This window comes from [Flexibacter] sp. ATCC 35103, from assembly GCF_001975985.1.
Classification (GTDB): domain Bacteria; phylum Bacteroidota; class Bacteroidia; order Flavobacteriales; family Flavobacteriaceae; genus Flavobacterium.
Window position 1 is genome coordinate 456943 of record NZ_MTQF01000001.1, and the last position, 57671, is coordinate 514613.

46 protein-coding genes (1 of these 46 running past the window's edge) are annotated in these 57671 nt (G+C 33.3%); 12 read left to right on the forward strand and 34 right to left on the reverse strand.

Annotation, left to right across the window (positions count from 1 at the left end):
• Positions 1 to 57 precede the first annotated feature (57 nt).
• Entirely contained in the window at positions 58 to 699 is a 642-nt protein-coding gene (locus tag BXU01_RS01895; protein WP_041518722.1) for a protein-L-isoaspartate(D-aspartate) O-methyltransferase, read from the reverse strand.
• 143 nt (positions 700 to 842) lie between these two features.
• Here BXU01_RS01895 and BXU01_RS01900 point away from each other — a divergent pair, with 143 nt between their 5' ends.
• The 7 genes from BXU01_RS01900 (at position 843) to BXU01_RS01930 (ending at position 7687) form a co-directional block, all read left to right on the forward strand.
• Positions 843 to 1808: a Gfo/Idh/MocA family protein gene (locus BXU01_RS01900; protein ID WP_083691450.1), complete on the forward strand. Its 966-nt coding sequence runs from the start codon at positions 843 to 845 to the stop codon at positions 1806 to 1808.
• An 89-nt stretch (positions 1809 to 1897) separates the two neighbouring features.
• A complete protein-coding gene (locus tag BXU01_RS01905) occupies positions 1898 to 2791 on the forward strand; it encodes a 3-hydroxyacyl-CoA dehydrogenase family protein (RefSeq protein ID WP_083691451.1) in 894 nt (297 codons plus the stop codon).
• A gap of 12 nt (positions 2792 to 2803) precedes the next feature.
• Positions 2804 to 3475 (forward strand): YggS family pyridoxal phosphate-dependent enzyme, encoded by a 672-nt coding sequence (locus tag BXU01_RS01910; RefSeq protein ID WP_083691452.1) that lies wholly within the window; start codon positions 2804 to 2806, stop codon positions 3473 to 3475.
• Positions 3476 to 3558: 83 nt separating this feature from the next.
• Entirely contained in the window at positions 3559 to 4920 is a 1362-nt protein-coding gene (locus tag BXU01_RS01915; RefSeq protein WP_083691453.1) for an exonuclease domain-containing protein, read from the forward strand.
• 30 nt (positions 4921 to 4950) lie between these two features.
• Positions 4951 to 5790, forward strand: coding sequence for an ion transporter (locus tag BXU01_RS01920; protein WP_083691454.1), 840 nt, complete (start codon positions 4951 to 4953; stop codon positions 5788 to 5790).
• Positions 5791 to 5942: 152 nt separating this feature from the next.
• Positions 5943 to 6863: a tRNA (adenosine(37)-N6)-dimethylallyltransferase MiaA gene (miaA, locus tag BXU01_RS01925; RefSeq protein WP_083691455.1), complete on the forward strand. Its 921-nt coding sequence runs from the start codon at positions 5943 to 5945 to the stop codon at positions 6861 to 6863.
• A gap of 83 nt (positions 6864 to 6946) precedes the next feature.
• The gene (locus BXU01_RS01930; RefSeq protein ID WP_083691456.1) at positions 6947 to 7687 is read left to right on the forward strand and encodes an acyl-[acyl-carrier-protein] thioesterase; all 741 of its coding nucleotides are present in this window, start codon (positions 6947 to 6949) and stop codon (positions 7685 to 7687) included.
• 420 nt (positions 7688 to 8107) lie between these two features.
• Here BXU01_RS01930 and BXU01_RS23970 read toward each other — a convergent pair whose 3' ends face one another.
• The 16 genes from BXU01_RS23970 to BXU01_RS02010 form a co-directional block, all read right to left on the reverse strand.
• Positions 8108 to 8377: a hypothetical protein gene (locus tag BXU01_RS23970; RefSeq protein WP_369819514.1), complete on the reverse strand. Its 270-nt coding sequence runs from the start codon at positions 8375 to 8377 to the stop codon at positions 8108 to 8110.
• Positions 8378 to 8452: 75 nt separating this feature from the next.
• Positions 8453 to 9142, reverse strand: a complete 690-nt coding sequence (prfH, locus tag BXU01_RS01940) for a peptide chain release factor H (protein WP_083691457.1) — start codon at positions 9140 to 9142, stop codon at positions 8453 to 8455.
• 12 nt (positions 9143 to 9154) lie between these two features.
• Positions 9155 to 10546 carry an RtcB family protein gene (locus tag BXU01_RS01945; RefSeq protein WP_083691458.1) on the reverse strand — a complete coding sequence of 464 codons (1392 nt, stop codon included), beginning with the start codon at positions 10544 to 10546 and terminating at the stop codon, positions 9155 to 9157.
• Between the two features lie 3 nt (positions 10547 to 10549).
• Entirely contained in the window at positions 10550 to 11296 is a 747-nt protein-coding gene (locus BXU01_RS01950; protein ID WP_083691459.1) for a hypothetical protein, read from the reverse strand.
• Between the two features lie 854 nt (positions 11297 to 12150).
• Positions 12151 to 12867 (reverse strand): response regulator transcription factor, encoded by a 717-nt coding sequence (locus tag BXU01_RS01955; protein WP_026985497.1) that lies wholly within the window; start codon positions 12865 to 12867, stop codon positions 12151 to 12153.
• A 3-nt stretch (positions 12868 to 12870) separates the two neighbouring features.
• Complete coding sequence (locus BXU01_RS01960; protein ID WP_055097938.1) at positions 12871 to 14457, reverse strand: sensor histidine kinase KdpD; 1587 nt, start codon at positions 14455 to 14457, stop codon at positions 12871 to 12873.
• 59 nt (positions 14458 to 14516) lie between these two features.
• Positions 14517 to 15113, reverse strand: coding sequence for a dephospho-CoA kinase (coaE, locus tag BXU01_RS01965; RefSeq protein WP_083691460.1), 597 nt, complete (start codon positions 15111 to 15113; stop codon positions 14517 to 14519).
• Position 15114: 1 nt separating this feature from the next.
• Positions 15115 to 16113, reverse strand: coding sequence for a glycosyltransferase family 2 protein (locus tag BXU01_RS01970; protein ID WP_083691461.1), 999 nt, complete (start codon positions 16111 to 16113; stop codon positions 15115 to 15117).
• Between the two features lie 124 nt (positions 16114 to 16237).
• A complete protein-coding gene (gene fabV / locus BXU01_RS01975; RefSeq protein WP_083691462.1) occupies positions 16238 to 17428 on the reverse strand; it encodes an enoyl-ACP reductase FabV in 1191 nt (396 codons plus the stop codon).
• Positions 17429 to 17536: 108 nt separating this feature from the next.
• Complete coding sequence (gene recN / locus BXU01_RS01980; RefSeq protein ID WP_083691463.1) at positions 17537 to 19189, reverse strand: DNA repair protein RecN; 1653 nt, start codon at positions 19187 to 19189, stop codon at positions 17537 to 17539.
• A gap of 55 nt (positions 19190 to 19244) precedes the next feature.
• Positions 19245 to 20129: a DUF4835 family protein gene (locus BXU01_RS01985; RefSeq protein WP_083691464.1), complete on the reverse strand. Its 885-nt coding sequence runs from the start codon at positions 20127 to 20129 to the stop codon at positions 19245 to 19247.
• A 69-nt stretch (positions 20130 to 20198) separates the two neighbouring features.
• On the reverse strand, positions 20199 to 21413 hold the full coding sequence (coaBC, locus tag BXU01_RS01990; protein ID WP_083691465.1) for a bifunctional phosphopantothenoylcysteine decarboxylase/phosphopantothenate--cysteine ligase CoaBC: 1215 nt from the start codon (positions 21411 to 21413) through the stop codon (positions 20199 to 20201).
• 11 nt (positions 21414 to 21424) lie between these two features.
• Positions 21425 to 21742, reverse strand: a complete 318-nt coding sequence (locus tag BXU01_RS01995; protein WP_012025451.1) for a DNA-directed RNA polymerase subunit omega — start codon at positions 21740 to 21742, stop codon at positions 21425 to 21427.
• A 9-nt stretch (positions 21743 to 21751) separates the two neighbouring features.
• Positions 21752 to 22546, reverse strand: a complete 795-nt coding sequence (locus tag BXU01_RS02000) for an outer membrane protein assembly factor BamD (RefSeq protein WP_083691466.1) — start codon at positions 22544 to 22546, stop codon at positions 21752 to 21754.
• Between the two features lie 136 nt (positions 22547 to 22682).
• Positions 22683 to 23564: a 4-hydroxy-tetrahydrodipicolinate synthase gene (gene dapA / locus BXU01_RS02005; protein WP_083691467.1), complete on the reverse strand. Its 882-nt coding sequence runs from the start codon at positions 23562 to 23564 to the stop codon at positions 22683 to 22685.
• 15 nt (positions 23565 to 23579) lie between these two features.
• A complete protein-coding gene (locus BXU01_RS02010) occupies positions 23580 to 24038 on the reverse strand; it encodes a hypothetical protein (protein WP_369819515.1) in 459 nt (152 codons plus the stop codon).
• Positions 24039 to 24139: 101 nt separating this feature from the next.
• On the opposite strand from BXU01_RS02010, the gene BXU01_RS02015 reads away from it, so the two are divergent.
• Together BXU01_RS02015 and BXU01_RS02020 are read left to right on the forward strand one after the other, a co-directional pair.
• Entirely contained in the window at positions 24140 to 24919 is a 780-nt protein-coding gene (locus BXU01_RS02015; protein WP_083691469.1) for a 5'-nucleotidase C-terminal domain-containing protein, read from the forward strand.
• Between the two features lie 51 nt (positions 24920 to 24970).
• The gene (locus BXU01_RS02020; RefSeq protein ID WP_083691470.1) at positions 24971 to 25882 is read left to right on the forward strand and encodes a bifunctional UDP-sugar hydrolase/5'-nucleotidase; all 912 of its coding nucleotides are present in this window, start codon (positions 24971 to 24973) and stop codon (positions 25880 to 25882) included.
• Here BXU01_RS02020 and BXU01_RS02025 read toward each other — a convergent pair.
• The 10 genes from BXU01_RS02025 to rpsF all read right to left on the reverse strand — a co-directional run bounded on the left by BXU01_RS02025 (position 25872) and on the right by rpsF (position 48415).
• Entirely contained in the window at positions 25872 to 26564 is a 693-nt protein-coding gene (locus BXU01_RS02025; RefSeq protein WP_083691471.1) for a lysoplasmalogenase family protein, read from the reverse strand. The two genes, BXU01_RS02020 and BXU01_RS02025, sit on opposite strands and share 11 nt — an antisense overlap.
• Positions 26551 to 28557 (reverse strand): NAD-dependent DNA ligase LigA, encoded by a 2007-nt coding sequence (gene ligA / locus BXU01_RS02030; RefSeq protein WP_083691472.1) that lies wholly within the window; start codon positions 28555 to 28557, stop codon positions 26551 to 26553. Before ligA ends, BXU01_RS02025 begins: the two co-directional genes overlap by 14 nt.
• A 245-nt stretch (positions 28558 to 28802) precedes the next feature.
• The gene (locus BXU01_RS02035) at positions 28803 to 30737 is read right to left on the reverse strand and encodes an OmpA family protein (RefSeq protein WP_083691473.1); all 1935 of its coding nucleotides are present in this window, start codon (positions 30735 to 30737) and stop codon (positions 28803 to 28805) included.
• Between the two features lie 12 nt (positions 30738 to 30749).
• Positions 30750 to 31682 (reverse strand): type IX secretion system membrane protein PorP/SprF, encoded by a 933-nt coding sequence (locus BXU01_RS02040; protein WP_056251295.1) that lies wholly within the window; start codon positions 31680 to 31682, stop codon positions 30750 to 30752.
• Positions 31683 to 31728: 46 nt separating this feature from the next.
• Positions 31729 to 42147, reverse strand: a complete 10419-nt coding sequence (locus BXU01_RS02045; RefSeq protein WP_083691474.1) for a gliding motility-associated C-terminal domain-containing protein — start codon at positions 42145 to 42147, stop codon at positions 31729 to 31731.
• Between the two features lie 1258 nt (positions 42148 to 43405).
• On the reverse strand, positions 43406 to 43879 hold the full coding sequence (locus tag BXU01_RS02050) for a DUF6495 family protein (protein ID WP_055097956.1): 474 nt from the start codon (positions 43877 to 43879) through the stop codon (positions 43406 to 43408).
• Positions 43880 to 43992: 113 nt separating this feature from the next.
• The gene (locus BXU01_RS02055; RefSeq protein WP_083691475.1) at positions 43993 to 47163 is read right to left on the reverse strand and encodes a TonB-dependent receptor; all 3171 of its coding nucleotides are present in this window, start codon (positions 47161 to 47163) and stop codon (positions 43993 to 43995) included.
• Between the two features lie 100 nt (positions 47164 to 47263).
• Positions 47264 to 47704 (reverse strand): 50S ribosomal protein L9, encoded by a 441-nt coding sequence (gene rplI / locus BXU01_RS02060; RefSeq protein ID WP_055097958.1) that lies wholly within the window; start codon positions 47702 to 47704, stop codon positions 47264 to 47266.
• A gap of 67 nt (positions 47705 to 47771) precedes the next feature.
• Positions 47772 to 48068 carry a 30S ribosomal protein S18 gene (gene rpsR, locus BXU01_RS02065; RefSeq protein ID WP_002987043.1) on the reverse strand — a complete coding sequence of 99 codons (297 nt, stop codon included), beginning with the start codon at positions 48066 to 48068 and terminating at the stop codon, positions 47772 to 47774.
• 5 nt (positions 48069 to 48073) lie between these two features.
• Positions 48074 to 48415, reverse strand: coding sequence for a 30S ribosomal protein S6 (gene rpsF / locus BXU01_RS02070; RefSeq protein ID WP_007810575.1), 342 nt, complete (start codon positions 48413 to 48415; stop codon positions 48074 to 48076).
• 177 nt (positions 48416 to 48592) lie between these two features.
• Here rpsF and BXU01_RS02075 point away from each other — a divergent pair, with 177 nt between their 5' ends.
• Positions 48593 to 49291 carry a LytTR family DNA-binding domain-containing protein gene (locus tag BXU01_RS02075; protein ID WP_055097960.1) on the forward strand — a complete coding sequence of 233 codons (699 nt, stop codon included), beginning with the start codon at positions 48593 to 48595 and terminating at the stop codon, positions 49289 to 49291.
• Here BXU01_RS02075 and priA read toward each other — a convergent pair whose 3' ends face one another.
• From priA to nadC, 7 genes are all read right to left on the reverse strand, one after another.
• Positions 49292 to 51742 carry a primosomal protein N' gene (gene priA / locus BXU01_RS02080; RefSeq protein ID WP_083691476.1) on the reverse strand — a complete coding sequence of 817 codons (2451 nt, stop codon included), beginning with the start codon at positions 51740 to 51742 and terminating at the stop codon, positions 49292 to 49294. It abuts the gene before it with no gap.
• Between the two features lie 33 nt (positions 51743 to 51775).
• Positions 51776 to 52114, reverse strand: coding sequence for a DUF86 domain-containing protein (locus tag BXU01_RS02085; protein ID WP_083691477.1), 339 nt, complete (start codon positions 52112 to 52114; stop codon positions 51776 to 51778).
• Entirely contained in the window at positions 52107 to 52406 is a 300-nt protein-coding gene (locus BXU01_RS02090; RefSeq protein ID WP_083691478.1) for a nucleotidyltransferase family protein, read from the reverse strand. Before BXU01_RS02090 ends, BXU01_RS02085 begins: the two co-directional genes overlap by 8 nt.
• A gap of 35 nt (positions 52407 to 52441) precedes the next feature.
• Positions 52442 to 53194: a subclass B1 metallo-beta-lactamase gene (gene bla-B1-FLAV, locus BXU01_RS02095; RefSeq protein WP_083691479.1), complete on the reverse strand. Its 753-nt coding sequence runs from the start codon at positions 53192 to 53194 to the stop codon at positions 52442 to 52444.
• A gap of 16 nt (positions 53195 to 53210) precedes the next feature.
• Complete coding sequence (locus BXU01_RS02100; protein WP_083691480.1) at positions 53211 to 53642, reverse strand: DUF2147 domain-containing protein; 432 nt, start codon at positions 53640 to 53642, stop codon at positions 53211 to 53213.
• A gap of 1 nt (position 53643) precedes the next feature.
• Entirely contained in the window at positions 53644 to 54567 is a 924-nt protein-coding gene (locus BXU01_RS02105) for a YihY/virulence factor BrkB family protein (protein ID WP_083691481.1), read from the reverse strand.
• A 76-nt stretch (positions 54568 to 54643) separates the two neighbouring features.
• A complete protein-coding gene (gene nadC, locus BXU01_RS02110; protein ID WP_083691482.1) occupies positions 54644 to 55501 on the reverse strand; it encodes a carboxylating nicotinate-nucleotide diphosphorylase in 858 nt (285 codons plus the stop codon).
• Between the two features lie 348 nt (positions 55502 to 55849).
• Between nadC and BXU01_RS02115 the strand changes: the two genes are divergently transcribed.
• Together BXU01_RS02115 and BXU01_RS02120 are read left to right on the forward strand one after the other, a co-directional pair.
• Complete coding sequence (locus tag BXU01_RS02115) at positions 55850 to 56950, forward strand: DNA alkylation repair protein (protein ID WP_083691483.1); 1101 nt, start codon at positions 55850 to 55852, stop codon at positions 56948 to 56950.
• 311 nt (positions 56951 to 57261) lie between these two features.
• Positions 57262 to 57671: the start of a pirin family protein gene (locus BXU01_RS02120; RefSeq protein ID WP_083691484.1), read on the forward strand. It continues 472 nt past the right edge of the window; the window shows 410 of its 882 coding nt (coding positions 1–410); it begins with the start codon at positions 57262 to 57264; its stop codon lies off the right edge, out of view.

Here is a 57671-nt window from a genome sequence, read left to right on the forward strand (position 1 = left end):
AACTTTTTTCAGGACGAGACAGCCAATAAAAAAGCCCAACTGAGTTGGGCTTTTTTATTAATTTTTATCTTCTAATAAAGGAACAAATCGAAATTCTCCAAACTCATGTTTCTCAAATTGCGTTTCGTTTTTACGAATTAATAAAGTCATAATCTGTACATCTTCTCCTAACGGAATAACAAGCCTTCCTCCTATTTTTAACTGTGCCATTAAAGGCTGAGGAATAAATGGCGCGCCTGCAGTAACAATTATACTATCAAACGGTGCGTAACTTGGTAATCCTTTATAACCATCACCAAAAGACAAATGTTTAGGGCGAATATTTAATTTAGGAAACAAATTTGAAGTTGTTTTAAATAACTCGTTTTGTCTTTCTACGCTAAAAACTTTAGCGCCAAGCATACACAAAACAGCAGTTTGGTAACCAGAACCGGTACCAATTTCTAAAATTTTGTGTTCTTTTTTTACTTCTAATAATTGCGATTGAAAAGCAACGGTATAAGGTTGTGATATCGTTTGCCCTGCTCCTATAGGAAATGCCTTATCCTGATAAGCATAATCTTCAAAACTGGAATTCAAAAAAAGGTGTCTTGGGATTTTTTTTATCGCATCCAAAACTGCTCTGTCAGTAATACCTTTTTGCTCTAAAGTGCTTACTAATTGATTACGAAGTCCTTGATGTTTGGCAGTATCTTTCAAAATGGGTAGGTTTTATTTTTGCAAAAATAAGAAAGTAAATAGTAAATCAAATATTGATTTTTAATTATTAAATCGCTAAATCTTTACTACATTCATTTTCACGTTCGACAAATAAATTATATTTTTGTTTAAAATACATTCTCATGTTAAAAGTAGGAGTTTTAGGTGCTGGTCATCTTGGTAAAATACATTTACGCTTATTACAACAATCTGACCAATACGAATTAGTTGGATTTTACGACGAAAATCAAGAAAATGCCGAAAGAATATCAAAAGAATTTGGCTATAAAAACTTCAGTACTATTGCAAAATTAATCCACGCTGTGGATGTAATCGATATTGTAACTCCTACGCTCTCGCACTATAAATGTGCTAAGGTAGCCATAAAATCAGGAAAACATATCTTTATAGAAAAACCAATTGCCAATACGGTTCAGGAAGCTGAAGAAATTATTGCTTTAGCAAAAGAATATAACGTAAAAGGTCAGGTTGGTCATGTTGAGCGCTTTAATCCGGCGTTTATTGCTACAAAAAACATGATCGAAAATCCAATGTTTATAGAAACACATCGTCTGGCTGAATTTAATCCGCGTGGGACAGATGTACCTGTAGTTTTAGATTTAATGATTCATGATATTGATGCTATTTTAAGTGTTGTACATTCAAAAGTAAAAGATATTCACGCAAGTGGTGTTTCTGTAATTAGCGACACGCCTGATATTGCCAATGCCCGAATTGAATTCGAAAACGGATGTGTAGCTAATTTAACAGCAAGCAGAATTTCGATGAAAAACATGCGAAAAACACGTTTCTTTCAAAAAGACGCCTATATTTCAGTTGACTTTCTAGAGAAAAAATGCGAAGTAGTCCGTATGAAAGATGCACCGGAAACTCCCGGAGATTTTGATATGATTTTGCAAAATGCCGAAGGCGTAAAAAAACAAATCTACTTTACAAATCCTGATGTTGAGCAAAACAATGCAATTCTGGATGAGTTAGAATCATTTGCAAATGCAATAAAAACAGATACGACTCCAGTAGTAACTCTTGAACAAGCTACAGATGCCTTAAGAGTAGCATATCAAATTATTGATTGTTTCGATAAATAAACAAAAAAATAAACTCATTATTTTTAAGGTTTAAAGCGTACTTCAAAGGTGCTTTAAACCTTAACTTTTAATTCAAATACCATAATTAAATGAAAACTATAGCTGTAATTGGTGCAGGAACAATGGGTAACGGAATTGCCCATACATTTGCACAAAGTGGTTTTACTGTAAAACTGATTGATGTTTCTGAGAAATCATTAGACAAAGGCATGGCAACTATTGCCGCAAACCTCGACCGAATGTTGTCTAAAGGAACCATTACTCAGGAAGAAGTTTCAAAAACGATCACCAATATTATTACGTATACTGATATTAAGGATGGTGTTGTTGGCGTTGATTTAGTCGTTGAAGCTGCAACAGAAAATGTTGAACTAAAACTGAATATTTTCAAACAATTAAACGAAGCCTGTTCTCACAATACAATTTTAGCAACCAATACTTCTTCTATCTCAATAACTCAAATTGGAGCTGTTGTTTCTCATCCTGAGCGTGTTATTGGCATGCACTTTATGAATCCGGTGCCAATTATGAAATTAGTAGAAATTATTCGCGGCTATAATACCAGCGATGAAGTTACTAAAATCATCATGGATTTATCTGAAAAATTAGGAAAAACTCCTGTTGAAGTAAATGATTATCCGGGCTTTGTAGCAAATAGAATTTTAATGCCTATGCTAAATGAAGCAATTGAAACGTTATATAATAAAGTAGCCGGTGTTTATGAAATTGATACCGTAATGAAATTAGGAATGGGACACCCAATGGGACCGCTTCAATTAGCTGATTTTATTGGACTTGATGTTTGCCTTGCTATTTTGAATGTTATGTACGAAGGATTTAAAAACCCTAAATATGCTCCTTGCCCATTATTAGTAAATATGGTTAGAGCCGGAAAATTAGGCGTAAAATCCGGAGAAGGTTTTTATGATTACAGTGAAAGTAAAAAAGCAGAGAAAATCTCTAAACAGTTTATTCTTTCATAAAAAAGAAATACCATGTCGATACAATCGAATTTAAATATTATCAAATCATCTTTACCAGAACATGTAACTCTGGTTGCGGTTTCTAAAACCAAACCAGTTCACGATTTGATGGAAGCCTACGAAGCCGGTCAGCGTATCTTTGGAGAAAACAAAATCCAGGAAATGACTGATAAATGGGAGGAAATGCCAAAAGACATTCAATGGCATATGATTGGTCATGTGCAAACGAATAAAGTCAAATTTATGGCCCCTTTTGTGAGCTTAATTCATGGCGTAGATAGTTTGAAATTATTGCAGGAGATTAATAAACAAGCTTTAAAAAACAATAGAATTATTGATTGTTTGCTTCAAATATACATTGCCGAAGAAGAAAGTAAGTTTGGTTTAGATCAAAATGAACTAAATGAATTATTATCTTCATCAGAATTCAAAGAAATGAAAAATATTCATATCTTAGGATTAATGGGAATGGCAACTTTTACAGAAGACCAAAACCAGATTAAAAAAGAATTTACGCATTTAAAATCTATTTTTGATTCATTAAAACATATTGACGGATACCGTAAAGACGCACTGCAGTGCGTCTCTACAATTTCAATGGGAATGTCCGGAGATTATAAACTGGCCATAGAATGCGGAAGCACAATGGTTCGCATTGGAAGCAGCATTTTTGGCGGCCGTTAATTTTTAAGCCACATATCGTAAGACGCACTGCGGTGCAGCTCTACAGAAAACTGAATACTAAAAACCGAGACTGAATACTGAATTTGTACGCAATACTAGACATAGAAACCACTGGAGGACAGTTTAATGAGGAAGGAATTACCGAAATCGCCATTTATAAATTTGATGGTCATGAAGTAGTTGACCAATTTATTAGTCTCGTTAATCCTGAAATTCCGATTCAGCCTTTTGTGGTGAAATTGACCGGGATTAATAATGCTATGCTGCGTTCAGCTCCTAAGTTTTTTGAAGTTGCAAAACGAATCATAGAAATTACTTCTGATTGTATTATTGTAGCTCATAACGCTTCATTTGATTATAGAATTTTACGTACTGAATTCAGACGTTTAGGCTATGATTTTGAAGCCAGAACACTTTGCACTGTTGAACTTGCCAAAAAATTAATCCCGGAACAGCCTTCTTATAGTTTAGGAAAACTGGTTCGCGCATTGGGAATCCCAATGGCAGACAGACATCGTGCAAGCGGTGACGCAATGGCAACTACGAAGCTCTTTAAAATGCTTTTAGAAAAAGATTTAGAGAAAACCATCGTAAAAGATTTTATAAAACTGGAAATTGAGAAAGGAATAGCACCTAAATTTTTAGACATTTTAGCACAAATGCCTACAAAAACAGGTATTTATTATATTCATAATCAAGGTGGTAATTTAATTTATATTGGTAAAAGCCAAAATATTAAAAAAAGAGTCAATCAGCATTTTACAGGAATCACAACAAAAAGCAAAAAAATTCAAGCCGAAGTTTTTACTATAACCTATGACGAAACCGGCAGCGAATTAATAGCATTACTAAAAGAAAGCGAAGAAATAAAAATAAACCGACCAAGACACAATCGCTCGCAACGAAAAACTATTTTTCAATACGCTTTATATGCCGAAAAAGATTCTAACGGATATATCAACCTAAAACTTGAAAAAGCAGATGGACGTAAAAAAGAAATTACTTCATTTGCCACTTTACAAGAAGGCAAAAATGCTTTATTTAAATTTACTTCTAAATACCATTTATGCCAGAAACTAACAGGATTATATCAAACTAAAAAAGAATGTTTTCAATATAAAATAAAAGAATGCGATGGTGCTTGCATTGGCGAAATTACTCCTGAAGTATACAACGCCAGAGTACAGCAATTTATCTCTGAAAACAGCTTCGATAATAAAAGCATGATTCTTATTGACAGAGGACGTAATATAAACGAAAGAAGTGCTGTGTTAATCGAAAACGGAATATATCAGGGATACGCTTTCTATGATTTAAATTACCAGATTAACAATATCGAAATTCTCAAGAATATTTTAATTCCAATGCAGCACAATCGTGATGTAAAAAATATTATCCAGAATTATATCCGCAAAAGCAAGTCGCTTAAAATCCTACATTTTTAACAAACAAAAACTTTCATTATCTTCGTAGATATGAAAAAAGCAAAGTCAAAATACGAAATCTTCAGAGAGAAAATCAAAATAATCCTATATGGTACAAATACCATTTTAGGCCGCATGTTCGATTTGGTTTTATTGGGATTGATTTTATTGAGTGTCATTTTGATTATGATGGAAACGGTTCAGGGAATCAACCAAAAATATCATTATCAGCTTTTTATCTGCGAATGGGTCATCACCATATTTTTTACAATTGAATATATTCTAAGGATTATTTCGATTCAGAAACCCATTAAATATGTTTTTAGCTTCTACGGAATTATTGATTTACTGGCTGTTTTACCCATGTATTTATCAATATTTTTCCCCGGAGCCAGTATTTTGTCTATTGTCAGAGCATTGCGTTTCTTTCGATTATTCAAGATTCTGCATATTCCGCAAATTTCACATCAATCCATACAACTTCGCGAAGCTATTGAAGCCAGTAAAGAAAAAATCCTTGTTTTTATTTACTTTGTCCTCATTAGTACCATAATTATCGGTTCGATTATGTATTTAGTCGAAGGCAGAACATCCGGTTTTACAAGTATCCCAATGAGTATTTACTGGACCATAGTAACCCTGACAACAGTAGGTTACGGCGATATCTCTCCTCAAACTCCTTTAGGTCAATTCATAGCCGCTTTAGTTATGATTTTAGGTTACGGGATTATAGCTGTACCTACCGGAATTGTAACTGCAGAATTTGCAAAAAGCAGCCTTAAAAATAATGCTGTAGGTACTAAAAAAACATGCAAAAAATGCAATTCACAAGTACATTTTGACAGCGCAAAATATTGTTACCAATGCGGAACTGAATTACCTGCTAATTAATTTAAGAAGCTATTTCCAGCTGTACATTACAACTCCTCCTTATCTTTGTTGTTTTTATAAGGTAAAAAAGGAGCTTCTAAAGTCGCTCTTTTATACCAAAAAAACTAACAAATATAAGTCCGGGGTTTTCATTCCCATCCGGGCTAAAAAATATGAAACACTTAATTACAATCGTCGGACCAACAGCTATAGGCAAAACTGCCTTAAGTATTGCTTTGGCACAACATTTTAAATGCGAAATAATATCTTGCGACAGCCGTCAGTTCTTTAAAGAAATGACAATTGGTACAGCAGTTCCAAATCACGAAGAATTAAAAGCCGCTACTCATCATTTTATTCAAAATAAATCTGTTTTCGAAAATTACACTGTTGGCGATTATGAAAAAGAAGCACTTATTAAATTAGAAGAATTATTTCAAAACAATGATTTCGCTATTCTTATTGGCGGTTCAGGATTATACGTTGATGCAATCTTAAAAGGTTTCGACGAATTTCCTGAAATTAATCCCGAAGTACGTGCAGAAGTAAATTCAAACTATGAAAAATTCGGAATAGAATATTTACAAGAACAATTGCAACTTTTAGATCCGGGCTATTATCAAAAAATTACTTTAGAAAATCCGCAAACACTTCAAAATCCACAACGAATGATGCGTTTTGTAGAAGTTTGTATCGGAACGCAAAAACCATATTCCTCATTTTTGAATCAAAAGAAAAACAATCGAAACTTTGTTCCTGTTTTAATTGGCTTAGATGCTGAAAGGCAAATAATTTATGACCGAATAAATCAACGTGTCGATATCATGATGAACGAAGGTTTAATAGAAGAAGCAAAAGCTTTATATCCTCATAAAGCGTTAAATGCATTACAAACTGTGGGATATAGAGAATTATTTAGTTATTTTGACGGGGATTTCTCATTGCCTTTTGCTATCGAAGAAATCAAGAAAAATACCAGACGTTTTTCTAAAAGACAACTTACCTGGTTTAAAAGAAATGAAGCCACAAAATGGTTTGATTATGCCACAGACAGAAAAGAAATTATAGATTATGTAGAAAATTCTCTAAAGTAAAAATAATCTATTCTCTATATTCTATTTTCTTTATTCCATTCTTTTTAAAAATCTAAATTCAACAACAAAATCTAAAATTAAAAATGCCTATATCACCAAATTTCACTTCAGTTTTAAGCAAGGACTGGGAAATCAATTTTACACAATGCACGCCAAATGGCTTTTTAAAATATACAGATTTATGTAATATTTTGCAATTAACCGCAGCAGCACATTCTGAGGTTGGTGGAATCAGCTTTTTTGACATGCAGGAATTTCATCAAGCTTGGGTTTTAAGCCGCATGCGTGTTGAAGTTATCGCTTTACCAAAATGGCAGGATATTGTCACCGTAAAAACATGGATTAATAGTTTAGAAAATTCACGTTCAGTGCGTGCCTTAGAAATGTATGTAAATGGTAAAAAAATAGTGGGATGCGAAACCTACTGGGCTGTTTTTAATACACAATCACGTCGTCCGGAACCTCTGGCTTTACCATATGAACATTTCGAATTGTTTCCTGAAAACAGAGCTACAAATGAGGGATTTTCAAAAATCAACATCAATCACGAAAAAGAAGCAGTCTTCGAAAAAACAGTTTATTTATCTGATTTAGACATTGTTAATCACGTAAATAATGTCAAATATTTAGAATGGTGTCTGGATCATGTTGATGAAAAAAGAATTTTGAAACAAGAAGTAAAAAGTTTTGAAATGAATTTTATGAAAGAACTGTCCTTGAAAGACCAGGTTGTAATTCATGAAAGTGAAGATAATACTACTGCAAAATTTAGTATTACAAAAGGTGAAAAAACTTGTTTCGCATTAGAATTACATTGGAAATAAAATTGCCCACAGATATAACGGATTGAGCGGATAACGCTGATTTATCTATTTTAAAATTCGTGAATTCATGGCTAATTATCATAAATATTATTCAATAAAAAAATGATGCAACTCAAAATAGAATTGCATCGTTTTTTTGTTTTAAATCAAAAATTATTTTGATTTCTTATTAGATTTTTTTTTCAGGTTCTTTTCCTTCTTATTATTTTTGATCAAATCAATTTTACCTTTTATTCTTTTTTCTACTTCTGTAATATCAGAATCAAAAGCAAACTGTAAAGTACTCAATTTTGCATTTTTTATTTCCTTTAATGCATTTTTAAATTGCCGTTGTGTTTCAAAAAGAATCGCTTTTTTTACAAAGATTTCAGATTTGTTTATTCCTTTTACAGTCAAAGCAAAATCAATTAGCCTTTGGGCTTATTCATAATCTTCATTCAAAATTAAAGTCTGAATATAATACGGATATACTTCAAGCGCATGAATATTTATAGCCAGAGCCTCCTGAAAATAAGACTTAGCTTCTTCATAATTCCATAATTGTTCTGCCTGGATTCTTCCGTACAAACACAAGACCATCGTATTTTTTGCATCATAAGAAAAGGCGTAATCCAGGGATTCTATAGTTTCTTCAAGCGAATATGGATAATTATCCAAAGCCTGAAAAAGGTATTTATCAATTGTTTTCATTTTATGTGTCGATATTTATTGTTTTTTTGGTCACATATAATTCGCATATCATCATTTTTTTTTGCGACCAACTTTTTAATTATGCTCATTTCGTAAATTGGTTTTTAATTTCTGACGAGTTCCTTTGTAAGTTTTCTCAACTTTATTCTTTTTAAAATCAGATCCAGTAAAAACCCTCACAGGATTACCACGCTGAATATTCAGCTGATTTTCCCATTGTTTTCCAACATGATCCTTGAGTTGTTGCAAAGTTTCGTCTTCTAATTTTTTTAATAATCTTTCTGTTGCCAGTTTTTTGTTTTGATGTTGTGATCGGCTATCCATCGACACGACGGCAATTCCTGTTGGAATATGAGTTGCTCGAATAGCAGAACTTACTTTGTTAACATGTTGCCCGCCGGCACCGGAACTACGCATCGCCTGATATTGAATATCATTTTCTGAAATCGATGCATTCTTTTGTCGTTCAATCTCAAAAACACCAATAAACCAGTTTTTACGTTTGTGCATTTTCCTAAACTGACTTTGACCAATCCATTGAATTGTTCCAATCCAAGAATTAGCAAATGTTGCTACATTTTGTCCATTTATAGCAATTGTAGCCGTTTCAATTGTTCCGTTTTCCTGACCTACTTCCCTTTGAAGCAAAGTAGTTTCTAAACCTTGTTGTTGTGCTTCGTCTAAAATTTTCTTAAGCACTTGGGCAACTACCCAAGTGCATTCTGCAGGTCCCCGACCCGCTGTTATCTGAATTATTTTTTCCACTTTCTAATTTCTTTATCGGTCCATTCTAACGATTTTAGGTGTGAATGTTCCCAGAACTTCAACCAAATCTGTCTGATTTCCCATTACTTTTATTATGTCTTTGTACGCCATTGGAGCTTCGTCAATATTGCCTCCTATCAAGGTTACATCATTCGCTTTTAATACTTTTTTAATTTCACTTTGAGTAAAAGTGGCTTTGCATTTGGCTCTTGAAAACAAACGTCCTGCTCCGTGAGAAGCCGAGTTTAAACTTGCTGCATTTCCTTTTCCTTTCACAATATATCCCGGCGCAGTCATTGATCCCGGGATAATCCCCAATTGACCTTTAGCTGCAGGAGTAGCCCCTTTTCTATGCACAATACATTCCTGACCATTTACCATTTCTTTCCAGGCAAAATTGTGATGATTTTCAATTGTCACCACTACTCTTTTCCCTATTGCTTTGGCAATTCTTCTATGAATATCATCGTGGCAAGCTTTAGCGTATTCTCCGGCTAAATTCATCGCGAGCCAATATTCTTGCCCATCGTGCGTATTTAAATCTAACCAGGCCAAATGCTGAACATTTTTAGGTAACGGACATTGTTTTGTCGCCAAATAAGTATAATGTTTAGCAATATTTGCCCCTAAACCTCGAGAACCACTATGCGACAAAACAGCAAAATATTCACCAACACCCAACTTACATTCATTTTCCGGATTATCAATTTTTGCGATACCAAATTCTACAAAGTGATTTCCTCCGCCAGAACTTCCTAATTGTTTGTAGGCTTTAGGTAAAAGATTTTTCAATAACGGAATATCCTGAAACTCGCTTTTGTAAAAAACTTCGTGATCTGCTTTTGTAGCATGTGTTTCATTCATTCCAAATTTGGTATTATCTTTTAAAATAGCTTCTAATTGATGTTCTTTTCCCTTGAAATATGAAGCTGGTAAATCGAAAATTGATAAACTCATTCGGCAGCCAATATCAACACCAACTCCATACGGAATAACTGCGTTATCTGTCGCTAAAACTCCGCCAATTGGCAATCCATAACCTGAATGCGCGTCTGGCATTAAAGCTCCGGCAACTGAAATAGGCAACTTCAAAGAATCATATAATTGAAATTTCGCCTGATCATCAATTTCATTTTCACCAAAAATGGTAAAAGGAACTCTAGTTGTTTTCAACTGATGCATTCTTACCTGAACAGGTTTTATCAAACCTTCGGCCACTTTTCCCCAGGTTCCGTGTCCTTCAAACTTTTCCGGATATAGTAAAACCTCTTTTGCTTCTGTTAGTATAGATTCTTTTTTCTCTCTTTTTCTATATCTGTTTATTTGCCCTAAGGCAATGTTTATTGAATTATTTTTTGGAAAGCCTAATTTAATAAGGTCTTTTCCAGATAATTTATTTCCCATGATTTATATCATTTCGTCTACATATTGTTGATACAATACATGCAAACTTTTATTTTTAATTGGGTTGATCTCACGTGAGTTTTTGTTTTGATAAGAACTCCAACGATAAGAAAAACCATCTACTAATTTGTTTATTTTATATCTTAAATTAAAATTTGTAATGTAATTGTCAAGAAGCTGAATTTCACTTTCTAAATCTGCATCAACCATTTTAGTATGTGTTATCATATACGGTTTAACACGAAATACATAACGCCAAGGCTCATTAAATACATAATGAATTTTAAAGCGTTTACAATTAGGACACCATCGTTCCCTTTTATAAAAATGCATTTTTTCTTTTTCAGTTAATGTTAGTTTTGGACTTCTCCATTCTGACTCAGAAAACTCTTTTACGGTTTGAAGCTTTTCGACATATACATGCTTTCTCTTCCTTTTTTTGTTTTTTTTTAAACTTTTTTCAGAAGAATATTGCCATGTATTTATCTTCTCCAGCAATGTTTTATAAAAAGAAGCTTCGCTTGATCTTACTATATCTTCTCTTAAAACAAAACTGCGTTCCCAACCTTTTTGATAAGGCGTTGCTAAGGGAATTAATGGCAAATTTTGTCGTTTTTTCCAAAGGTCAACTTCAAGTTTTCTTGACTGAATTAATTGTTTTTCAAAATCTTCTTTTACTAATCTTTTCTTTGTTCTTTTATTTTTAAAGCGAGAGCACAAAGCATACTCTTCTGCTGTATAATTTTCCATAAAAAATTATAGTGCATTAAATTAATAGCCAAAACAGGCTATAACATTTTATCCGTGAGGATAAATAATAAAATCAATTATTCGGGAAAATTTGAAGTGTCTAGAATAAAAAAAGCCCGAAACTAAATGTCTTCGGGCTTTTTTATATATCTAAAAATGAATTTCTAAGATTGAAATAGGCCACGAAGAAGTGCTGCACCAAACTTGTTTGATGTGAAGCTGTGAAATGATAATGTAAATACAGACATTTTTCTTCGTTATTAAAGGGTTATTACTTTTTTCGTGTGCAAATATTCAGAATACTTTTTTGATTTTCCAAATTTATTTTAAAGAAAATTCATCTAAAAAACATATAGCACATTTTTTAAATCGCAAAAAACCATATTATCTATCTGAAAACTAAAGCCCTAGCCCTGATAGAAGCGGCATCCTTTTTATCCGTTTTTCACGGATAAAAAGATATAGCGAATAACAGTAATAGCTCCAAATTACAAGAAAAGTCAAGAATTAAATTCTAAATTCCAATTATTCTCGCGGTATTTGTCATTTCGACGAAGGAGAAATCCTCAACAGAAACTCCGTCTGGAATAACACCAATCTCAGGTTAGATGCACTGCAGTGCATCTCTACGGTAAAACTGTGGAAGATTTATAGATGAAGCAAATCGTAGAGACGCACTGCAGCGCATCTCTACGCAAAGAGAATCCCTAAATCTTTGTCAATTTATTAGTGTGATTTCTCCTCCGTCGAAATGACAAGATTATGAAGAATCACTATTTTGCAAAAACTAAGCACAAAAAAAGCCCTGATTTCTCAGGGCTTTATGCTTTTGTCTTTGTGAATTTTGTTTTTTTTTATTCTGTCACTTTGCTTTTAACAACTAATCTAAAACCTTCACCGTGAATGTTTAAGATTTCAACATCTTCATCTGCTTTTAGATATTTTCTAAGTTTAGCGATATAAACGTCCATACTTCTTGAAGTAAAGTAGTTGTCATCTCTCCAGATTTTTGTCAACGCTAATTCTCTTGGCATTAAATCATTTTCATGAAGAATTAACATTTTAAGCAATTCGTTCTCTTTTGGAGATAATTTTATTGGTTCGTCATTTTCGAACGTTAAGAATCTAAGTTTAGAATTTAAGTGGAATTTACCAATATTAAATTCAAACTGAACTTGTTCCGCTTTTGTATCCGCAGATTTTCTTTGAATAATAGCTTTGATTTTCATTAATAAAACTTCTGAATCAAAAGGTTTATTCAGGTAATCATCAGCACCGGCTTTGTATCCTTTTAGCACATCTTCTTTCATCGATTTTGCTGTTAAGAATATAATTGGCACTTCACTATTTTTTTCTCTGATTTCTTTGGCTAAAGTATAACCATCTTTATAAGGCATCATTACATCAAGAATACATAAATCATACACATCTTTCTTGAATTTCTCGAAACCTTCCATACCGTTTTTAGCTAAAGTAACTTCAAAGTCATTTAACATTAGATAATCTTTAAGAACTGCCCCAAAATTAAGGTCATCTTCTACTAAAAGTATTCTTTTGTTATTATTTTCCATATTTTAATTTATTAATGGTATTTTTATTATAAAGGTGCTACCTTTTCCTTTTTCGCTTTCAACATATACTTGACCATTGTGATCTTCTACTATCCTTTTTACATATGCAAGACCTAAACCATGTCCTTTTACATTATGTAAATCTCCCGTATGTTCTCTGTAAAACTTCTCAAAAACTCTTTTCTGAGCTACTTTACTCATACCAAGACCATTATCTTTTACTTTTATCAGAATCATGTCTTTGACATTTTCTGTAAAAATTTCAATTTCAGGAATATCCGGTGAATATTTTATGGCATTTTCTAAAATATTAACCAACACATTTGTAAAATGCACTTCGTTGATTAAACACGTTGTTCGTGCTGCATTTAAGTGCTTTACAACGGTTCCGTGTCTGTCTTCAAGAATTAAATTTACGTGCTCAATTGCATCATCAATTATATCGTGAATTGCAGTTGGCTCTTTTGTAATATCCAATTCTCTTTTTTCGAGCTTAGAAATACGAAGAACGTTTTCTACCTGAGCATGCATTCTCTTATTCTCATCCCGAATCATTTGCAGATATCGAAATACTTTTTCTTTATCTTCAATAATTTTAGGATTCTTAATAGCATCAAGTGCTAAATTTATTGTTGCAATTGGAGTTTTAAACTCATGCGTCATATTATTTATAAAATCAGTTTTGATTTCAGAAATATGTTTCTGACGCAATAATTGATTCAACGCACTTGTATAGGCAACTATGATAATTAATGTAAAAATTATTGATAGTATGGTAATACTCAACAATTCAGACAGTAAAAATTTCTTTTTGTGAGGAAAAGTTATGAATAACTCATATTTACTATTTCCTTCGTTATCTGTATATATAGGAACATGATAGCTTGCATCTTTATCATAATGAAATCCGTCTGATTTAACCTTTGTTGCAAGGCCACTATTCAGGACTCCATATTCAAACTTGGTTTTTACACCATATTCTTCCAGTTCTTTCTTTAAAAGTTTTTGAAGCTTATCTTTTGTAATTCTTCCTTCTATAGGTGTCAAAGAAGCAATATCTTTATATTGAATTTGCTGCTGTACTTTATTTAAGATATCTAAACTACCTGATTTTTCAATTTTTAGATCCGGAATAATACTTTGTCCTAAACTATTATTATCAATTCCGTTATTGTTGTTATAAACTTCAGTTACTCTTTTAGAGCTGAAATTTTTAAATCTCTCGCTGCTGAATTTTTTATTAAATAGTGAACCATTAATATCGTAATCCTCAGAGGTAAGTGTATTCGAGTATACTATTGTTTTATTTGTTTTTGTATTTCTCTGAACATAGAGTACTTCAAGCAGATCTTCTTTCTTAGGAGTTTTACCTGTACTATCTTTTATACGATTGTATTTGTCGTAAAAACTATATTCTTCTTGTTGTTCCAGTTTGTCAGCAACATTCCCTATTACTTGTGTAACGTGATATTTAAATTGCTCATCATTATTTTTAAACGAAGAATTGAACCAATATACCTGGACAAGAATAATCCCTATTAAGGACAAACTCATCAATAAAACAAGTATTCTAAAAAATAATTTATTCATCGAAACAAAATTAATATTTTAACAATATACTAAATAATACATTAACCAAATATTAACATTTAAGACTGATTTTGTTTTATATTTAAAATTTTAAGAATTTTAACAACTTCTTCTTTAGCAATTTTAAGATTACTGTTATTTATTACAAAATTGCTCAAAGAAATTCTTTTTTCATCATTCCACTGCATTTTCATTCTGCTTAAAACTTGCTCGCGTGTGGTATTATCTCGCTTAACAACTCTTTCAATCCTAATTTCTTCAGGCGCGGTAACCGTTATAATTACATCGCATTCTTTATAGCGACCACTTTCAAACAAAATTGCGGCTTCATAAATTACATATTCATGTTTTTTATTCTCAAGTAACCATAATTCAAAATCTTTTTTTACTGCCGGATGAACAATACTATTCAATTCTGCTAATTTATCAGCATTATTAAATACTATTTCGGCTAATTTTGCCCTGTTCAAATTCTCATTTTCAAAAAGAGAATCGCCAAAAGCTATTTTTATTTGCTGTATAATATTTGCAGACTGCATTACTTTTTTAGCTGCATCATCAGCTATATAAACAGGAATTCCCATTTCTGCAAAATAATTTGCAATAGTGGTTTTTCCGCTTCCTATTCCGCCTGTTAGGCCAATAACTTTTGTCATATTATACTTTAAAAAACATACGAGGAAAAGCTTCTTGTGGTTTTTTCTTTAAAAGAATAATTTTTATGAACGATTTTAAAAAACCAGTACCATAACCATAAAACTGTTTCCAGACTGCAATTACAGATAAGTATCCTATTTTAATGCTTTTATTCTGAACACTTGCTGTAAGAAATATTATAACGAAATATACGAAATATATTTGTAATAATATATCAATATTGAAAATTAACAGTAAAAAAGCTAATAATAGACCGAGTATAAATACTGATGGAAAAAAGAAAGTTAACTTATTATGTTCTGGATACCAACTATTTAAAATAGGCCTTGCTATACCAAATTTATTTACCTGAACAGAAAATTTTTCCCAGTCAATCCTACGTTTATGATAAACATAAGCCTCTGGAAACAATCTGGTTTCAAATCCCAAGTTCCATAAACGAATCGAAAGGTCAGGATCTTCTCCGGGATGAATGTTTCCAAATCCTTTTGAAGCTTCAAATGCTTTTTTTGAAATACCCATATTAAAGCTTCTAGGCTGGAATTTATTAATTTTTTCAGAACCGCCACGAATTCCTCCTGTAGTAAGAAAAGAAGTCATTGCAAAATTAATCGCTTTCTGGATATCCGAAAAACTATCTAATGCTTTATCCGGACCACCAAAACAATCTACATAACCTACATTTAATGCTTTTCGAACTTCTGTTAAATAATTGGATGGAATGATACAATCCGAATCGAAAATGATAAAATAATCACCACGTGCTTTTTGCATTCCGAAATTCCTTGAATCTCCGGGACCTGAATTTTCTTTGAAATAATATGAAATGTTCAATTTTCCCTGATACGTCATCACTACATCTTTACATGGTATTGACGAACCATCTTCAACAAGAACAATTTCAAAAGCTTCATTATAATCAGATTTTGACAGACTTTCTAAAAGTTCATCAACTTCATCTGGACGATTATACACGGGTATAATTAAAGAAAAAATCATAACGGGATGTGCGGTATTAAAGTGGCAATATTTTTAATTCAAAATTTTAACAAAGATAGGTTATATTCATAAAAAAACCATCAACTTTTGGTTGATGGTTTTCTATTTATAGTAATTCTTTTATCTACTTGATACTTTCGATTTCAACAACTTCGTTTGTATCTGCATTATAATCTACTCCTGCAAATTCAAACCCGAAAAGGTTTAAGAAATCATTTCTATATCCTGCTAAATCTCCAATTGCAGGTAATGTTTCAGTTGTAGCTTCTAACCAAAGTTTAGCCACTTTTTCCTGAACATCATCACGCATTTCCCAATCGTCGATTCTGATTCTTCCTTTTTCATCTACAGGAACTTCAGATCCATTGTATAATCTGTCTTTAAACAAACGCTGGATTTGCTCAATACATCCTTCGTGAATTCCTTTTTCTTTCATAATTTTATATAAAAGAGAAATATATAATGGAATAACCGGAATTGCTGAACTTGCTTGTGTAACCAATGCTTTGTTTACAGAAACATATGCTTTTCCTCCTATTGATTTCAAACTGTCTGTAATCGAGAATGCAGTAGCTTCTAAATCATCTTTTGCACGACCAATTGTACCTTTACGGTAAACTGCTTCTGTCAATGATGGCCCAATGTATGAATAAGCAACTGTTGTAGCTCCATCTGCCAATAAATTCTCCGCTTTTAATGCATCAATCCACATTGTCCAGTCTTCGCCGCCCATTACTGCTACAGTATTCGCAATATCTTCTTCATTTGCCGGAGCAATAGAAACTTCTGTTACATTTCCTGTATGAAAATCTACTGTTTTATTAGTAAAAGTTTGTCCGATTGGTTTTAAAACTGAACGGTGTAAAACTCCCGTAACCGGATGTTGACGAACCGGTGATGCTAAACTGTAGATTATAAGATCAACCTGACCTAAATCTGCTTTGATTAAATCTAAAGTTTGTCTTTTTATTTCATTTGAAAAAGCATCTCCATTGATACTTTTTGCATATAAACCTGCTTTGTGAGCTTCTGTTTCAAATGCAGCAGAATTATACCATCCTGGTGAAGCTGTTTTACCTTCTACTGGTGGTTTTTCAAAAAATACTCCAATAGTTGCAGCATCAGATCCAAAAGCACTTGTAATTCTTGAAGCTAATCCAAAACCTGTAGAAGCACCAATAACCAATACTTTCTTTGCACCTGCAATTGGTCCTTTTGATTTTATATATTCTATTTGATTTTTAACATTTTGCTCGCTACCTTTTGGGTGTGCAGTCAAGCAAATAAATCCTCTCATTCTAGGTTCTATAATCATATTTTTCTATTTATTCGTTGATTGGGTTAATCTTATCATTAAGATAAATGAGTAACTTTATGTACGTTTGTTTAATTAGCTTTAAGATGACAAATATAAATTATTTCTTTAGTTCAACAAGGCTTTAGCATGATTTAAAGCCGAATCAGAAACAACCGCACCTGATAACATTTGAGCAATTTCTATAACTCTTTCGTCCTGAGACAATAGCTTTAATTCTGATTGCGTATCGTCATCAACTGTAGATTTAAAAACTTTAAAGTGAGAATCTCCTTTAGCAGCTATTTGAGGTAAATGCGTAATAGCAAAAATCTGCATTGTTGTACTCATTTCTTTCATGATCTCTCCCATTCTGATCGCAATTTCTCCTGAAACCCCTGTATCAATTTCGTCAAAAATTAAAGTTGGTAATTTTGAATATTGTGCTAAAATTGCTTTAACAGCCAACATAATACGAGACATTTCTCCTCCTGATGCTACTTTTTTAAGTAAACCAAAATCGGTTCCTTTGTTTGCGGAAAATAAAAATTGCAATTCGTCTTTTCCGTTCTGGAAATAGTTTTCTGATGGTAAAAGTTCCATATTAAAACGAACGTTTGGCATTCCTAAAGTTTCTAAAATCGAAATCAGTTTTTGAGATAAAACCGGAATTGCATTGGTTCTGTTTTGATGAATTGTTGCTGAATAAGCATCTAATTCTAAAACTTTCTCCTCTATAGCCTTTGACAAAGCCGCTATTTCTTCTTCTATATTATCAAGCTCTAATAGCGTATTTCCTAAATTGGCCTGAATTTCAATCAATTCATCAACCGATGTTACCTGATGCTTTTTTTGCAAATTATAAATCAATTGTAATTTTTGACTTACTAGTTCTAATTGTGCAGGATCATTCAATAATTTTTCAGAAGCATTTTGTAATTCTCTAGAAACATCATCAAATTCAATTGCCAGACTTGTGATTCTTTCAAATACACTTTGATATTCTGGAGAAAAAAGGGCAATTTTTTGTAAAGTTGTTTTGATTTCATTTAAATTATGAAAAACCCCAAATTGCTCTTCGTTAGCAATTACCAATGATTTATCAATTGCTTCTTTTATAATCTCAACATTGTTTAATTTCTCAAAATCAGCTTCTAATTCTTCCTGCTCGCCTGATTTTAATTTAGCCGATACCAATTCGTTCAATAAAAAAGTATTATATTCTTGTTCTTTTCCTGAATCACTTTGTTTTTTCAACAAAGCATTTAATTTCGACTTATCTGCTTTATATGACTTTAATACCTTTTGATAAGATTGAATAGTATCAAAATTATTTGCAATTGCATCAATTATTTTGAACTGAACACCTTCATCTGAAAGCTCCTGAGTTTGCTGTTGCGAATGAATATCAATCAAAAACAAACTTAGATCTTGTAATTCCTGAAGATTTACAGGGCTGTCATTTATAAATGCGCGTGATTTTCCTGAAGGCAAAATTTCTCTTCTGATGATAGTTTCATCTTCATAATCAAGATCATTTGCTTCAAAAAATTCTTTAAGATTGTATTTAGAGATTTCAAAATGCGCTTCGATTACACATTTTTCTTCTTTATTTTTTAATGAAGTTAAATCGGCTCTTTTTCCTAAAACCAATCCTATTGCACCCAATATAATAGATTTACCAGCACCCGTTTCACCTGTAATTATAGAAAAACCTCTTGAAAAATCGATAGTGAGTTTTTCAATCAGGGCATAATTTTTAATCGACAAGGACGTAATCATAAGGAAATTGTGTAAGTATAAAAATTAGTAAAAGAAAGTAAATAGAATAAATCAATTAAAATTTAATCTGTGACCATTTAGTAGAATTCAAAGGTGATACCTTATTCAAAACATCTGTTAAATCTCCAACAGGAATGCTAGGTCCTCCTGAAAATATAGAGACTATTTCATCTGATTTTGCATCAAAAAATACTCTGGTCAAAAAAGCATTAGGTTTAACAGAATTCAATTTTCCGATGATGATTATTGCTGCTTTGATTTTTTCTTTTGATGTTTTCAAATCCAGGCTCATTCCATCTAAACCAGTATGATAAGCATACATCGTCTGACGAAGGTCGCTATACATTGGAGAAACCATATCATTTATTAAATAATAACGGTTTTGAACTCCATCTGACTGGCTCCAGCCTTTAAACCCGCCTTGCTGGGCAACGTTGGCAATATTTTGAGCTGTTTCAAGATATTGATTTCCTGCTCCCATTTGAAAAGTATCCGCATCCATTGCTAAAATTAAATAGCTGTAGAAAGAAACTACAGACACTAAATTTGATTCAAAAGTAGTTGGATTAAATAACAATGGTTCGTATTCTGTATATCTAAAATTAAAATCCTTATCGTTATAATTAAATACTGGCGAAGAATAGGTCGAATTAAAGATCAATCGGGATGATTGCACCTGAATTGTACCTGTAAATTGATCAGAAGTATTTGAAGACAATGTAATATACATCGAACAATTGATTCTTTCGTTTTGCTTTAAAACTGATCCGGTCCAGTCTGTTTTATTAACAAATTCAGATAAAGATGTCTGAAGTGTTTTAAAAACTTGCTGATTTGGATTTGGTAACCTTTCAGTATTAATAGTTACGGTACAATTTAACTGTTGTGCTTGTGTAAAGCCAAAAATGAAAAAAGCGAAAAGTGCAACTATTTTATTCATGTGAATGATACTATTTGGTTTAGCAGGAAAAGATTTACTATTCTTGCTTTTAGTTTTTATTCTAAATTATTACGATTTGAAAAAATGCGAAATCACTTTATTTAAAATATCAACTGCAACAGATTCTTTTGCTTTTAATTCCATTGGTTCGATTTTAAAGTTCTGGTCAATAAAAGTCACTTTATTCGTTTCTTTCTTAAAACCGGCACCTTCATCTTGTAAGGAATTTAAAACAATCAAATCTAAGTTTTTTTTCTGAATTTTCAACTTAGCATTTTCAATTTCATTTTCTGTCTCTAAAGCAAACCCAATTAAATACTGGTTTTTCTTGATTGCTCCAAGCGATGCTAATATGTCTTTTGTTTTTTCAAGCTCTATCGAAAATTCTTCTGATGCTTTTTTAATCTTTTGTAAAGCTACAACTTTTGGTCTGTAATCTGCCACTGCCGCAGCAGCGATAGCGACATCAACGTCATTAAAATGCAAATGACAAGCATCATACATATCCTGTGCTGAGATTACATTAATCACTTCGACTGAATTGTTTTTTACCTTGTAATGCGTGGGCCCTGAAACCAGAATTACTTGTGCACCTAAACTAGCGGCCTGATTCGCAATATCAAATCCCATTTTTCCTGAAGAATGATTTCCTATAAAACGTACAGGATCTATAGCTTCGTATGTTGGACCGGCAGTAATTAGTATTTTTTTTCCTTTTAGCGGTAATTTACTTTCTAAATCAGCTTCAAGAAAAGCTATTATGTTCTCAGGTTCAGCCATTCGGCCTTCACCGGATAAACCACTTGCCAATTCTCCATTCTCAGCAGGAATCATTATATTTCCAAACTGTTTTAGTGCCGTAAAACTAGATAAAGTAGAAGGATGCTTATACATATCCAGATCCATTGCCGGAGCAAAATAAACCGGACATTTAGCTGATAAATAAGTAGCTATTAAAAGATTATCACAGTTTCCTGTAGCCATTTTGGATAATGTATTGGCTGTCGCAGGAGCAATTAAAATTAAATCAGCCCAAAGCGCTAATTCAACATGATTGTTCCAGACAGCATCTTCATCATCCTGATTAAAGAAACTGGAATGTACAGGATTTTTTGATAACGTAGATAACGTAAGTGGGGTTACAAAATCCTTAGAAGCAGGTGTCATTATCACTTGGACATGTGCACCTGCTTTTATAAAAAGTCGTACTAATGAGGCTGTTTTATAGGCTGCAATTCCACCAGAAACACCCAGTAAAATTTTCTTCCCGTTTAAAACTGACATTATACTATATATTATTTATTTGAATTTCTGTGGTAAGTTTTACCGTCTAACCATTCCTGTACTGCTAAAGCGTGTGGTTTTGGTAATTTTTCGTAAAATTTAGAAACTTCAATTTGCTCTTTATTTTCAAAAACTTCTTCCAGACTGTCATTGTAAGTAGCAAACTCTTCTAATTTCTCAGTTAATTCTTTTTTGATTTCAGAATTAATTTGATTTGCTCTTTTAGCCATAATGGTAATTGCCTCATACACATTTCCTGTTGGCTCTTCAATAACTGTTTTATTGTAAGTTATTGTATTTACAGGAGCATTCGTCTTTTTTAAATCCATGACTTTATTTTATTTAGTAAATTTTTGTAAATCTGTTTCCACTCTGGCATTCATTTCGTCTGCCTCTTTTTTATATTTTGTAGCGCTATTAAACTTAATTAAGTTATTATAAGCCACTTTTGCAACATTTAAACGTTCTTCCATTTTTGCAGGAATACTATTTATTGCCAATTTATATGCTGAATCGTATTTGTAAAACAAGGCATCTTCTTTAAAAGGCGTTCCAGGAAAATCAGCGATAAAATTATCAAATGCGATTAATGCTGACTTATAATCTGAAATTGTATTGTATCCTTTTGCATTTTCGTATGCTTTTTTCTCTAATTTCCCATTCAAAATTTTCACAGTTTCATTGGCCTGGGCAATGTATTCTGAATTTGGATAATTATCGATAAAAGCTTGTAATTTTTCTAATGCTTTTTGTGTATCTGTTTGATCTAAACTGTAAACCGGAGCTAATTTTGAATAGCTGTAAGCACCTAAAAAGGCAGCTTCCTGTACTTTTTCACTACGCGGGTAACCTGAAACAAAACTTTCGAACTGATAACCTGCCAAATAGTATTGTTTTGATTTATAATAAGACTGAGCAAACATATAAAACAGTTTTTCTGCCTGCGGCTTACCTCTATATGAAGGCGCTAATTGTTCAAAAAGACGAATGGCTTTTGAATATTTACCAGCATCATACATTTTTGTTGCCACATCAAATTTGGCTGCAACATCTTCATTTTTTAATGCTTTTTGGTATTCACTACAAGAACAAAAAAGGACAACAACAATTAATAGAGATACTATTTTTTTCATTTTCTTACTTTTATTATGATTTCTTAGACAATTATGCCAAAGCAAAATCACACCGAAGTTCCGGTGGCAAATTTAGTTATTAATTTAGCTACTACAAAATATTTTTTGGTATAATAAAATACCGGCAATCTCACTATTATTTTATGCTGTTTTTTACAAATTCATTCAATCTTTCTGCCAGAGAATCATCAACGCTTACTAGTGGTAAACGCACTGTGTTCTCAGCAATACCAAGGGCTTGAAAGACTTGTTTGATTCCGGCTGGATTTCCCTGCTCAAAAATCATATCAATACAATCTGATAAAAAGTATTGAGTTTTAAACGCTTCACTTACCTTTTTATTTAAACCTAAACGTATCATTTCTGTAAATTCTTTCGGAAAACCTTGTCCGATAACTGAAATTACACCTGCTCCACCAGCTAAAACAATTGGTAAAGCTATCATATCATCTCCTGAAATTACAAGAAAATCTTTTGGGGCATTTTTAATCAATTGTAAAGCCTGAGCCATATCACCTGCAGCTTCTTTTATTGCTACAATATTACTAAAATCATTTGCAAGACGAATTACTGTAGTTGGCAGCATATTACTAGCAGTTCTTCCCGGGACATTATATAAAATAACCGGAATTGGAGATGCTTCTGCAATAGCTTTAAAATGCTGGTAAATTCCTTCTTGTGTAGGTTTATTATAATAAGGAGAAACAGAAAGTATGGCTTCAAAAGCAGAGAAATCCCCGGTTTTTAATTCCTCAACGATTTGCATTGTATTATTACCTCCAACTCCAAGAACCAAAGGCAATCTTCCTTTGTTTACATCGATTACAGTAGTAATAACCAATTCTTTTTCGGCTTGTGTCAGGGTAGCATTTTCTGCTGTTGTTCCCATAACTACAAGATATTCAACTCCACCGTCTATCGAAAAGTTAACGATACGCTGCAAAGCTTCGATATCAATTGAAAAGTCTTTTTTAAATGGGGTTACAAGCGCAACACCAGTTCCTATTAATGATTGCATATTCTAATTTATATTTTATTTTATACTCTTTAAATATTTAAACAATTCGTGAACGAAAAGTTTGTAATTCTCTATAGCGGTATCAATCATCCATCGATTTAAATTTTTATCTACAGATGCAAATCCTACTTTGAACCTTGCTTTTGATTTGTTTGTTATCATCATCAAAATAGCAGTTTCGATATCATAATAACTAATCAAAAGATCAAATTCTGTCTCTATAAATTCATTCAAAAAAACCGCTGTAATTTCTCCATTCCAACTGATGTGTTTTTTACCAAAAGTAGGGACTGAATACGTTTCTTTTTCTTTAAATTTACTTCTATACACAACAATTTTTATGTTTTGAGGCGCTATTCCCTGCAAAACTAATTCGTTTACTAACTCTTTTGAATGTCTAAAATTACTTTCATCAATCAGCAAACCAATTGTTTGTATATTACTTGTAAAGACTTCGTTTTTGAAATTATTCAAGTTATTATTTAATGTTTTTTTTACAAAAAATTCCTTTATATAATTTAAAAACATAGTACTTTTGCCAGATTACAAAATTAATTATTTAAGTCGCATTTAAGATGGTAAAACTAAAAAAGTATAACGGATTTTTAAAACTTTTTGTTATATTCTTAACACTTTTTTTCATATTATCCTGCAGTCAGAAAAACTACAATTTGACTAAGATAGAAGGAAAACAACTCCCAATTACTGAAAAAGGTACTGAAACCCCAAAAATTGAAGCTTTTATTAAACCTTATCGCGATCATATCAATAAGGACTTAGACAGCGTTCTTGCATATTGTCCTGAAACTCTTGATAAAAGTACCGGAAAATGGCAAACCAGTATTGGAAATCTTTTAGCTGATGTATGTGTAGAAAGAGGAAATATTGTTTTTAAGGCAAGAGAGAAAAAAAGTATCGATTTATGCTTATTGAATCATGGTGGTATACGAGCCATTTTACCAAAAGGAAATGTTACTACAAGAACTGCTTTTGAAATTATGCCGTTTGAAAACAACCTTGTTGTAATAGGATTAAAAGGAGAGCAAATTCTTGAAATTACTTCTTATATTATTAAGGTACAAAAAGCGCAGCCATTATCCGGAATGACTTTTACAATTGCAAAAGATAAGACTGCAAAAAATATTTTAATTCAGGGAAAACCCCTTGACTTAAACAAAATATATTATGTAGCAACGAATGATTATCTCGCAAATGGCGGCGATAGTATGACTTTTTTCGCAAAAGGTGTTGAGAAATTTGATTTGAATTATAAACTTCGAAATGTATTGATTGATTATTTCAAGCAAGTTGATACAATTCCGGTAGCAAAAGATATCAGAATTACAGAAGAATAAAAACATCTCAATTAAATATAAACTACAGCGTTTAAGCAAAAAATATACAAAATGAAAAGAAGAGAATTTATCGAAAAAACGGCTGCCAGTACCGCTTTATTAAGTTTAGGTTTGTCATTAAGCAGTTTTGAAACGAGCGATATTAAACACTTAACGATTCTACATACTAACGATGTTCACAGCCACATTGATCCTTTTCCGGCTGATGATCCCCGTAATCCTAACAAAGGCGGTGTTTCTCGCAGAGCGGCGCTTATAGAAACTATTCGTCAGGAAAATCCAAATGTTCTTTTACTGGACGCGGGAGATATTTTTCAGGGAACTCCGTACTTTAATTATTACGGTGGTGAACTTGAGTTTAAATTGATGAGCATGATGAAATACGATGCATCGACAATAGGAAATCATGATTTTGATAATGGTCTTGATGGTTTGTACGCACAAATGCCACATGCCACTTTTGAATTTATTAATTCTAATTATGACTTTAAAAATACGGTCATGAACGGGCTTGTAAAACCGTATAAAATCTTCTACAAAAATGGTATTAAGGTTGGGGTTTTTGGTGTAGGTATTGAACTTGCCGGATTGGTCGACAAACAGCTTTATAAAGAAACAGTTTATAATAATCCTGTAGAAGTTGCTCAGGATATGACACAATTACTTAAAAAACAAGAAAAATGTGATTTGGTAATTTGTCTTTCGCATTTGGGATATAAATATAAGGAAGACGAAGAAAAAATTAGTGATTTAAAATTTGCTGAGCAAACTCAGGATATTGATTTGATTATTGGCGGACACACACATACTTTTTTAGATAAACCAACTATTGTAAAAAACAAAGCCGGACAAGATGTTTTAGTAAATCAAGTGGGTTGTTACGGAATAAATTTAGGACGAATAGATTTTTACTTTGATAAGGATAAAGCGCACACTAATCAAGGAAGATCAATTATTGTATAATGCCTTTTTTTTGAATTTTGGCTTTTTCCAGAAAGTACTTTACCATAAAGAAATAAGCCAAAATTTGAGTTACATCCCGAATTAAAACTAATACTACTGAATAGGAAAAGTATTCATTGAAAATATAGAATATATCCGAAAATATATAACTAATGGCCATTAATGACATTAGAAGGGTAATATGTGTTCCTTTAGTTATATAGTTTACAAACGAAAAGTAACTTAAAATACTTAATACGATTCCGTACAAAGTATACAACGCATTAAATTTTTTCATGTTATCTGATTGCAGGCTTAGTACTGAAACCAGCAGATAAACAATAAATATAACGACTATAGAAACCGGCAGAATATCTTTTCGCCTGAGTTTGATTTTTTCATTATCTATTATTATCAGTTTTAAGATCAACATGTAAACAATTAAAAAACTGACAACTCCTCCAATCTCAGAAACTTCAATATCCATTAAATCAAAGACCTGCCCTACAAAGCAGAACAGAAATACTAAACTTTGTGTTTTATTTATTTTAAACTCACTGCTTATCAAAAAATAAATAAAAATTGCAGGAAGTACAATAGCTTTTGCATAGAGTGCATAAAAATCCTGTTGTGTACAATCAAAAATAATTGTACACAGTAAGGCTGTAAAGAATAAAATCAAAGACGGTTTATTCGCTTTCATTTAATTTTTTTATAAAATCTTCTTCAGATAATATAGGGACGTTTAATTTATTTGCTTTTTCTAATTTTGCTGGTCCCATATTATCTCCTGCAACTACAAAATCAGTTTTAGCAGAAATTGAACTTCCTACTTTACCTCCGTTATCTTCGATTGTTTTCTTTAAATCGTCTCTTGAAAATTGCGCAAAAACACCTGAAACTACAAATGTTTTACCTATAAATTTATTGGTAGCATTTGGATTAATTTTTTCTAAAATTTCAAATTGAACTCCATAACTTTTAAGGCGTTCGATTATTTTTTTGTTTTCTTCGTTTTCGAAAAATTCGATGACACTTTTTGCAATTCTTTCTCCAATTTCATCCACCAGAATCAAATCCATTAAAGAAGCCTGGCTTAATGCATCGATATTTTTATAGTGCTTAGCCAATTTTTTAGCTACTGTTTCACCCACAAAACGGATTCCTAATGCAAAAAGAACACTTTCGAACGGAATTTCTTTTGATTTTTCTACACCATTTACCAGATTTTCTGCAGATTTTTTTGCCATTCTTTCCAAATGCAAAATATCATCTACTTTAAGTTCGTATAAATCAGCATAATTATGAACCAGATTATTTTTGAAAAGTAAAGTGACAGTTTCTCCGCCAAGACCTTCAATATCCATGGCTTTTCTTGAAATATAATGTTGGATTCTCCCTATAATCTGCGGAGGACAACCATAAAAATTAGGACAATAATGATTTGCCTCACCTTCAGTTCTTACTAATTCGGTTTGGCACTCCGGACACTGCGTGATATAATGTGTAACTTCTGAATTTTCAGGGCGTTTTGATAAATCAACAGCAATAATTTTTGGAATAATCTCTCCTCCTTTTTCAACAAAAACAGTATCATTTATTCTGATATCTAATTTTTCTATTTGGTCTGCATTATGCAAAGAAGCTCTTTTTACAATTGTTCCTGCTAATTGTACAGGCGCCAAATTAGCTACCGGTGTTATTGCTCCGGTACGGCCAACCTGATATGTTATGGAGTTTAGTTTCGTTGAAACCTGTTCTGATTTAAATTTGTAAGCAATTGCCCAACGTGGTGATTTTGCTGTGTAACCTAATTCTTCCTGATGTTGTATACTATTGACTTTTACAACAACTCCGTCCGTTTCATACGGTAAATTATGGCGTTGAATATCCCAATAGTCTATAAAGTCAAAAACTTCCTGCATATTATTGACTAATTTTGCTTCAACCGGCACTTTAAATCCCCATTTTCTGGCAGATTCCAGTCCTTCAAACTGAGATGAGAAAGGCAAATTATTTCCAGTTACAAAATACAGCAAACATTCTAACGGACGTTTTGCAACCTCAGCGCTGTCTTGCAATTTTAAACTTCCAGACGCTGTATTTCTTGGATTTGAATAAGGTGTTTCCCCAATTTCTATTAATTCCTGATTCATTTTTTCGAAACCGGCAAATGGCAAAATAATTTCGCCTCTAATATCAAATCTTTCGGGATAATTTCCTTTTAGTTTTAACGGAATCGATTTTATGGTTTTGATATTATTGGTCACCTCATCTCCCTGAAAACCATCGCCACGAGTTAGGGCTTGTACCAGTTTTCCGTTTTCGTATGTGATGCTTATCGATGCTCCATCATATTTTAATTCGCAGGTATATTGCAAATTCACGTTTCCTAACACTCTCTGGATTCGGTTTTCCCAATCAAGCAAATCTTCTTTAGAATATGAATTATCTAAAGAATACATGCGATATTGATGTGCAATTGTTTTAAAATTCTTGGTTACCATTCCTCCTACTCGCTGAGTTGGTGAATGTTCATCGAAAAATTCCGGATGTTTATTTTCTAAATCCTGAAGTTCTTTTAGTTTAATATCAAAATCGTAATCAGAAATTGTGGCATTATCTAGCACATAATAGTTGTAGTTATGTTGATTAAGTTCATCTCTTAAAGTCTGAATTGTTTCTTGAATACTCATAAAATATTAAAATACTGGAGGTTGTGTTTTTGAATAACTGAATCTCAAAATTAGGATTATTTTTGTTGAAAAACAGTAAAAAATAAAACTTTTACAAAATCAAAAATCAAGCTGCAAAACGATGCAACTTGATTTTCTTCTTGCCCATTATTCTTAAAAAGAATTAAACAAAACCAACTTCCAAATGGTTTCTTCGTTTTATATTTTTACACTGATTATCAACAACCTAGCATGCAAATATAAAACTATTTCTGAATAATGATAAAGTCTGATCTTCTGTTTAACAAATGTTCTTCTTCGGTACATTTTACTCCATTCTTACATTTATTAATTAAGCGTGTTTCGCCATATCCTATTGCACTTTCTATTCTTGAGGTATCAATACCCTGAGAAACAATATAGTCTCTTGTTGATTTTGCCCTGTTATCAGATAGTTTCAGGTTATAAGCATCTTTTCCGCGAGAATCTGTATGCGATTCTATTTTGATTCGAATATTAGGAAATTTTCTCATTATGAAAACTACTTTCGATAATTCTTCGATAGCCAGAGGTGTAATATCGTATTTGTCGTAATCAAAATAAATTGGATTAACATCTACTTTTTCAACACCTTTCTTTTTGACTACTAAATCATCGTAATTACTCAATTCAAAATTAACATCGATAATTTCTCCTTCGTTTTCCTTGGTCGTTTCTACTGTTTTTTCGTCATCGCTATAATTTGTTTTTTTAGCAACTAGTCGAACTGTTTTATTACAAGGAACTGTAACGGCATATTTACCTTCGAAATTTGTTTTTGTTTCTGCCAAAATCTCGTTATACGAATTATAGGCAACAACAGTAACATCTGTTATAGGCAATTTAGATTTTCTGTCTAATGCTTTACCTGAAATATTCTGATTACAAACCGGTTCTCCTTTTATAAATGAATAAATATCATCATCGCCTTTACCTCCTGCTCTATTCGACGATAGATAACCATAGGTGCCGGTTTTATCAATTATAAAAGTAAAATCATCTTTATTACTATTTACGGGTGTTCCAAGATTTCTTGGTGTACTAAAGCTTCCGTCTGAAAGAAATTTGCTTTCGTACACATCTAAATCTCCTAAGCCGTAATGTCCATCTGAAGAAAAATAAAGTATTCCGTTACGAAAAAATGGAAAAAGATCGTTACCAAGAGTATTAATTTTTGGTCCCAGATTTTGTGGTGAACTCATTGTTCCATCATCTGCAATTTTTACTACATATAGATCTGTTTCGCCATATCCGCCAGGCATATCTGATGCGAAGAAAAGCCATTGACCGTCATCACTTAAACAAGGATGCCCAACAGAATAATCATCATTATCAAAAAAAACCTTTTGTGGATTTTCTACTTTTCCATCAACCATTGTTCCTTTAAGGATTTGAAAATTGTTAATCTTATCCCGGTCAATAACTAATTTATTTTTCTTGATAATATTCGACGAGTAATAAATGGTTTTTCCACTGGCATCAAAACTAGCTGTTGCTTCGTGGTATTTGGTCATTACATTAGGCATGAACAAATTTTCGTTAAACAAACTTCCATCAGCCGGATTTCTTTCTGCAACATATAAATTAAGGAAGGGCTGATTGTTCCAATTATATAATTTCTCTCCAAAATTTGTTGTGTCTCTTGCTGATGTAAATACAATTCTGTCTTGATAAAAGGTGGCTCCAAAATCTGATTTGCCGGTATTGATATCTAAATTTTTAATTTGATAGAGAGATTTTGCTTTGGCAATACTATCGAGTTGCTTTTTTTGGGCAACATATCGATTAATCTCTTTTTGATCTCCTTTTTTATTTAGATACTCTTTTGTGATTTTATCGGCATCGTCATAATCCATAACTGCTTTCATTGTCTGAATGTATCGCAGGTAATAAATATCTGTTAGATTATTTCCTTGTATTTCATATAATCTTTTGTACCATTTTAATGCATTTCTGGCATCTGAAATAAAATAATAAGAGTCAGCAGCATTTTTTATCGTTTGGGCCGATGGATTCTCTATGTTTTGCAAACATTCTTCGTAGGCTTTTGAAGCATCTAAGTAAGAGTAGTTTTTAAACAAGGCATCGGCCTTTTTTAAATTAGTCTGAGCAAAACCAAATGTAAAACTCAATACTAAACTCAGGATATATAATTTTTTCATAGGTTTTTATATTTAGAAGAATCTAGGAGATTTGATTTTACTTTCTTTTTTATTGAATTGATAGCGTAAAATGATTTCATGAGTTCCATCATTGTACTTGTTCAAATCGCTAACGGTGTAATCAAAGGCATATCCGATATAGAAACTTTTGGATATTTGAAAACCTGCCAATATACTCACAGAATCATCTGTTCGATAAGATCCTCCAATTACAAATTTCTCTGCAATCATAAAGTTCGCCGATATATCAGCCGTAAGTGGTGCTCCACTCACTGCTTTTACTAAAAATGCCGGCTTAAACTTTAAATTAGGATTCAGATCAAAAACATAACCTCCCATTAAATAATAATGCAAACGATCGTAATCTATAGATTCCTGAACGTCGTCATAATAATCATTTTGAAGAAAGCTTGGAATAGAGAATCCTAAATACCATTTATCGGTATAATAGTAAATCCCGGCTCCTACAGCTAATTTCATTTGATTGTCAATGTTTTGATTTAATAAAACATCATTATTATTATAATATCTTCCTTTAGACCAATCTACATTCAACATTCTCATTCCTGCTTTAAGACCAAATGCTAATCTTTTTTCATATCCTAACGGAATTGAATAAGAGAAGTTTCCGTCGAGATATAATTCGTTCGATGGACCAATTTTGTCGTTTACGACGCTTAATCCCAAACCTATCATCTCATTTCGCAGCGGTGAATGTATAGAAAACGATTGTGTTTCTGGTGCCCCATCTATTCCAACCCATTGAGAACGGTGTAAAAGTGTTGCTTCTAATGTTCCGGTAGATCCAGCATAAGCTGGATTTACGGACATTGTGTTGTACATATATTGTGTGTACTCCGGATCTTGTTGTGCACTGGCACAAAATGTAATAAAAGAACATATTAAAATGAAATACGTTTCTAATGATTTTATATATAGTTTCATAACGATACTTATTAAGTTTAATTAATTAGATGATTAATACAGCTGATTATCTCATTATGGATAACCATCCTTTTTTAGCCGATCCATCTCCAATGGTTATCACATAAAAATAAGTACCAGTTGGCAACATATCTCCTCTATTAACCACTCCTGATACATTGGCGGTTCCGTCCCAATCATTTTCATAATGTTGTTTACTATATACTAATGAACCGTATCTGTTATAAACTTTCAACTCATTATTAGGATATGACTCGATACAATCAATTCTGAAAAGATCATTAGCTCCATCATTATTTGGAGTGAACTCATTGTAAACTGTCAAACAAATTGGTTCAACAGAAGCTGAAGCCGAATTATTTGATGCATCAACATCTAAAGGAGTCGAAATTTCGACAGTTGCAACGTTAAGATAATTACCACTTGGCAATACTTCTGCAACTATTGTAAGCACTACGCTTTGTCCGGCATTTAAAGTTGGAATTGTCCAAAGTTGTGTACCTAAATCGTATGTTCCTACGGTTGTAGATGCACTTACTAAATCATATCCGCTTGGTAGTAACTCGCTAACAATTGTATTTATAAAGTTACCCTGACCTACATTATTTACTGTTACCGTAAATGTTATTTGCTCACCAAAATTAGGTGTAGGGTTACTAACGGTGTTTGTAATCGTAAGGTCTGAACAAGTTGCTACAGTAACATTTAAAGTTTTAGTGGTAGTCTCGTTACAAGTATTTGTATACTTAACCTCAACTTTACCCGGTCCAATATCAGACCATGAAACTGTTACAGATCCGTCAGCATTTCCTCCACCGGAAGTAATTGTTCCGTTAGTGATTGACCAAACATAATCAGATTTTCCGTTGGCAATTGAATAAGTGATTCCCTGGAAAACACATGGTGTATCATCCGTAGCTGTGATTGGTACTAAAGCATCATTTTCAAAAGCAATCGTTACTCCTAATCTTGTAGCACTATCACAACCATTTGTTGTATTATTAAGTGCCGCCGCATAATATGTTGCAGCAGTAAGTGGTGTATTTGCTGCTAATGGTGTTCCGCCAGTCGCAGAAGTATACCATACTACATTTGCCTCATTTACAATAATACTTGCAATTGTTGGAACTGCTGATAAACAAAATGTTTGTGTTGTTTTTGGCGTAGTAACAATACCCGGTGTATTTACATTTACTGTAACTGCTAATCTTGCAGGATTTTCACAACCTGAAGCACTCGCAATAACTCCATAATAAATACCACTTGCTAAAGCTGTTGTTGCCGGAATTGCTGTTCCACCTGTTGGAGTACTATACCAGATTACATTTGCTTCGTTAACCTGAATATTAGAAACCTTTGGCGCATTTACAGAACAGAAATTCTGAGTTGTCGAATTCGTTGTTGGTGTTGCCATTGGATTCACAATCGTAATCATAACTGATAAACGACTTGCACTTTTACATCCAGTTAAAGGATCTGTAATTTCTCCATAATAAGTACCCGAAGCCAAAGCTGTCGTTAACGGAATTGCTGTTCCGCCAGTAGCGGTAGCAAACCAACTTACATTACTTTCGTTCACCTGAATACTTGCAAATGTTGGAGCACTGGTTGAACAGAAGTTCTGAGCTGTATTATTAGTTGTAGGCGTATTTGTATTTCCAACTACAACGGTTACTGATAATCTTGCTGCACTTTCGCAAGTTGTAGCAGCATCTTTTAAAGCAGCAAAATAAGTTCCGCTTGTCAAGGCTGTAGTCGACGGAATCGCTGTTCCGCCTGTTAAAGCCGTATACCAAACGATATTTGCCTGATTAAACTGAACGCTTGCAAAGGTTGGTGCATCTGACAGACAGAAATTTTGTGTTCCGGCTGTTACCAATGTTGGTGTTCCAGGATCTGAAACATTTATAGTTACTGATAATCTAGTAATACTTTCACAATTTGTAACAGCATCTTTTAGTGCAGCAAAATAAGTTCCGCTTGTCAAAGGTGTAGTTGACGGAATCGCTGTTCCTCCTGTTAAAGCTGTATACCAAACAATGTTTGCCTGATTGAACTGAACACTTGCAAATGTTGGTGCATTTACCAAACAGAAGTTTTGTGTTCCTGCTGTTACCAAAGTTGGTGTTCCAGGATCAGTAACATTAATGGTTACTGATAATCTTGTAACACTCTCACAACTTGTAACAGGATCGACTAATGCTGCAAAATAAGTTCCGCTTGTAAGTGGTGTTGTAGACGCAATCGCTGTTCCGCCTGTTAACGCGGTATACCAAACGATATTTGTCTCATTAAACTGAACACTTGCAAAGGTTGGCGCATTTACCAGACAGAAGTTTTGTGTTCCTGCAGTAACCAATGTTGGTGTTCCAGGATCTGAAACATTAATAGTCACTGATAATCTAACGGCACTTTCACAAGTTGTTGTCGCATCAAGTAATGCTGCGAAATAAGTTCCGCTTGTAAGTGGTGTTGTAGACGGAATTGCTGTTCCGCCTGTTAAAGCTGTATACCAAACGATATTTGTCTCGTTAAACTGAACACTTGCAAATGTTGGTGCATTTACCAGACAGAAGTTTTGTGTTCCTGCAGTTACCAAAGTTGGTGTTCCAGGATCTGAAACATTAATGGTCACGGATAATCTAACTGAACTTTCGCAACCTGTAACAGCATCTTTTAAAGCAGCAAAATAAGTTCCGCTTGTAAGTGGTGCAGTTGACGGAATCGCTGTTCCGCCTGTTAAAGCCGTATACCAAACGATGTTTACTTCATTAAACTGAACACTTGCAAAAGTTGGCGCATTTACCAGACAGAAATTTTGTGTTCCTGCAGTAACCAATGTTGGCGTAGCCGGATCTGTAACGCTAATCGTTACTGATAATCTAACCGCGCTTTCGCAAGTTGTGGTAGCATCTAATAATGCTGCGAAATAAGTTCCGCTTGTAAGTGGTGTAGTTGACGCAATCGCTGTTCCGCCTGTTAGAGCAGTATACCAAACAATATTTGTTTCGTTAAATTGAACACTTGCAAAGGTTGGTGCATTTACCAGACAGAAGTTTTGCGTTCCTGCAGTTACCAATGTTGGCGTTCCAGGATCTGAAACATTAATAGTCACTGATAATCTAACCGCACTTTCACAAGTTGTTGTAGCATCAAGTAATGCTGCGAAATAAGTTCCGCTTGTAAGTGGTGTAGTTGACGGAATTGCTGTTCCGCCTGTTAGAGCCGTATACCAAACGATGTTTGTTTCGTTAAACTGAACACTTGCAAATGTTGGTACATTTACCAGACAGAAATTTTGCGTTCCTGCCGTTACCAAAGTTGGTGTTCCAGGATCTGAAACATTAATGGTCACTGATAATCTAATCGAACTTTCACAATTTGTAGTTGGATCTAGTAACGCTGCAAAATAAGTTCCGCTTGTAAGTGGTGTAGTTGACGGAATCGCTGTTCCACCTGTTAAAGCAGTATACCAAACGATGTTTGTTTCGTTAAACTGAACACTTGCAAAGGTTGGCGCATTTACCAGACAGAAGTTTTGTGTTCCTGCTGTTACCAATGTTGGTGTTCCAGGATCTGTAACGCTAATCGTTACTGATAATCTAACCGCGCTTTCACAAGTTGTGGTAGCATCTAATAATGCTGCAAAATAAGTTCCGCTTGTAAGTGGTGTAGTTGATGGAATCGCTGTTCCGCCTGTTAAAGCGGTATACCAAACAATATTTGTTTCGTTAAACTGAACACTTGCAAAGGTTGGCGCATTTACCAGACAGAAGTTTTGTGTGCCCGCAGTTACCAATGTTGGCGTTCCAGGATCTGAAACATTAATGCTTACTGATAATCTAACCGCGCTTTCACAAGTTGTTGTAGCATCTAATAATGCTGCAAAATAAGTTCCGCTTGTAAGTGGTGTAGTTGACGGAATTGCTGTTCCGCCTGTTAGAGCCGTATACCAAACGATATTAGTTTCGTTAAACTGAACACTTGCAAAGGTTGGTACATTTACCAGACAGAAGTTTTGCGTTCCTGCCGTTACCAATGTTGGTGTTCCAGGATCTGTAACGCTAATCGTTACTGATAATCTTACCGCACTTTCACAAGTCGTTGTTGCATCTTTTAAGGCTGCAAAATAAGTTCCGCTTGTAAGTGGTGTAGTTGACGGAATCGCTGTTCCGGCTGTTAGAGCTGTATACCAAACGATATTTGTTTCGTTAAACTGAACACTTGCAAAAGTTGGCGCATTTACCAAACAGAAGTTTTGTGTTCCTGCCGTTACCAATGTTGGCGTTCCAGGATCTGTAACGCTTATGGTTACTGATAATCTAACGGAACTTTCACAAGCCATTGTAGCATCTTTTAATGCTGCAAAATAAGTTCCGCTTGTAAGTGGTGTTGTTGACGGAATAGCTGTTCCACCAGTTAAAGCAGTGTACCAAACGATATTTGCTTCATTAAACTGAATACTTGCAAACGTTGGCGCATCTGCCAAACAGAAATTTTGCGTTCCCGCAGTTACCAATGTTGGTGTAGCCGGATCGTTAATCATTACAGTTGCAACTTTAAGCTCTCCGTTTTTATTCTGACATGTATTATCACTAGTAACAGCAACATAATAAGAGATAGGACTCATAGCAGTTGTTAAACCTGAAGCTGTCAAAACTCCTGTACTACTTACTGCATAAGTTACTCCATTAATTACTCCATTAAAAATAGGCTGTGTTTTATTAGCATCTAAATACCAAAAGAAAACCGGATTTATTAAACCACTTGTTGGTGTTAATACTGCATCTGTATCATGACAAATTGAAGCATTATCTACATTAATATCTGTTACTAAAGAACTTGGTAAAATAGTAAATGTTACTTGTTTTCTATTTGCCGGTGCAGTTTCACAATATTCATCTGAACTAAGTCCAACATAATAAGTATATGTTCCCGGAGCTAATCCAGTTAATATTAATTTAGGAGTAGTTTCACCAACTATTTCCTGACTTGCTGTACCATCAAAGCTATACCAGTGATATACAGGATTCGTAAGTACAGGTGTACCGTTTAAGACTGCATCAAGTGTTACTGTCCCATTTTCGGCACATATAATAGTACTGTTTCCTCCGTTTATAGTTACACTTGCTATTGTCGCTGCAGGCGTAGTTGCTCTAACGATTACGGTTACTTCACCTCTTTCTAATGCAGGGCAACCATAGCGAATTGGCTGAATATAATATTTATATGTTCCGGCAGCTAATGTTTCCGGAAGTGTATAAATCTGACCATTGGCTAAAACATTTCCTCCTGTTGGGGAATCATACCAGACATAATTCGCACAAGACTTAGGCGGAACCTGGAGCGTAATATCTGCCCCCGGACAAACCGTTATATTATTATCAAGATCTCCACCAATAACTTTTGTATTGGTTACACGATCAATAGTATGAACTCTAAGTTGATCTAATACACTTGCCACACCTCCAAAAGTAATCACCGCTTTGTCATATGGCTGAGTTTGTGGTGCAACGATTGTCATTGCCATTGTATCGCCTGAAAGCAATTTTAAAGTCAATAAACTACTTGTATTTTGTATTGGAGCGCCAACCGGAATATTTCCTGAGTAAAGCTGAATAGTAAATCCGGTAAGTAAATTAAGATTTAAAAGTGTTCCCGGTTTAGAAATTGTAATTCTTAAACTATCTCCCACCATAGATGGTGTTCTAAAAGTTGTTGTAAGTTCAGCAGCAGCAAGTACTCCTGCTCCACTAAACATTGTAGCATAGGTAGCAACATCTCCATCAGCAATATTCCATGGGTTAGAAACCCCTACCGTTGCTGTTAATGCTCCAACTCCCAAATCTTTTACGCCAGAGAAAACATCTTCAATATCACCTTGACCACAAGCAATTTGAGCTACTTGTTTTTTATAGTAAGCATCATAAACATTAATATTTTGTGCTACACTTAAAACAGATCCTAACTGTACACGAATACCATCATAATCCTGAAGACCAGCAGTATTAGAAGGAACAAATGTATATTCGAATGAGTTTTGTCCTGGCAATAAGTTCAATAATGATCCTGATACAGATTGTAATGTTCCAATATCAATTGGGTTATTAGATCCGTCACGTTTAGTACCTATTACCGAAATATTTTGTCCTACTGCAAGTAAGCTATTTTCTAAACCTATTTTTACAGTTACCGCAGTTCCTTTAGGAATAGTTGTTGGCCATTGCAGATTTTGCCATGTTGTACCAATGCCTAAAAGCCCTAAACCGGTAGTTATTGTTGAATGTGTACTTGGATCACCATCTACAGCCAAAGGTCCGTTTGTTACTGATCCTGTAATAACAGATCCTGATAATTGAGAATTAGCATAAACTCTTTCTAATAATGCATCACAAGCAGCTGCATCAATAACACTAATAGTTACTGTTTGACTGGTCGTACAAGTACCATTACTAGCCACCACAGTATAGGTATAAATACCAACAGTATTTAGAATTCCGGTGTTATTTGATGGTAATGCATTCCCTTGTGGGTCATACCATGTTATTGTTCCGTTTGAAGTTGCTGCTAAAGCTACTGAAGTTCCTGTATTAACAGCAATTGAACTCGTTACTCCTGTTAATGTTGGTAATGGATTAACAGTTACTGCAACCGGTACTCTTACTGAAGGACAATCAACACCAACAGTTTGAGCCTGGATAAAATAAGTACCGCTTATAAGAATATTTCCTGCCGCTTGCTCTGTAATTGGATTATTTGTTGAATCAAAGAAAGTATAAGTTGTATTTCCTGATGCATCAAAATTTGAAATAGCGTCTTTTAGATTTACTTTACCACAAGCTGAATATGGACTTGTAACTGTTAAAGCTGAACCTGCAGGATAATTTACTACAACTTCTTTTAAAGTTCCGTTTAAATTTTCGCAAGTTCCTCCGTTAAGTACAGATACATAATACGTATAAGGAGCGTTAGCTGCAATAAGTCCGCTAATTGTTAAAGCTCCGGTTGTAGCATTTTTAGAATATGTTACTCCTGCTACTGTACCTGTCGTAATTTCTTGTGTTTTATTTTGATCTAAGTAATATTTAAATGTTGCTCCCGCTAAAGCAGATGTTGGAGTCAATACAACACCTCCCGCACATGAAGCAGTTACAGGGCTTGTAATTGCAATATCTGCAGCTGTAGGAATAGGCAACACAGTAATTGTTACTGGCTGGCGAACACTATTAATACATCCACCACGAGTGGCTTCTAAATAATAAGTAGTTGTAACATTTAAAGGAGTAGAATTAACCGCTGCTAAATTCCCTCCTGTTGGAGCATCATACCAGGCAAAAGTTTCTGTTCCTGTAGAAGATGCTGTCAAAGTAGGAGTTCCACCCGCGCAAATTGGTGTGGCTGCACCTGTTATTGTTGCATTTGGAAATCTATAAGAAACCTCATAAATATTCAAGGTCGTTAACAAGCCTACCAATGCACCAAATCTAATTTCGACTTTATTAAATGCTGCAGATGTAGGAAAGCTAACTTTAAATTTATTTCCTGATAATACCTGCAAATTCAATAAATTATTATTGATTAAAAGTCTGTCGTTATTAAATGTTACTCCGTTATAAGTCGCTATACTAACAGAACTTAACAATGCTACATCAGCAATTCCTCCAGGTAATTCTAATTCAATATCAATGATATCTCCTGCCTGCCCTGGTGTACCAAAAGTTAATTGTTGTTGTATATAAGCATTCAATACTCCTGCAGGAATAGTCAGACTTGCAAATGTATTTATGTTTCCATCATAAGAATTTGTTTGATTACTTGAGGTACATAAAGCACATAAAGAAACCGGTAGAGTTGTATCTATAGTTACTGCTTGTGAATTTGGCTGCAAACAGCTGCTTACAGTATTAACTATCATAACATTTATAGCTGCTCTTGAAGCACTTATACAGTCTGTAGCTAAATTTCTGGCCTGAACATAAAATGTTGTATTCGCCGTTAAAGCCGGACTTGGAGTATAAGTACTTGAATTTGCCAATAAAAGATTCCCTCCTGTTGGAGCATCATACCAATCATAAGAAACTCCTGCACTAGTTGTAACAGATAAGGTTACAGTTTGACCAGACTGAATAATTACATTTGAAGATACCGGAACCGGAACTGATGCAGCCGGATTAACAGTAACTGTTACTGCTGTACGAGTAGGACTTAAACAACTACCAATTACAGCTTCAACATAATAAGTAGTTGTTGCAGTTAAATTAGGTGTTGTATAAGAAGTGCCTGTAAACAATAAATTTCCGCCAGTAGTCGCATCATACCAATTATAAGTAGTGCCTGCAACCGGTGTATCAATTGTTATTGTTGTTGTTTGCCCACTACATAAAGTTGATGGACTTGCAATAACAGGTGTTGGTGCAACAGGATTATTTACTGTAATAACAACTGGAGTTCTTTCACTATTTACACAACCATTTCGGGTAACCTCTACATAATAGGTTTTATTAGCTGTTAAAGCCGGAGTTGTAATAGCTGCAGTGCTAAATAATAAATTCCCTCCTGTTAAAGCATCATACCATTTGATAGTTTCACCCAAAGCAGCACTAGAAACTAAAGTAGCTGTTTGTCCGCTGCAAATTGTTGTATTTCCTGAAATTGTTGGCGCTTTATATCTGTAAGTTGCCTGATAGATATCTAAACTGGTTAATACTGTAACCACAGCACCAAACCTGATTTCTACACGATCAAAATTTGCTCCCGCAACAATACTGGCTCTAAATCTGTTTCCGGATATTAATTGTAACGAAACTAACGGATTATTAATAAAAACCCTGTCTCCGTTATAAGTTGCACCATTATAAGTTGCTAAACTAACACCACCCAATAATGCAACATCTGCCAACCCTCCTGGTAATGCCAATTCAACATCTACAATATCACCAGTTTTACCAGGATTATTAAATTGTAATGTTTGTTGAATCCATCCATTTACCAAACCTATTGGCAAAGTTAGTCGTGCTGAAGTAGCACTATTTCCATCAACTGAATTATTTGGAGTTGTAGAAGAACAAAGCAAACAAAGTCCGTTTTGAGTAGTCTGCTGGCTATTTGCTTCCAAACAACCTCCTAGCGGGTTAGCCAAAACAGTTACCGTAACCGGAACTCTCGTTGCGCTGACACATCCTCCTGTACTATTGCGTGACTCTACATAATAGGTTTTGGTTGCAGTTAATATTGGCGTTGTAAATGTATTTGAATCCCCTAATAATTTAGTTCCTCCAGTAGGTACATCATACCAATCAAGGACAACACCTGTCTCACTTGTCGAAGCGCTTAAAGTAGCATTTTGACCGGATAATATCGAAACACTTTGCGTTAGTATTGTAGCTGGTCCGGGAACAGGAGTTGAAGTTACTGTAACCTGTGTACGTGCTGATTTACAAGTACCGATTGAAGCTTCTACATAAAAATTAGTTACTCCTATAGGTACAGTTGCTGTATAAGTATTACCTGTAGTTAAAAGTGTTCCTGCCGTAGGAGCATTATACCAGGAATAAGTAGTTCCTAAAACCGGATTTACAACTGATAAGGTCGTTGCCTGCGTTGCTCCCGTAGAACAAATTGCTGTTCCCGTAGCACTTATAACAGGTACTACAGGATCTATTACATTAATAGTCACCGGTAAACGCTCACTGCTTTCACAGCCGCCAATTCTTGAAGTACTTACATAATATGTAGTTGTAGCCGTTAAAGCAGGTGTAGTATAAGTAGCCAGATTTGAAATTGCTGTAGTAGATGTTGGTGAATCATACCAAGCTACTGTTGTACCAGTTGCAGCAGTTGCCGTAAGTGTTATTGATTGTCCGGTACATATAGATTGTGTTTCTCCATTAGTAATGGTTGGTTTTGCAAATTGCAAACGCACATCATATATTCTTAAATTCGACAATAAACTAACAAGCCCGCCTACCTGAATTCTAAGTTGATCAGCATCACCAGTTAATGTGTATCTAATAACACCCATTGTGTTTCCTGACAAAAGCTGAATGTTCAGCAAAGGGCTATTTAATGCAACGGTAGCTCCATTAGTATTTGTTGCTGAATTTCTTGCCTGAATACTCGCATTAGACAACAAACCAACATCTAACAATGGTGAATCTGAACCGTAATAAATAACAATTTGATCGCCAGCTTTTGCCGTTTGATTAAGTGTTACTGTTTCTTGTGCGAAACAAAGTACACCCAGTGAATTTGTGAGTGTTGCATAAGTGCTTAAGCTCGTATCATAAGCAAAAGACGGATTAATAATTTCCGTCGTACCCAGACATACCCCACCAATACCTGAAGTATTTGAAATAGGTCTGCAAAAGGTTTGTGCAAAGTTTTTATTGCACAAAAGCAATAAAAACAATAAACCTAATAATCTCTTCTTTACGATGAGATCATAGAAAGTAAAATTTTTTTTCATAATTTGGAAGATTAGAAAATGGACAATAAAATACCTGTTGCGATAAGCACGTATGCTTAGGCAATTTTAAAAAACGTTAAAAATCAACTAGTTAAAATGAAATTTAAATTCGCAGTGTACTAAGAATGTAAACTCCATCTGAGTAAAAAAATCATGTTGTATTGCGTATACCGAAGTATACTAAAGAGCAGTTTTTATTCTGACAGAATAAAAATTGTCTCAAAAATTTTAGGGAATATTGATCTACATCAATCTTCCAGATGGAGTGATTTGTTAGTGGACTAATTTTCATAAAAGAAAATTTAAGTTGATGTAGAACTGAGGGAATTCTTTAATATATAGTATGAAGTCAATATTTATAAAAAGTTGATTAGGCAATCTATAAACTTTGTTGATTTAGAAGAAACTCTAAAAATTGAATTCATTAATTTTTATAAGAGGCTTTTTTACATTTAAAAAAATTAAACACAAAAACGCCTTTTGTCAACAAAGCCGACAATTGGACTTTGAAAATAAAAAGCTGACGTAAATAGAAAACTGTTGTGAAAAATTTGTGCTGGAACGAAAATCAGATTTTAAAATAAAACTGAAGATTTTCGATACAATAAAAGATAAAGCTAAAATAATATGTATACCTAATACAAACTGGATAAAGAAAGTAAATGTCAATTCCATAAGCAAACTAATTAAGTTATTATTTAAATCTTCAATTTTAAAATATAAAAAAATATAAAAATTGTAATCTGAATCTATTTAAAAATAATACTAAAAGTGATCTCCCTGATTTTTATATGTTTTCAAAAAGCACAAAAACTATTTTGTTTAACTTTTGTATTCTAAAATTAGAAAAAAGTAAAATGCAAAACAAGAATAAAATTCTTATTTTTTTTTAAATCCAAAAAAAGTAAAACGAAAATTATAGCGATACCATCAGAAAAACCGACGTTTTTAACATTAAATCAACTGTTATAATTATCATAAAAAAATGTGAATAAAATTTGTTAAATCTGCAAAAAGTAAGTTTAAGACTACTTTTAGTCTTTCTTAATCGTTTGATTTTTAACTAAAAAAGCCAAAATGAAAAGTAAAACTTACATTTTGAATTCAAAAACAAAATTCTTTGCATATTTCAAAAAAAAGGAGTGGAAATACGGGGTGAAAAAAATATAAAAGTTTAAACAAATGTTAAAAAACTAAAAAAAAGGTAAATAATTTAACATCAATCATTTACCTTTTTAAAAATATATACTGCTAAAATCTATGATTCAATAATAGTATTGATTTGAGTAAATAATTGTCCGTCACTCAAAAACGCACCTTGCTGGATTAATTCAAAAATAGAGGCATTTCTATCCTCTGTAAATACTTTTTTACCTACTTTCATTTCTATGTTTTCAGTAAACATATTATCGCTCAACCATTGCAAACCATCTTTAGTAAGAAAGTCAGTTTCAGGAACCAATGATTTTAAAACGATAGATTGTACTTCAGTCTCAAAACACTGAAACAGGAAAATGTGATTTTTAGAAAAATGTTCTAAAAATTCAGCTCTGGACAAAACACCTTCCCAAATTAAATCTGAAAATACATCCAGTTCCTGTTCTGCCACTTCCGGTTTATTTATTTTAATAGAATCCCATTCTGCTTTATCTATCGCCTGAGTGGCTAAAAAGCTGGCAAATTCTGCATGCAATTCATCAAATTGCTCCTTTGTTAATCTTGCGTATTTCATTCGTGTTTATTTGTCAGATTTTATTCAATAGCATATTAATGCCGTTCCTGGCTATTTATAATAAAAAAGCCCTCTTAAATTAAGAGGGCAAATTTACACTATTTTTTATCTTTCTAGAAAATATATCGTATACCAAATTGCATCTGCCATCTTGACGTTAAACTGGCATCATAGCTAAACGTTTTTGTTTGCGTATTAGTAAAAGTATAAGTAGGCGTATTTCCTGCTACAGTAACCCCAATTGGCTGCACACTTGTAGGTACCTGAACCACACCCCAATCTGAATTAATCAAATTACCAAGATTTAAAATATCAATACTAAACTGGATCGTATTCTTTTTTTCTGAAGCTGATGAAACTTTGAAATTATAATCCTGTAAAAATTTAAAATCACATCTTCCTCTCCATGGAGAAATTGCTCCATAACGCTCAGCGTATTGCCCTCTTCTGGTCTTTAAATATTTATCCTGCTCAATATATTTTTCAAAAGCCTCTGCTTGTCCCGCTCCTGTAAATGTCATTTGTCCAATTTCGGCTGTTGTAGGAATATAAATCAAATCATTCACAGCAGAACCGTCATTATTAATATCTCCACCATACGTGTAGTTAAAACGTCCTCCTTGCGCATATTCAAAGAAAGCAGAAACTGTTGAAGCCCACTTATCATTGCTTCCATATTTCCATTTTTTAGAAGCTACACCAATAAAACGATGATTATCACCATATTTTGAGTTTGAAAGAACATCTTTATTCACATTTCCCAATGCAGGATTAAATGCAAAAGCGTCACCAGTAATTTCAGCCTCGATTGAGTTAACATCCTTAGATACTAAATAGTTATAAGCCACACTTGCATATAAACCATTATCAAAATTTTTCTGAACTTTGATACTAGAATTAAAGGCAAATCCTTTATTAGAATTAGTCATTACATATGCATTGTTCGCTCCTTTATCTGCTGCAGTATAAATTAACCTTGCATCTGCTCCTGCAAGAGTTCCTGTAGGATCTTTTAGCCCCCAGTTTTGTACCTGAACACCATTTATATCTTTATTGTATGAAAAATCGAAAGTTAAAATATAATTACTTTCAAATTTATGATCATATCCTAAACTTGTTCTCCAAACCTGAGGCCATTTGTAATCCGGATCCATAATCTGAAAAAAGCTGTCATCAGCACCACTTACCTGATTTCCTAACCAAACAAACGGAATTCTTCCGGTAAAAATCCCCGATCCACCACGCAATTGCGAAGTGGCATTGCCTTTTACATCCCAATTAAAACCAATTCTTGGAGACCATAAAATCCTGTCACTAGGCAAATTAGTCGAAATTAATTTCACTGCTTGCCCAGTATCCGGATCATAATAGTCAATATTATTATCCCTGCCGGCACCGCCGTTATCAGTATCAATATATTTCTGAATCAAATCAGCAGTATTAAAATACAATGGCTTATCAATTCTTAAACCCAAAGACAATTTAAAATCTTCAGTAACACTAAAATCATCCTGTGCATAAAAAGCCAATTGACCTACATTTAATTCCGCCAGTTTCCAGCCACCATCGCTGCCAACTGCAAATTGACTTTTTGAGTTAAATGTATCCTGAGCATATTGTAAATTTTGCGCTATGATACTTGTTGCATAAGGCTTTGCAGCATCATCTAAAAAGTCCTGTGTCGTAAAATATGGTGTAAAGAAAGTTCCGGCGTAACCATTTGGATTTCCAAAGTTGTCATATCCTCCCAAATTGAATGAATTTGCGAATTTAAATTTTTCAAAAGAAGATCCAAATGTAAATGAATGTTTTCCAACAGTATAAGTTAAGTTATCTGTAATCTGAATCACTTTCTGATCCAGCGTATTATTTATAGAAAATGGTTCATGACCTGCAATAATATAATTTGATCCCGCACCATCCTGAATATTAATTACCGGAGCCGGAGTTGAAAAAGGATCGCGATAATCGTTAAAATGAGTATAACCTGCCTGTAATTTATTAGAAACTGATTCACTGAATTTTGAATTCAATTCCAATAAAAATGAACTTAATTTATTATTAATCTGATATCCTGAGTTTTGAAACTGTAAGATTGAAGCATTTGGCCCTCTAAACCCCAAAGCTGTTGGATGTGCAGGTTTATCTTTTGAAGCATCCAGAAAATTATAAATCACAGCTAACTTATGATTATCATTAATATTCCAATCTACTTTTATAATTCCTTTACTGGAATTAGATTCATGGATAAATCCTTGATATGCCCCAGTATTATATCCTAGATTTGCCAATGCGTTAGAAACTGCAATCAAATCAGATTCTAAAACTCTGGATTCATTAATTCCTGTAACGCCATCATTATTATTGGCTATAAAATTAGATCCTAAGTCACTTCTTTTGTCAATTTCAAAATTTCCAAATATAAACAACTTGTCTTTTATAATGGGCGCTCCCAAACTAAATCCTGCCTGAGTTTGCTCTAAGCTTGGTACAAAGATTTTTTCTCCTTTAATTTTACTTCCTGTTAAATCCTGATTTCTGTAAAAAGCATATGCCGTACCATGAAACTCATTTGTCCCGGATTTCGTAACAGCATTTACAGAAGCACCTGTAAAACCGGATAAAGTTACGTCGTAAGGAGCGGTTGCTACCTGAATTTGCTCTATAGCATCTAACGAAATAGGCTGTGCTCCAGTTTGACCACCAGGAGTTGCAGCATCTAAGCCAAAAGGGTTATTAAAAATGGCTCCGTTTAAAGAGTAATTATTGTATTGATCATTTCTACCTCCAAAAGAACCACCGCTTGCAGTTGGCTCTAATCTGGTAAAATCTTCAGCTGATCGCGAAATAGTGGGCAGTGCTGTTAATTCTCTTCGACCAATTGTCGTTTCTGCTCCTGTTTTTCCACTCTTAAACACTTTATCCTTAGATACTATTTTAACTTCCTCTAATGTCTGGCTTTCATCATTTAGAACAACATCTAAATTAAAAGCCTTACCCAAATCAAGATATACATCATTATATTCCTGATTTTGATATCCTACAAAAGTCACTAAAATTTTGTAAGGACCACCAATTCTCATATTTAAAATATTAAACCTTCCGTCTTCATTAGAAAGAGAAGAATATTTTGAACCCGTAGGAGTATGTATGGCGAGGATAGTTGCACCCGGCAAAAGTTCGTTGCCTGAACTTTTTACAATCCCCTTAATACTCGAAGTAGTTGTTTGCCCTGTAACCACAGTGGCAATAAAAACACATAATAAGGTTACGATTTTTTTCATTTTCCTGGTTTTGAGTGAGTTATTCCTCTCAAAATTAGGCAAAAAAAAATCACTCCTAAGAGTGATTTTTATATTTTATTAACAAGAAGTTAACAAAATGTTATTTTTCAGCGATGATCTCGTATGGTAAATCAACAATAACATCTCTGTGTAAACGGATGCTAGCTGAATATTTTCCTGTACGTTTTACGATACCGCTAGTAATGAATTTTCTGTCGATAGCGTTACCAGATTTCTCTAAAGCTTCAGCAATGTCGATGTTTGTGATAGAACCAAAAAGTTTCTCTCCACCAGCTTTTGCAGTAAGTTTAATCTCAAGAGCTTTTAAAGTTTCAGCTAATGCTTTTGCATCAGCAACAACTTTAGCTTCTTTGTGAGCTCTTTGTTTTAGGTTTTCAGCCAAAACTTTTTTAGCAGAAGGAGTTGCTAAAGCAGCAAAACCTTGAGGGATTAAAAAGTTACGTCCGTAACCCGCTTTTACAGTAACTACATCATCTTTAAATCCTAGATTCTGTACGTCTTGTTTTAAAATAAGTTCCATGTTGTTGTCCTTATATTTGAGAAGTTAGGTTCCATCTTACCGGAAACCAACAACTTTGTTTTTAATATTATTTTAATAAATCGGCCACGTATGGCATTAAAGCTAAGTGACGAGCTCTTTTTACAGCTACAGAAACTTTTCTTTGGTATTTTAATGAAGTTCCAGTTAAACGACGAGGAAGAATTTTTCCTTGCTCATTAACGAATTTCAATAAGAAATCAGCATCTTTATAATCAATATATTTGATTCCTGATTTTTTGAAACGACAATACTTTTTAGTTTTGTTAGTTTCAATGTTTAAAGGCGTTAAATATCTGATATCTCCGTCTTTTTTTCCTTTTGCAGATTGTTCGATTGTAGACATAATAATTACGCTTTAGTAGATTTTAATTTAGCTCTTCTTCTCTCCGCCCATGAAATAGCATGTTTGTCTAAACTTACAGTTAAGAAACGCATAACTCTTTCGTCACGTCTAAATTCAGTTTCAAAAGCAATTAGAACTTCTCCTGCTACTTTGAATTCGAATAAATGGTAAAAACCACTTTTTTTGTTTTGGATTTCGTAAGCCATTTTTTTCAGACCCCAATCCTCTTTTGATACCATTTCAGCTCCTCTACTAGTAAGAAATTCTTCAAATTTCGTTACTGTTTCCTTCACCTGAACCTCAGATAAAACGGGATTTAAAATGAAAACAGTTTCATAATGATTCATAAATACAATATTTATTTGTTAAAATTGGGTGCAAAAGTAACCATAAAATTTATATATACAACACTTTTTTGCTTTTATTCGTTGTAAAGTAAAAAACACAGGGCGATTTTAGTTTTTTTTACAAAAAAATAATACATTTACTACTGCTATCCTGAATTTATTCTAAATTTTAATGTTATGAAACTAAACTGTGTTGTTGTTGATGATAGTTCTATACAAAGGACCATTATTGCAAAATTAGTTAATAATCACCCAGGTTTGCACTTAATCGGGGATTTTTCTAATGCAATAGAAGCAAAAAGCTGTATTTCTCTAAATAATATCGACTTAATATTTCTTGATATAGAAATGCCTGTTATTAATGGATTTGACTTTCTTGACGGCCTGAAATCTAAGCCGCAAATTATATTTATTACTTCTAAAGCTGAGTATGCTTTAAAAGCTTTTGATTATGACGCAACTGATTATCTTCAAAAACCTATTGCAGTAGATCGCTTTAATGCTTCTGTTAAGAGAGCAATAGACATGCATTTACTTAAAAAAGATGTAAAAGAAGAAGAGGGCGAACATATTTTTATTAAAAGTAATCTAAAAAAACTTAAAATTTTCACGGCAAAAATCAAATGGATTGAAGCATTTGGAGATTATGTGAGAGTAGTTACCGAAGATGATAGCAATTTGGTATTGTCAACAATGAAATCTTTTGAAAATGACTTATCAAAAGAAAAGTTCATTCGTGTGCATAAGTCTTATATTATTAATATTGATAAGGTTGAACGCTTCAATAGCAAATTTGCCGAAATCGGTATTACCAAAATTCCATTAAGCCGAAACAAAAAAGAAGATTTAGTCAAAGCATTGTCAACGTCCTCATAATTAATAAAAATCGACATTCGCAATCACTTTTATAGCCCGATACTGAGCCACAGCTTCAAAACTATTCATCATTTTCTGAATAGTTTTTTTTGTACTTCCCAACGGCAAATTCTGCGGAATTTTTATCAAAATTGTTCTGATATATTCGTTTCTTATCCTGCTGATTGCAGGTTCTTCAGGTCCTAATACAGGCATAGACAAGTTTTGACTTAAAACCTGATACAGCCACATTGAACCTTCTTTTAATTTATCAAATTCACGATGCTTTAATGTTAGCTTTATAATCCTGAAATAAGGCGGATATTTATAAATCTGGCGATCATACAATTGCTCTTTATACATACCCATATAATTATGGTGCGTAACTTGCTGAATTGTATTATGATTTGGATTATAGGTCTGAATCACAACTTTTCCTTGTTTTTCAGATCTTCCGGCTCTTCCAGCTACTTGTGTCATCATTTGAAAACTGCGCTCAAAGGCCCTGAAATCCGGATGATGAAGCATATTGTCAGCATTCATAATTCCTACCAGACTAACATTATCAAAATCTAAACCTTTAGCAAGCATTTGTGTCCCGACCAGAATATCGATTTCACGATTTTTAAAAGAGTCAATTATTTTCTCGAAACCAAACTTACCACGAGTAGTATCCTGATCCATTCTACCGGTTTTGGCCTTAGGAAAAAGCGAAACCAATTCCTGTTCTATTTGCTCTGTACCAAATCCTTTTGTTGTTAAATCAATACTCGAACAACTATGGCAATGCGTTGGCTTTGCAATCGAATAACCGCAATAATGGCAACGCAATTGGTTTTTATGTTTATGAAAAGTCAAACTAACATCGCATTGCTGACAATGCGGCACATGCCCACAGGTCAGACATTCTATTATTGGTGAATATCCTCTTCTGTTTTGAAACAAAATCACTTGTTCACCCAAAGACAAAGCTTCAGCAATTTCTTCGATTAAAACATCACTGAAATGTCCCGTCATTCTTTTCCTGAAATGCTTATCGGCTAAATCGACCAGAACAATTTCAGGCATTCTAACATTATTGTAACGTTCTGTAAGCGTAACTAAACCGTATTTATCTGTTTGTGTATTAAAATAGGTTTCAATACTTGGAGTTGCAGATCCCAGCAGAACTTTTGCATTATGAAAATTAGCCAAAACAATAGCCGCATCCCTCGCATGATAACGCGGCGCAGGATCTGTTTGCTTAAAAGTCTGTTCGTGTTCTTCATCAACAATTAGCAATCCTAAATTATTAAAAGGAAGAAACAAAGAGGATCTTGCCCCTATTACAATCTGAGCCTTATCAGCATTTTCAAGTGTTTGTTTCCAAACCTCAACTCTTTCGTTATTGCTGTATTTAGAATGAAAAACCGCTACTTTATCACCAAAATAAAAACGCAAACGTGATACTAATTGGGTCGTAAGAGCAATTTCCGGCAATAAATAGAGAATTTGTTTTCCGGTTGCCAGGTATTCTTCAATTAATTTAATATAAATTTCTGTTTTCCCGCTTGACGTTACACCATGAAGCAAACAAACTTCTTTCTCTATAAAACTATTTTTAATAGATTCAAAAGCACTATTTTGGGCTTCGCTCAATAGTAATTGCTTATCACTTGCCTGACCGGTAAATGAAACACGATCATGCTGCAAAAGATATTCTTCAAAAATTTCCTTATCAATTAAAGCTTTTACAACAGCCGAAGATGAATTTGATACCTCAACCAGTTTTTTTACTGTAATTGGTTTCTTTTCAGAAGCCATAAGCTGAAAATAAGCCAAAACAATTTCTTTTTGTTTATTAGCACTTTTCAAAACTTCTAACAATTGCCCCAAGCCATTCTCTGATTCGTATTGAGCATGTAATTTTACATATCGAACCAATTTAGGCTTATAAATTTCTTTCATTTCCTCCTCTAAAACAATGATATCTTTATCCATCATTTTTTGAAGAATTGGAAAAATATTCTTTTTATTTAGTATCGAAATAATTTCCTGAACTTTCAGCGAACTTTGATGATGCAATGCTTCATAAATCAAGAATTCATCATCAGAAAGTTCAGAATCATTTACTACGATTTCTGCTTTAAGTGAAACTATGGTTTCACTTTCCAGTAATAATCCAGTTGGGAAAGCACCGCGATATACATCACCAATGCCACACATATAATAAGTTGCCACCCAAAGCCAGTGTTTAATCTGGATTTCGGTCGCGATAGGTTTTTCGTCTAATATTTGATGAATTTCTTTAGCATCATAAAGGGTTGGTTTATTTTGATGAATATCAATAACCAACGCCGTATATATTTTACTTTTTCCAAAAGGCACCGCAACCCGCATTCCTTTTTTAATGAAATGAAATTCGGCCTCAGAAATACGATAAGTAAAGGTTTTCGCTAAAGAAAGCGGTAGAACAACTTCGACAAAAAACATGTATGTATTTTAAAAGATTTGAATAATTGAAAATTATTCTGAAAGCATTTTTTCTACTTCAGCTTTAAGAATTGGAAGTTGCTTGATAACAATTCCCCAAATAACTTCATCAGATACTGAGTCATAACCATGAATTATTCTATTTCTTACAGCAACAATTTTTCGCGAATCTGAAATTTGAATTTCATTGTTTTCTTTTAAAATTCTATTCATTGCCTCGCCAATAATTTCTATATTCCGCTCCACAGCACGTTTAGTACGCAAGTCTTTTTGATAATTTTGAAATTGCATGGATTGATTCACAAAATAACTTTCAATTTCATTTATAGAACTCAAAATATCAAACAGCCAGGTTTTAATATTACTATCCATAAATTAATTGTCTTTGTTTTTCGAGATTTTGTTTGAAATAGGGATTTTTAATTGCTTTTTCTTCCAATAAATCAACTGGGCGTTTTAAAACATCCTCTAATGAAAATTTAAGATCAAAATAATTGTCGGCGTAATCCAAAACATCAAAAGATTGAAAATCAACAACCAAGTCAACATCACTTTTATCACTAAAATCATCAGTAAGCACTGAACCAAAAGCATACAAAGCCTTTACCTTGTGACTTATGCAAAGTTTCGATATATCCAGTAAATGATGTTCTAAAAAATTCATTAATCTCTAATTTTATTTCAAATATAAGCAAAAAATTACTTTTTACCTGACATCTTACCGGAAACCAAATTATAATCCTGAACTAATTTCAGCGTATGTTTTAAAGACGTAACATCACTCCAATCTTCGTGACCCGGAATAATATAGATTGGATTTTTAAATTTTGCCTGTACTTTTTTAATCGATTTTTCCCATTCTTTTACATCAGAATCCGCTAAATAGCCCAAATCTTTCGCACTTGCACTTTTAATAAAACAAGCCCCGTAAAGTACTTTTTCTTTATTAAACCAAACAATAATATTATCCTGCGCATGACCTTTACCAGGATAATAAACCTGAAAAGTATGCTGTCCTACAGTAAAAGTAGTATCATTTGGGATGATAAATTCTGCTCTCTTTTTACCTTCTTTTTCAAGAATCTGATCGGTTAATTTTATCGTATAGGTTTTTATTCCTTTTTGTTTATAAAATCCCAAACCTCCAGCTCTGTCATCATGAGAATGTGTTGCAAAACACATCACAACATCTTTATTATGTCTTGCTTTAATTGTATCTAACAAAGGCTGAAACTGCGTTTCATCCCAAGGAGCATCAAACAACACAACTCCTTTATTAGTAACGAGATACAAGGCATTTGCCGAAATCAGCATTCCGTTATAATCATGAAACGTTTTATAAACATAAAAGTCACCTGTAAGATGACTTATTTGTAATGGCGAATTCTTAGTTTGTCCAAAACTATTGGACAAGATTACTAAGAACAAAAGTATCGATGCTAACTTTCGCATTTTATTTTTTATAAAATTAATTCTTCACTCGGGCCCAATATTGCGTTCTTCCCATAATAGAAATTCCAACATAACCACGAAGCTTTAGTTTATCAGCTGAGTCCAGCGTGATATAACATTTGTATTTTTTACCGTTAGTAGGATCTAAAATCGTTCCTCCGCTATATTCATCACCATCTTTTTTAAGTCCGTTGATAATTACCAAACCTAAAATGGGCTTATTTTTATCTGCACCATCACATTTTACACATAAATCTTTTTTATGATCGGCACGAAGTATTTCTACTACTTTACCATATATTTTTCCGGATTTCTCATAAATCTCTACAACTGATTTTGCTTCTCCTGTTTCATCGTCAATTGTTTTCCACTTTCCAATAACACTTTGAGCTTGTATTGTGCTTAATGCAAAGAAAAAAACACCAATAGTTAACATCCAATTTTTCATATTATTTATCTTTTTTTTGTTTTAATTTTCTGATAGAAGCATTCAATTCGAACCCCAAAAGCAGAATCATACAGTTTATCCAAATATAAAACATTAGAATTAATAATGTACCAATTGAACCATAAAGTTCGTTGTATTTTGAGAATTTTATAACCCAAATCCCAAAAAAGAACGAAGATATAACAATTAAGATCGTTGTAAAAACAGATCCAATACTTATAAAAGGTACTTTATTATATTGTTTTGTACCATAACGCAATAATATTGAAGATGTTATCAAAATCATTAAGATCACAAACAAATATCGTCCTAAAATAATCAACGGAATACGATCACTAAGAACATCCTGAATAATTGTTTTTTGAATAAATACCTCAAAAACAACAATAGTAGCAACTGTTACAAACAATATTATAGTCATGACAAGCGATATCGCCAATGCTACCAAATATTGACTAAAAAATCCACGTTTATCAAAAACATGTTTCGAGGATTCAAACCCGCTTAAAATTCCATTAATACCATTTGCCATCAAAAATATAGAAAGCAAAAAACCTGACGAAAGTAATCCTGAGTGACTATTATTTAAGATATCACTAATAATTTTACTAATGGCATCATAGGTATTTGGAGGAACACTTTGCTGCACGAACTGCAGAAAATCTGCCTGAAAATTTTCTATTGGAATAAACGGAATCAAGTTTAAAATAAACAGTGCAAAAGGAAACAAGGCCATAAAAAAACTAAACGAAACCGCACTTGCATGATACGAAAATGCACCTTCGAGAATACCCATTGTATACATTTCAAGCAAATCATATAGGGAAAATCCTTCCAGCCAAGGCAGTTTTATTCTCTTTAAAAGCCGGGCAAGAGTACGTATTACAGGAAGCTTTTCAATCCGATCTTCTATCTCTTGAGACATAATTTTTAGATTTTTGGATTACTGGATTGTTGGATTGTTGAAATTAACAACTAAGAATTAATAACTAACAATTAAATTAAAAGGCTTTTAAACTCAAATCCATGTTGTAAACTGAATGTGTCAAAGCACCTGACGAAATATAATTTACACCACATAAACCATATTCACGAATTGTTTTTTCGTTGATATTTCCGGAAGATTCTGTTTGGCATTTAGTACCAATTAACTCAACTGCGGTTTTGGTATCTTCATAATTAAAGTTATCGATCAAAATTCTGTGCACACCATCACTTAAAAGGATTTCACGAATTTCGTCCAGATTTCTGGCTTCAACTATAATTTTTAAATCTAAATTATTGGCTTTTAGATATTCTTTGGTTTTCTTTATTGCCAAAGTTATTCCGCCTGCAAAATCAATATGATTGTCTTTCAGCATTACCATATCATACAAAGCAAAACGGTGGTTCTCTCCTCCTCCAATTTTTACAGCCCATTTTTCTGCTGCCCTGAAATTTGGAGTTGTTTTACGTGTATCTAATATTTTTGCACCGGTTCCTTCTAATAGCTGTACATACTGATTTGTTTTTGTAGCAATAGCAGACATACGCTGCATGGTATTCAAAACAACTCTCTCTGACTTTAAAATAGACTGAGAACTTCCTGAAACTTCAAAAACAACATCGCCATATTCTACATGCGTTCCGTCTTCTATATAAGTCTTGATTTTTAATTTAGGATCTACAAACTCAAAAATCATTTTTGCAAGCGCAACACCCGCAATAATCCCCTGATCTTTTACCAATAATTTGGCTTGACCATGAGCCGTTTCAGGAATACACGCTAACGAACTATAATCGCCCGTGCCTACATCTTCTCGAATTGCATTGCTGATCAATAGTTGTAATTCGGTTTGAAATTGTACTTCGCTAATCATTTTTATTACATTTTATAAGATGCTAAAGTAGGATATATTTTGTGGATTTAAAAGTTAACCTTCTCCAAAAAAAAATTAAGACTAGAAATTTCAATTTAAGTTAGAGGTAAAACTCCTGTTTTTTTTAACACATAGAAACATAGTATTCAAATTTCTTAAACAAGCGTTTTACTTGCATTAATTACATAACCAATCCTTTCAGCTATGTGTTAAAAATCTAGATTTTTTTTTAGGTCTCTTTTGTATATAATTCTAAAATCTTTGTTTCTATTGTGTTTAAAATTTTAATTAGAATCTATAATTTTAATTGCAAACATTAAATATCTTTGAGGTTCATTCAAATAAATTATGGGATTAATTAAAGATATTTACTCCGTTGCTTTTTACGAAAAATTCAGTCAGGCTGTAGCCGAAGTGCATCCGACATTCGATAAACAAAAATTTATTGAAACCATTTATGAAGGTGATTTCACTCAAAAAGAATGGAAGGATCGCATGAAACATACTACGATTGTTTTACATCAATTTATGCCTGAAAATTTTACCGAAGCCGTTTCGTTAATTGATAAAATCATAGAAAATCTTAAGAAAAATAAGTTTACAGAAGGAAATCTGGCCTTTATATTTTTTGCTGATTATATCGAAATGTATGGTTTGGATGATTTCAAAACTTCGACAAAAGCCTTTGTTTCTATTACACAATTTATTAGTTGCGAGTTTGCTGTTCGTCCGTTTATTTTAAAATATAAAGAAAAAATGATCTATGAGATGATAAAATGGTCTTTGCATGAAAATCATCATGTTCGAAGATTATCCAGCGAAGGAAGCCGCCCCAGATTACCTTGGGCAATGGCAATTCCGTTCCTGAAAAAAGACCCTGTTTCTATCCTGCCTATTTTAGAAAACCTTAAAAATGATCCTTCAGAATATGTTCGCCGAAGCGTTGCGAATAATCTAAATGATATTGCCAAAGATAATCCTCAAATTGTATTAGAAATTGCCGGAAAATGGCGCGGAACAAGTCCTGAAACTGACGGAATCATCAAACACGGTGCTCGTACTTTATTAAAACAGGGACATCCTGAAATCCTGAGTCATTATGGCTTAGAAAGCACTAATATTGAGCTTTCTGATTTTGAAATTAAAACACCTGTGGTAAAAATTGGTGATTATCTACAGTTTCAATTTCACTTAAATAATAAAAACGAAGAAACTAAAACCATTCGTCTGGAATATGCCGTTCATTATAAAAAAGCAAAAGGACATCTGGCTAAAAAAGTCTTCAAAATCAGCGAGAAAAACTATTTGCCCAATCAATTGATTAAGGTCGATCGAAATCAGTCTTTCAAAATAATTACAACTCGCGTTTTTCATACCGGAATTCATCAATTGTCGATTATTATTAACGGAACTGAAAGTGAAGTTTTAGAATTTGAATTAGTTGATTAATTACATCATTTAAATGTTCATGCACCAGCGGGAGCAAAATACTTATAGAAAATAGTATCACACCAAAAAAAGCTCCAACGGAGCGACATATTTATTTCACCCCGCCGGGGCTTTATGGAAACTATTTTCTTATTTATAAATACTTCGTCCCAATGGGACTGAATAAACTTTAAATTTAACAAACACCTAAAAACTTAATCAACGATTTTCCTTACTTTTATAAATAATACTAAACACTTTTCTTAATCTAAATTAAGTTACAGATTGCTATCACAACTGTAATTTTGTTTTCAAATCAAATCAAAATAACCATGTCAAATATTAGTTTAATTATCGAAGAACGCGCTGCCAACATTGGCAATTTTATGGTAGGCAGATTATTGCCTTTCCGTGAAAAAAGAGCCGTTGGACCATTTGTTTTTATCGATCATATGGGACCTGCACATTTAAGTGATCATGAAAATATGGATGTTCCGCCGCATCCGCACATCGGACTTTCGACTTTGACATTTTTGTTTGAAGGAAGCATTATGCACCGCGATAGTTTAGGAACCGAATTAGAAATAAAACCAGGCGCCGTAAACTGGATGACTGCCGGAAAAGGAATCGTACATTCTGAGAGAACTCCTGAATATTTAAGACATTCAGACAAAATGCTTCACGGATTGCAAATTTGGGTTGCATTACCGAAAGAATTAGAGCAAATGGACCCTAATTTTGC

What these genes read in the sequence shown, in the direction of transcription:
- bla-B1-FLAV (WP_083691479.1), bottom strand. Translation starts at nt 53,194, where the DNA reads ATGCGAAAGTTAGCATCGATACTTTTGTTCTTAGTAATCTTGTCCAAT.
- priA (WP_083691476.1), bottom strand. Translation starts at nt 51,742, where the DNA reads ATGTTTTTTGTCGAAGTTGTTCTACCGCTTTCTTTAGCGAAAACCTTT.
- BXU01_RS01960 (WP_055097938.1), bottom strand. Translation starts at nt 14,457, where the DNA reads ATGAATAAATTATTTTTTAGAATACTTGTTTTATTGATGAGTTTGTCC.
- BXU01_RS02115 (WP_083691483.1), top strand. Translation starts at nt 55,850, where the DNA reads ATGGGATTAATTAAAGATATTTACTCCGTTGCTTTTTACGAAAAATTC.
- BXU01_RS02020 (WP_083691470.1), top strand. Translation starts at nt 24,971, where the DNA reads ATGAAAAGAAGAGAATTTATCGAAAAAACGGCTGCCAGTACCGCTTTA.
- fabV (WP_083691462.1), bottom strand. Translation starts at nt 17,428, where the DNA reads ATGATTATAGAACCTAGAATGAGAGGATTTATTTGCTTGACTGCACAC.
- BXU01_RS01920 (WP_083691454.1), top strand. Translation starts at nt 4,951, where the DNA reads ATGAAAAAAGCAAAGTCAAAATACGAAATCTTCAGAGAGAAAATCAAA.
- BXU01_RS02040 (WP_056251295.1), bottom strand. Translation starts at nt 31,682, where the DNA reads ATGAAACTATATATAAAATCATTAGAAACGTATTTCATTTTAATATGT.
- BXU01_RS01970 (WP_083691461.1), bottom strand. Translation starts at nt 16,113, where the DNA reads ATGATTTTTTCTTTAATTATACCCGTGTATAATCGTCCAGATGAAGTT.
- BXU01_RS01910 (WP_083691452.1), top strand. Translation starts at nt 2,804, where the DNA reads ATGTCGATACAATCGAATTTAAATATTATCAAATCATCTTTACCAGAA.
- nadC (WP_083691482.1), bottom strand. Translation starts at nt 55,501, where the DNA reads ATGATTAGCGAAGTACAATTTCAAACCGAATTACAACTATTGATCAGC.
- rplI (WP_055097958.1), bottom strand. Translation starts at nt 47,704, where the DNA reads ATGGAACTTATTTTAAAACAAGACGTACAGAATCTAGGATTTAAAGAT.
- BXU01_RS01955 (WP_026985497.1), bottom strand. Translation starts at nt 12,867, where the DNA reads ATGGAAAATAATAACAAAAGAATACTTTTAGTAGAAGATGACCTTAAT.
- BXU01_RS02025 (WP_083691471.1), bottom strand. Translation starts at nt 26,564, where the DNA reads ATGAAAGCGAATAAACCGTCTTTGATTTTATTCTTTACAGCCTTACTG.
- BXU01_RS02035 (WP_083691473.1), bottom strand. Translation starts at nt 30,737, where the DNA reads ATGAAAAAATTATATATCCTGAGTTTAGTATTGAGTTTTACATTTGGT.
- BXU01_RS01900 (WP_083691450.1), top strand. Translation starts at nt 843, where the DNA reads ATGTTAAAAGTAGGAGTTTTAGGTGCTGGTCATCTTGGTAAAATACAT.
- BXU01_RS02105 (WP_083691481.1), bottom strand. Translation starts at nt 54,567, where the DNA reads ATGTCTCAAGAGATAGAAGATCGGATTGAAAAGCTTCCTGTAATACGT.
- BXU01_RS02100 (WP_083691480.1), bottom strand. Translation starts at nt 53,642, where the DNA reads ATGAAAAATTGGATGTTAACTATTGGTGTTTTTTTCTTTGCATTAAGC.
- BXU01_RS01945 (WP_083691458.1), bottom strand. Translation starts at nt 10,546, where the DNA reads ATGGGAAATAAATTATCTGGAAAAGACCTTATTAAATTAGGCTTTCCA.
- BXU01_RS02075 (WP_055097960.1), top strand. Translation starts at nt 48,593, where the DNA reads ATGAAACTAAACTGTGTTGTTGTTGATGATAGTTCTATACAAAGGACC.
- BXU01_RS02050 (WP_055097956.1), bottom strand. Translation starts at nt 43,879, where the DNA reads ATGAAATACGCAAGATTAACAAAGGAGCAATTTGATGAATTGCATGCA.
- coaE (WP_083691460.1), bottom strand. Translation starts at nt 15,113, where the DNA reads ATGACAAAAGTTATTGGCCTAACAGGCGGAATAGGAAGCGGAAAAACC.
- BXU01_RS02045 (WP_083691474.1), bottom strand. Translation starts at nt 42,147, where the DNA reads ATGAAAAAAAATTTTACTTTCTATGATCTCATCGTAAAGAAGAGATTA.
- miaA (WP_083691455.1), top strand. Translation starts at nt 5,943, where the DNA reads ATGAAACACTTAATTACAATCGTCGGACCAACAGCTATAGGCAAAACT.
- BXU01_RS01995 (WP_012025451.1), bottom strand. Translation starts at nt 21,742, where the DNA reads ATGGATTTAAAAAAGACGAATGCTCCTGTAAATACAATAACTTACAAT.
- rpsF (WP_007810575.1), bottom strand. Translation starts at nt 48,415, where the DNA reads ATGAATCATTATGAAACTGTTTTCATTTTAAATCCCGTTTTATCTGAG.
- BXU01_RS02085 (WP_083691477.1), bottom strand. Translation starts at nt 52,114, where the DNA reads ATGGATAGTAATATTAAAACCTGGCTGTTTGATATTTTGAGTTCTATA.
- BXU01_RS02000 (WP_083691466.1), bottom strand. Translation starts at nt 22,546, where the DNA reads ATGAAAAAAATAGTATCTCTATTAATTGTTGTTGTCCTTTTTTGTTCT.
- ligA (WP_083691472.1), bottom strand. Translation starts at nt 28,557, where the DNA reads ATGAGTATTCAAGAAACAATTCAGACTTTAAGAGATGAACTTAATCAA.
- BXU01_RS01930 (WP_083691456.1), top strand. Translation starts at nt 6,947, where the DNA reads ATGCCTATATCACCAAATTTCACTTCAGTTTTAAGCAAGGACTGGGAA.
- BXU01_RS01985 (WP_083691464.1), bottom strand. Translation starts at nt 20,129, where the DNA reads ATGAATAAAATAGTTGCACTTTTCGCTTTTTTCATTTTTGGCTTTACA.
- BXU01_RS02055 (WP_083691475.1), bottom strand. Translation starts at nt 47,163, where the DNA reads ATGAAAAAAATCGTAACCTTATTATGTGTTTTTATTGCCACTGTGGTT.
- dapA (WP_083691467.1), bottom strand. Translation starts at nt 23,564, where the DNA reads ATGCAATCATTAATAGGAACTGGTGTTGCGCTTGTAACCCCATTTAAA.
- coaBC (WP_083691465.1), bottom strand. Translation starts at nt 21,413, where the DNA reads ATGTCAGTTTTAAACGGGAAGAAAATTTTACTGGGTGTTTCTGGTGGA.
- recN (WP_083691463.1), bottom strand. Translation starts at nt 19,189, where the DNA reads ATGATTACGTCCTTGTCGATTAAAAATTATGCCCTGATTGAAAAACTC.
- BXU01_RS02015 (WP_083691469.1), top strand. Translation starts at nt 24,140, where the DNA reads ATGGTAAAACTAAAAAAGTATAACGGATTTTTAAAACTTTTTGTTATA.
- BXU01_RS01950 (WP_083691459.1), bottom strand. Translation starts at nt 11,296, where the DNA reads ATGGAAAATTATACAGCAGAAGAGTATGCTTTGTGCTCTCGCTTTAAA.
- BXU01_RS01905 (WP_083691451.1), top strand. Translation starts at nt 1,898, where the DNA reads ATGAAAACTATAGCTGTAATTGGTGCAGGAACAATGGGTAACGGAATT.
- rpsR (WP_002987043.1), bottom strand. Translation starts at nt 48,068, where the DNA reads ATGTCTACAATCGAACAATCTGCAAAAGGAAAAAAAGACGGAGATATC.
- BXU01_RS23970 (WP_369819514.1), bottom strand. Translation starts at nt 8,377, where the DNA reads ATGAAAACAATTGATAAATACCTTTTTCAGGCTTTGGATAATTATCCA.
- BXU01_RS02090 (WP_083691478.1), bottom strand. Translation starts at nt 52,406, where the DNA reads ATGAATTTTTTAGAACATCATTTACTGGATATATCGAAACTTTGCATA.